The organism is Bradyrhizobium canariense (genome assembly GCF_019402665.1).
Lineage (GTDB): Bacteria > Pseudomonadota > Alphaproteobacteria > Rhizobiales > Xanthobacteraceae > Bradyrhizobium > Bradyrhizobium canariense.
Map to the genome: position 1 here is coordinate 56,498 of NZ_VSST01000019.1, position 57,671 is coordinate 114,168.

The 57,671-nt window shown below is 64.1% G+C and carries 46 protein-coding genes; 18 read left to right on the forward strand and 28 right to left on the reverse strand.

Going from position 1 to position 57,671, the window contains the following annotated elements:
• The first annotated feature begins 103 nt into the window (after positions 1–103).
• From FXB41_RS09495 to FXB41_RS09515, 5 genes are all read left to right on the forward strand, one after another.
• Positions 104–484, forward strand: coding sequence for a response regulator transcription factor (locus FXB41_RS09495; protein WP_007596023.1), 381 nt, complete (start codon positions 104–106; stop codon positions 482–484).
• Between the two features lie 174 nt (positions 485–658).
• Positions 659–2,563 carry an FUSC family protein gene (locus FXB41_RS09500; RefSeq protein WP_219681569.1) on the forward strand — a complete coding sequence of 635 codons (1,905 nt, stop codon included), beginning with the start codon at positions 659–661 and terminating at the stop codon, positions 2,561–2,563.
• Positions 2,560–2,763 carry a DUF1656 domain-containing protein gene (locus tag FXB41_RS09505; protein ID WP_007596028.1) on the forward strand — a complete coding sequence of 68 codons (204 nt, stop codon included), beginning with the start codon at positions 2,560–2,562 and terminating at the stop codon, positions 2,761–2,763. The genes FXB41_RS09500 and FXB41_RS09505 overlap by 4 nt, the downstream gene beginning before the upstream one ends.
• Before the next feature lie 11 nt (positions 2,764–2,774).
• Positions 2,775–4,067, forward strand: coding sequence for an HlyD family secretion protein (locus tag FXB41_RS09510; protein ID WP_007596030.1), 1,293 nt, complete (start codon positions 2,775–2,777; stop codon positions 4,065–4,067).
• Between the two features lie 265 nt (positions 4,068–4,332).
• A complete protein-coding gene (locus FXB41_RS09515) occupies positions 4,333–5,343 on the forward strand; it encodes a helix-turn-helix domain-containing protein (protein ID WP_007596031.1) in 1,011 nt (336 codons plus the stop codon).
• A gap of 203 nt (positions 5,344–5,546) precedes the next feature.
• On the opposite strand, the gene FXB41_RS09520 is transcribed toward FXB41_RS09515, so the two are convergent.
• The 10 genes from FXB41_RS09520 to FXB41_RS09565 form a co-directional block, all read right to left on the reverse strand.
• Complete coding sequence (locus FXB41_RS09520) at positions 5,547–6,494, reverse strand: ACP S-malonyltransferase (protein WP_219681572.1); 948 nt, start codon at positions 6,492–6,494, stop codon at positions 5,547–5,549.
• A gap of 9 nt (positions 6,495–6,503) precedes the next feature.
• On the reverse strand, positions 6,504–7,454 hold the full coding sequence (locus FXB41_RS09525; RefSeq protein WP_219681574.1) for an AEC family transporter: 951 nt from the start codon (positions 7,452–7,454) through the stop codon (positions 6,504–6,506).
• Positions 7,451–8,332 carry a triphosphoribosyl-dephospho-CoA synthase MdcB gene (mdcB, locus tag FXB41_RS09530; RefSeq protein ID WP_219681576.1) on the reverse strand — a complete coding sequence of 294 codons (882 nt, stop codon included), beginning with the start codon at positions 8,330–8,332 and terminating at the stop codon, positions 7,451–7,453. The genes FXB41_RS09525 and mdcB overlap by 4 nt, the downstream gene beginning before the upstream one ends.
• Positions 8,329–9,009, reverse strand: a complete 681-nt coding sequence (gene mdcG / locus FXB41_RS09535; protein WP_219681578.1) for a malonate decarboxylase holo-[acyl-carrier-protein] synthase — start codon at positions 9,007–9,009, stop codon at positions 8,329–8,331. The genes mdcB and mdcG overlap by 4 nt, the downstream gene beginning before the upstream one ends.
• Complete coding sequence (gene mdcE, locus FXB41_RS09540; RefSeq protein ID WP_219681580.1) at positions 8,984–9,706, reverse strand: biotin-independent malonate decarboxylase subunit gamma; 723 nt, start codon at positions 9,704–9,706, stop codon at positions 8,984–8,986. Before mdcE ends, mdcG begins: the two co-directional genes overlap by 26 nt.
• Positions 9,693–10,631, reverse strand: a complete 939-nt coding sequence (locus FXB41_RS09545) for a biotin-independent malonate decarboxylase subunit beta (protein WP_219681582.1) — start codon at positions 10,629–10,631, stop codon at positions 9,693–9,695. Before FXB41_RS09545 ends, mdcE begins: the two co-directional genes overlap by 14 nt.
• Positions 10,628–10,945, reverse strand: coding sequence for a malonate decarboxylase acyl carrier protein (gene mdcC / locus FXB41_RS09550; protein WP_219681585.1), 318 nt, complete (start codon positions 10,943–10,945; stop codon positions 10,628–10,630). Before mdcC ends, FXB41_RS09545 begins: the two co-directional genes overlap by 4 nt.
• Before the next feature lie 10 nt (positions 10,946–10,955).
• Complete coding sequence (gene mdcA / locus FXB41_RS09555; protein WP_219681587.1) at positions 10,956–12,602, reverse strand: malonate decarboxylase subunit alpha; 1,647 nt, start codon at positions 12,600–12,602, stop codon at positions 10,956–10,958.
• On the reverse strand, positions 12,599–13,465 hold the full coding sequence (locus FXB41_RS09560) for an MBL fold metallo-hydrolase (RefSeq protein ID WP_219681589.1): 867 nt from the start codon (positions 13,463–13,465) through the stop codon (positions 12,599–12,601). Before FXB41_RS09560 ends, mdcA begins: the two co-directional genes overlap by 4 nt.
• Positions 13,466–13,563: 98 nt before the next feature.
• Positions 13,564–14,349: an alpha/beta hydrolase gene (locus FXB41_RS09565; RefSeq protein ID WP_007596047.1), complete on the reverse strand. Its 786-nt coding sequence runs from the start codon at positions 14,347–14,349 to the stop codon at positions 13,564–13,566.
• A gap of 315 nt (positions 14,350–14,664) precedes the next feature.
• On the opposite strand from FXB41_RS09565, the gene FXB41_RS09570 reads away from it, so the two are divergent.
• The gene (locus FXB41_RS09570) at positions 14,665–15,006 is read left to right on the forward strand and encodes a hypothetical protein (RefSeq protein WP_007596049.1); all 342 of its coding nucleotides are present in this window, start codon (positions 14,665–14,667) and stop codon (positions 15,004–15,006) included.
• Between the two features lie 266 nt (positions 15,007–15,272).
• Here FXB41_RS09570 and FXB41_RS09575 read toward each other — a convergent pair whose 3' ends face one another.
• On the reverse strand, positions 15,273–15,695 hold the full coding sequence (locus tag FXB41_RS09575) for a hypothetical protein (RefSeq protein ID WP_246648717.1): 423 nt from the start codon (positions 15,693–15,695) through the stop codon (positions 15,273–15,275).
• Positions 15,696–15,722: 27 nt separating this feature from the next.
• On the opposite strand from FXB41_RS09575, the gene FXB41_RS09580 reads away from it, so the two are divergent.
• The 3 genes from FXB41_RS09580 to FXB41_RS09590 all read left to right on the forward strand — a co-directional run bounded on the left by FXB41_RS09580 (position 15,723) and on the right by FXB41_RS09590 (position 21,626).
• Positions 15,723–16,895 (forward strand): efflux RND transporter periplasmic adaptor subunit, encoded by a 1,173-nt coding sequence (locus FXB41_RS09580; protein WP_219681591.1) that lies wholly within the window; start codon positions 15,723–15,725, stop codon positions 16,893–16,895.
• The gene (locus tag FXB41_RS09585) at positions 16,892–20,035 is read left to right on the forward strand and encodes an efflux RND transporter permease subunit (RefSeq protein WP_219681592.1); all 3,144 of its coding nucleotides are present in this window, start codon (positions 16,892–16,894) and stop codon (positions 20,033–20,035) included. The genes FXB41_RS09580 and FXB41_RS09585 overlap by 4 nt, the downstream gene beginning before the upstream one ends.
• A 229-nt stretch (positions 20,036–20,264) precedes the next feature.
• Positions 20,265–21,626, forward strand: a complete 1,362-nt coding sequence (locus tag FXB41_RS09590; protein ID WP_246648719.1) for a PAS domain-containing sensor histidine kinase — start codon at positions 20,265–20,267, stop codon at positions 21,624–21,626.
• 14 nt (positions 21,627–21,640) lie between these two features.
• Here the strand turns inward: FXB41_RS09590 and FXB41_RS09595 are convergent, their stop codons facing one another.
• Positions 21,641–23,932, reverse strand: a complete 2,292-nt coding sequence (locus tag FXB41_RS09595) for an FdhF/YdeP family oxidoreductase (RefSeq protein WP_219681596.1) — start codon at positions 23,930–23,932, stop codon at positions 21,641–21,643.
• 249 nt (positions 23,933–24,181) lie between these two features.
• On the opposite strand from FXB41_RS09595, the gene FXB41_RS09600 reads away from it, so the two are divergent.
• Positions 24,182–25,429 (forward strand): oxalate decarboxylase family bicupin, encoded by a 1,248-nt coding sequence (locus FXB41_RS09600; protein WP_219681598.1) that lies wholly within the window; start codon positions 24,182–24,184, stop codon positions 25,427–25,429.
• A gap of 83 nt (positions 25,430–25,512) precedes the next feature.
• Here the strand turns inward: FXB41_RS09600 and cydB are convergent, their stop codons facing one another.
• From cydB to FXB41_RS09640, 8 genes are all read right to left on the reverse strand, one after another.
• Positions 25,513–26,499 carry a cytochrome d ubiquinol oxidase subunit II gene (cydB, locus tag FXB41_RS09605; RefSeq protein WP_219681600.1) on the reverse strand — a complete coding sequence of 329 codons (987 nt, stop codon included), beginning with the start codon at positions 26,497–26,499 and terminating at the stop codon, positions 25,513–25,515.
• A gap of 2 nt (positions 26,500–26,501) precedes the next feature.
• A complete protein-coding gene (locus tag FXB41_RS09610) occupies positions 26,502–27,911 on the reverse strand; it encodes a cytochrome ubiquinol oxidase subunit I (protein ID WP_219681601.1) in 1,410 nt (469 codons plus the stop codon).
• A gap of 198 nt (positions 27,912–28,109) precedes the next feature.
• Positions 28,110–28,874 carry a YoaK family protein gene (locus FXB41_RS09615; RefSeq protein WP_246648720.1) on the reverse strand — a complete coding sequence of 255 codons (765 nt, stop codon included), beginning with the start codon at positions 28,872–28,874 and terminating at the stop codon, positions 28,110–28,112.
• The gene (fdhD, locus tag FXB41_RS09620) at positions 28,798–29,634 is read right to left on the reverse strand and encodes a formate dehydrogenase accessory sulfurtransferase FdhD (RefSeq protein ID WP_219681603.1); all 837 of its coding nucleotides are present in this window, start codon (positions 29,632–29,634) and stop codon (positions 28,798–28,800) included. Before fdhD ends, FXB41_RS09615 begins: the two co-directional genes overlap by 77 nt.
• Positions 29,635–29,637: 3 nt before the next feature.
• Positions 29,638–30,237 carry an HdeD family acid-resistance protein gene (locus tag FXB41_RS09625; protein ID WP_219681605.1) on the reverse strand — a complete coding sequence of 200 codons (600 nt, stop codon included), beginning with the start codon at positions 30,235–30,237 and terminating at the stop codon, positions 29,638–29,640.
• A 284-nt stretch (positions 30,238–30,521) separates the two neighbouring features.
• On the reverse strand, positions 30,522–31,022 hold the full coding sequence (locus FXB41_RS09630; protein WP_007596078.1) for a Dps family protein: 501 nt from the start codon (positions 31,020–31,022) through the stop codon (positions 30,522–30,524).
• A gap of 63 nt (positions 31,023–31,085) precedes the next feature.
• Entirely contained in the window at positions 31,086–31,649 is a 564-nt protein-coding gene (locus FXB41_RS09635; protein WP_007596080.1) for a cytochrome b, read from the reverse strand.
• Positions 31,646–32,701 carry a catalase family peroxidase gene (locus FXB41_RS09640; protein ID WP_219681607.1) on the reverse strand — a complete coding sequence of 352 codons (1,056 nt, stop codon included), beginning with the start codon at positions 32,699–32,701 and terminating at the stop codon, positions 31,646–31,648. The genes FXB41_RS09635 and FXB41_RS09640 overlap by 4 nt, the downstream gene beginning before the upstream one ends.
• Positions 32,702–33,052: 351 nt before the next feature.
• On the opposite strand from FXB41_RS09640, the gene FXB41_RS09645 reads away from it, so the two are divergent.
• On the forward strand, positions 33,053–33,937 hold the full coding sequence (locus FXB41_RS09645; RefSeq protein ID WP_007596085.1) for an SDR family NAD(P)-dependent oxidoreductase: 885 nt from the start codon (positions 33,053–33,055) through the stop codon (positions 33,935–33,937).
• Positions 33,938–34,134: 197 nt separating this feature from the next.
• Positions 34,135–37,008, forward strand: coding sequence for an ATP-binding protein (locus tag FXB41_RS09650; RefSeq protein ID WP_246648721.1), 2,874 nt, complete (start codon positions 34,135–34,137; stop codon positions 37,006–37,008).
• Between the two features lie 109 nt (positions 37,009–37,117).
• On the opposite strand, the gene FXB41_RS09655 is transcribed toward FXB41_RS09650, so the two are convergent.
• Positions 37,118–39,970: an ATP-binding protein gene (locus FXB41_RS09655; protein WP_246648722.1), complete on the reverse strand. Its 2,853-nt coding sequence runs from the start codon at positions 39,968–39,970 to the stop codon at positions 37,118–37,120.
• A 115-nt stretch (positions 39,971–40,085) separates the two neighbouring features.
• Positions 40,086–40,367 carry a hypothetical protein gene (locus FXB41_RS09660; RefSeq protein WP_007596089.1) on the reverse strand — a complete coding sequence of 94 codons (282 nt, stop codon included), beginning with the start codon at positions 40,365–40,367 and terminating at the stop codon, positions 40,086–40,088.
• Positions 40,368–41,178: 811 nt separating this feature from the next.
• Here FXB41_RS09660 and FXB41_RS09665 point away from each other — a divergent pair.
• The 4 genes from FXB41_RS09665 to FXB41_RS09680 all read left to right on the forward strand — a co-directional run bounded on the left by FXB41_RS09665 (position 41,179) and on the right by FXB41_RS09680 (position 47,491).
• A complete protein-coding gene (locus FXB41_RS09665; protein WP_007596093.1) occupies positions 41,179–42,444 on the forward strand; it encodes an ABC transporter substrate-binding protein in 1,266 nt (421 codons plus the stop codon).
• A gap of 174 nt (positions 42,445–42,618) precedes the next feature.
• Entirely contained in the window at positions 42,619–42,846 is a 228-nt protein-coding gene (locus tag FXB41_RS09670; RefSeq protein ID WP_219681611.1) for a hypothetical protein, read from the forward strand.
• 548 nt (positions 42,847–43,394) lie between these two features.
• Positions 43,395–46,226 (forward strand): ATP-binding protein, encoded by a 2,832-nt coding sequence (locus tag FXB41_RS09675; RefSeq protein ID WP_246648723.1) that lies wholly within the window; start codon positions 43,395–43,397, stop codon positions 46,224–46,226.
• Between the two features lie 56 nt (positions 46,227–46,282).
• Positions 46,283–47,491: an ABC transporter substrate-binding protein gene (locus FXB41_RS09680; RefSeq protein WP_219681613.1), complete on the forward strand. Its 1,209-nt coding sequence runs from the start codon at positions 46,283–46,285 to the stop codon at positions 47,489–47,491.
• A gap of 39 nt (positions 47,492–47,530) precedes the next feature.
• Here FXB41_RS09680 and FXB41_RS09685 read toward each other — a convergent pair whose 3' ends face one another.
• The 6 genes from FXB41_RS09685 to FXB41_RS09710 all read right to left on the reverse strand — a co-directional run bounded on the left by FXB41_RS09685 (position 47,531) and on the right by FXB41_RS09710 (position 55,872).
• Positions 47,531–48,232 carry a hypothetical protein gene (locus FXB41_RS09685; protein ID WP_007596098.1) on the reverse strand — a complete coding sequence of 234 codons (702 nt, stop codon included), beginning with the start codon at positions 48,230–48,232 and terminating at the stop codon, positions 47,531–47,533.
• 11 nt (positions 48,233–48,243) lie between these two features.
• Positions 48,244–49,515: an efflux RND transporter periplasmic adaptor subunit gene (locus FXB41_RS09690; RefSeq protein ID WP_219681614.1), complete on the reverse strand. Its 1,272-nt coding sequence runs from the start codon at positions 49,513–49,515 to the stop codon at positions 48,244–48,246.
• Positions 49,512–52,694 (reverse strand): efflux RND transporter permease subunit, encoded by a 3,183-nt coding sequence (locus FXB41_RS09695; protein WP_007596100.1) that lies wholly within the window; start codon positions 52,692–52,694, stop codon positions 49,512–49,514. The genes FXB41_RS09690 and FXB41_RS09695 overlap by 4 nt, the downstream gene beginning before the upstream one ends.
• 79 nt (positions 52,695–52,773) lie before the next feature.
• Positions 52,774–53,697, reverse strand: coding sequence for an RNA polymerase sigma factor RpoH (rpoH, locus tag FXB41_RS09700; protein ID WP_219681615.1), 924 nt, complete (start codon positions 53,695–53,697; stop codon positions 52,774–52,776).
• 60 nt (positions 53,698–53,757) lie between these two features.
• Entirely contained in the window at positions 53,758–55,182 is a 1,425-nt protein-coding gene (locus FXB41_RS09705) for a sensor histidine kinase (protein WP_219681616.1), read from the reverse strand.
• Positions 55,183–55,191: 9 nt separating this feature from the next.
• Positions 55,192–55,872, reverse strand: coding sequence for a response regulator transcription factor (locus FXB41_RS09710; protein ID WP_035993491.1), 681 nt, complete (start codon positions 55,870–55,872; stop codon positions 55,192–55,194).
• A 489-nt stretch (positions 55,873–56,361) separates the two neighbouring features.
• Between FXB41_RS09710 and FXB41_RS09715 the strand changes: the two genes are divergently transcribed.
• On the forward strand, positions 56,362–56,610 hold the full coding sequence (locus FXB41_RS09715) for a hypothetical protein (RefSeq protein WP_219681617.1): 249 nt from the start codon (positions 56,362–56,364) through the stop codon (positions 56,608–56,610).
• Positions 56,611–56,913: 303 nt separating this feature from the next.
• Positions 56,914–57,297 (forward strand): hypothetical protein, encoded by a 384-nt coding sequence (locus tag FXB41_RS09720; protein WP_219681618.1) that lies wholly within the window; start codon positions 56,914–56,916, stop codon positions 57,295–57,297.
• The last annotated feature ends 374 nt before the right edge of the window (positions 57,298–57,671 follow it).

Consider the following 57,671-nt stretch of genomic DNA (forward strand, 5'->3'; position numbering starts at 1 on the left):
GTATAATTCCGGCGGGACTGCCCCAGGTGCATAAAGCGCCATCGGCCGCGCCGAGGGAGATGCTCTTCCTTGCGGAACACCGCGGCCAGGATTAGGCGCCCCCATGGCCAAAAGCTTGGTGATTGCGATCGTAGACGACGACGAAGGCGTTCGGGCATCGCTGGCGAGCCTCGTGCGTTCGGTCGGCTACGAGGCCCAGGCCTACGAATCCGGCGTGGACTTCCTGCGGCAGGCGCAGGGAGACGATCCGGCATGCATGATCGCCGACGTCCAGATGCCGGTCATCACAGGCGATGAGCTGCAGGCCCAGCTGGTTGCCGCCGGCCGCCATTTTCCAATCATCTTCATGACGGCGTTTCCGAGTGAAACCGTGCGTCAGCGCGTCATGGCCGCAGGCGCGCATTGCTATCTTGGCAAGCCTTCCAGCGGTGACGAGATCATCCGCTGCCTCGAAGACGCGCTGGCAGGCAACGGGCCGCAATAGTCCGGCCCGCGGCTGGCGCGGACGAGCGCCGTTTTCCCTCAACCCGACGTGCAATCCGGCAACGAGGTTGGTGAACCGGAAATACCGGCGAGCCCCTCGCACCTCATATTCGCGCGCGTATCACGACATTGGCGGGGCTGGCTGTTCTGCCGAGGGAAATGGGGATCTCGCGCGATGCAAATCAATGCCGATGCTGCCGCCGCGGCGCGCCCATTGGTCTTCGCCGGGTTTCCGGCGAGCTCCTGGGCCTTTGCGCTGCGGGTGTGGCTCGCGATGCTTCTCGCCCTCTATGTGAGCTTCTGGCTCGAGCTTGAATCGCCCTCGTCGTCAGCCCTCACGGTGGCGATCCTGGCACTGCCCACGCGCGGTCAAGGCATGGAAAAGGCCGGCTACCGATTGCTTGCAACCGCCATCGGCGTGGCGGCATCGATCGCGATCGCCGGCATGTTTTCCCAAACCGACGGTCTCCTGCTCGCGGTGCTCGGCATTTGGATCGGCCTTTGCGTCTACGCCGTCGGGATGCTCGACGGCAATCGCGCTTATGCAGCGTCTCTCTGCTGCACCACGGTCGCGCTGATTGCCATTCAGCAGATCGACAGCCCGCTGCAAGTATTCCCGACCGGCGTCGCGCGGGGCGCGGCCATCAGCGTCGGGGTCCTCGCGGTGGCGCTCGTAAATGAAGTTCTGGCCGCGCCGAACTATCATCCGGCCCTGGCAAGCCGCATCGAGGCGCTGCACCGGCGGGTCACGGATCTCGCGCAAAATGCCGAGCGCGGCCAAGCGCCATCCGCACCCGTTGCGGCGGACCTGTTGCATGATATCGCAGCGCTGCGCCCGGACATCGCGAGCCTAGCGGCGGAATCGAGCGTGGGCCCGACAAGAGCCGCGGCCGCGCGTTCCGCGCTGGTCGATCTCGTCAGCGCGTTCTCTCTCGGCCGCATGCTGGCAGCGCTCTCCGCCACGTCCGCTCCGGCGCAGAATGGTGACGATCCGGACCAGGATGCGGCCGGGCTGATCGCGATTTCCCGATCCTGGCTGCGGATCGAAATCAGCCGCAAGAACGCGCAAGTGCGCAGCAGCCTCGATGCGCTGCGTGCAGGGACGCGTCCCTATCGTGCATGGCACGCACCGCTCTATCGTTCGCGCCGCATTGCGGCTGAAGCCGGCGCACGGGCTGCGATCGCGTTCACGCTGATCGCAATCTTCTTCGTGCTGGCGGGCTGGCCGACAACAGAGCTCTGCCTTTCACTCGTCGCCGTGATCATAGGCCTCGGCTCAACCTCGCCCGCGCCACGCAGCTTCACGCTGGTGGCGGTGATGGCGATGCCGATCGCCTGCGTGCTGGCCGGCATCTTGAAGTATCTCGTCTTCAATGGGGTGTCCGAGTTTCAGCTGCTGGCGATCGGTCTTGCGCCTGTCGTCATCGGCCTCGCGCTGCTGGTCTCGCTGCCGAGCCCGATGCTGTCTTCCCTCGGCCGTCTCGTCCTGGTGTTCACGCTCGCGGTGCTCGCACCGACAAATCCGCAGAGCTACGACCCCGAGGTGTTTCTGCTGACGAGCTTCTTTGCCTGCCTTTCGTCCGTCCTCGTCTTTGCCGCGCAGTTGCTGCTGCCTCCCTTGTCATGCGGCCGGCGCATTCGGCTGCTGTTGGAAGAGGTCCGGCGCGAGCTGAGCCGCCGCGACAGCGGGCCAGCCCGGCATCTCGCGCCGGAGGAAGCCGCCTTTCGCGACGCGGCGCGGATTGAACAGATGGTGACCGCAAACGGCCCCTCCGCAATCAATGATCAGATCGCCGGCACGGCCATGCATTTTTTCGACAAGGCCGACGCCCTGCGACGTTGCCGTGCCGAACTGGACCGGGTCGGCCAGGGCCCGCTCGCCGGAGCGGCGCAGGCCGCGCAAGAGGCCCTCGTCCGGCGGGACGGCGGTGCGATCCTCGCTTCGGCCGGGGCGCTGCACCAGGCGGGAGCGCCAAGCAACCTGCCCACCAGTGCAGCCATCGCCGCGCTGATTGCGGCAAGTGCGGCGTTCATGCCGCCACAATCTCCGACCGGCTCCAGCCGAGGGACATCACCATGATGAACACCTATCGGGAACTCGTCATCGGTGGCGTGCTGATTGCCCCCATCGTCTCCTATGCGGCAACAGCGATGCTCGCGTTCCTGATGCTGCGCCCGCTGCTGCGCTTCGTCGGCTTCACGAGATTCTTCAGCAACCCTTCGCTGGCCGAACTCAGCCTCTACGTGGCGATGTTCGGCATGCTCGCACTGTTCTTCTAGGGAGAAAAGCCATGGAAGCCACCCTGCCCCGCAACGCCGCCCCGCTTCATGGCGAGCCAACGACCGACGCGCCGGTGGATGCCGCAGACACCGTGGACGGTTCGAACATGCCGGAGACCGTAGCGCGCGACACCGGCGATCACGCCGCGGCCGGCGTCAAACCTCCGGAACAGGCGGCTCCCTCCGCGAAGGTGCTGCGCGAGGGCGCCCGCCGCTTCATCCACGGCGCGGCCAAACATCTTGCGACCCTCGGCATTGCACTGGTCGCCGTCTTGATATCGCTCGCGACCTGGCAGCATTACGTCACCGCGCCCTGGACCCGGAACGGCAGCGTGCGCGTCCAGGTCGCCAACGTCGCGCCGCAGGTTTCGGGCGAGATCGTGGAACTGCGGGTGACCGACAATCAGTTCGTCCATAAGGGCGACGTGCTCTACGTCATCGACCCCTTCGACTTCGAGGTGGCCGCCCATGTCGGCAAGGCCGTCCTCGACCAGCGTGCGGCGGATCTCGAAGTGAAGCAGGCCCAGTTCAACCGGCGTCAGCGCTTGTCCAACCTCGCAACGACGCCGGAGGAACAGCAGATCTTCGCCGGCAATGCCTTGCAAGCGAAGGCTGCGTATGAGGCGGCGGCGCATCAGCTTGCTCAGGCCGAATTGAACCTGAAACGAACCAACGTGACGAGTCCGGTCGACGGCTACGTCACCAACCTCCTGCTGCGCGTCGGCGATTATGCTACCACCGGCGCCAGCAACGTCTCCATCATCGATGCCAACAGTTTCTGGATCGACGGCTATTTCGAAGAGACCAAGATGGCGGGCGTGTGCGTGGGCGATCGCGCAGAGGCACAGCTCGTCGGCTACTCCAAGCCGCTTCAGGGACATGTGAAAACCGTGACCCGCGGCGTCAGCGTGTCGAACGCCGCATCCGGCACCCAAGGCTTGCCCAACGTCGATCCCATCTACACCTGGGTTCGGCTTGCGCAGCGCGTGCCGGTTCGCGTCGCCATCGACACGGTGCCTCCGGGGGTGCCGCTGGTCTCCGGCATGACGGCGACGGTGACGATCCGGCAGCCCTCAAGCGAAACCCAAAGCCGGTTTGAGCGATTCCGCACGAACTTCGTGAATCCCGTCGCCGATCTGTTCGGCGCGGGACGTCCGCCTCGCGCGAACTGCCTTCAGGCCACATCCCAGCAGCCCCCCGAGGTGGAAGCGGTTCCGTATTCGCGCGAACCCGCCATTCCGCCAGCGGCTGCCATCGCACCGGGCCTCACACCCGGCCTCGACGCCTCGCCACGCCTGCCCTGAATCAGACGAAGACGGCCGGCCGGACATGACAGTACCGCATGCACCCTCGTTCGGTGTGTTCTCTCCACACATGCACTTGATCCCTTTGATTCCAATTGAATTTTTCGCGACACGCGGTCGCACCCGCTCGCACTTGCAAAATCTAATACCGCTTCAGCTTCCTTAACGAGCCTTCCGACGCGGTCGCACCTATCGTTCGAACATGGACCAATTGCATTCTGCTGCCGTCCCGACGGCAGCCGAATCCAGGAAATGGGGACGAACGATGCTTACTGATATGCAAGCGGCCGGCGCCCGGGTGACGTATCAACCCAGCCGCCGCGAATCGGCTTCCCCGCAAGAGTCTCGCGCATTTCCCCTCGAACGAAGGTGGCGCCAGCCCGGCCAACATGGCGGCACCGCGTCCGACGACATCACGATCTCGCGCTGGACCTCGACCCAAACAGGCATAAGGCACGAAGAAGCCGCGACGCCTTGCGACCGATACTTCCTGGCCATCGCCTTGAAAACAACACGGGTCAAACTGACCAGAGGCCGCCACACCGTCTTCGACGGCGTCATGCCGGCAGGCACGCTGTATATCGGCGCACCGTCGCAGCGGCTCAGTGCGCAGTTCTACGCGCCGTGCGATTTCCTGCACTTCCACGTCTCTGCCGGCAGTTATTTTCCGCCTCTACGGCCTGGAGCAGGCCCCGCCGCGCCGGAAGGCCTCAACGACCTCGTCCTGCTCCGCGACCCGTTTGCCGAGCAGCTTGCGAAAGCACTGACCGAACGCGGCCATTCTGCCGACCGGGAATTCGCACGCTGCATTGGCCGGACGCTGGCAATGCACATTGCCCGGCGCGAGCTCCCTCACGCGAAAGTCAATGCGTTGCCGAAATGGCGGCTGCGGCGCGTCGAGGAGTATGTCGGGACGAACTTCGACCACGGCATCACCCTGTCCGACCTTGCCAGGGTGGCGGGACTGTCGCGGATGCACTTCGCGGCCCAGTTTCGTGCCGCGACGGGATACCGACCGCGGGAATACCTGCTGCATCAGCGCATCGAGCGTGCGAAATCACTGCTATCGAATTCCGACACGGTCCTCGCCGAGGTGGCGCTGACCGTCGGCTTCTGCACCCAGGCGCATTTCTCGACCGTCTTCAAGCGGATCACAGGTGAAACCCCCGCGCGCTGGCGATGCGCCAGCCGGAACGCGTCGGCTTCGTCCAGGCTCGGCGATCCCGCTGCGACACGCATGACGGTGTCCCACGCGCTGCCCGCGGAAATCACGTGAATCATGCGAAATGAGAAATAACAGGGGTTCGTGAAATACTTTGGCCGCGCGATCGGCGATGCTGTGTGTGTTAGGTGACTGAGACCCCCAAGTCACGGCTCGAGCCTCTTTCTCCTCCCTGGGCATACGAGCATTTTGGGGCCGTCCTCCCCCAAGGATGGCCCCTTTTTTTCCACCGCGCAGCGCGATTGTCTCTTCGGAATTTATCGCGCTTGGGCGCTCAGGTGACGCGTAATCCAGGCGCGGACACCGTGAAGGCTCCTGAAATCGTCCAGCGAACGAGCCGGAAGCCCGGGCTCGATCTCGGCAACCATCCTGCTGAGCGCATATCCCGGCCCCAGCTCGAGAAACCCCGTCGCGCCCGCTTCGACACAGGCTTGCAAGCAATCTGCCCATTGCACGGTTTGCGAAATCTGCGCGGCAAGCTTGTCGAGACCTTTGTTGGCCGACACAACCGGAGTGGCATCTATTCCGCTCAGAATGCGCGCACCGCTCCCCGGCGGGAACACCACCGGTGCCAGGCGCAGAGTCTCACGAAATAGGGCGGACGCGGCGGCGAGCCGTGTAGTGTGGGAGGCCACCTCAACCGGCAACGCGACGATCCTTGCGCCGCGTATCGCCCGCGCGTCTGCGGCAATTCCGCTCAGCGCCTCCCGGCCGCCGCCGATGACAAAGGCATCGCCGGGATTGACGAGGGCGATCGCCGCGCCGTGACGTTCGCAAAGGCGACCGATCTCGTCTCGCGAAAGACCACGGACGAAGATCAGACCGTCGCCGGCGCGCGTGGCCGCATCCATGGCTTCTGCGCGGCGCGCCACGAGATCGAGCGTGGCAGTCGCATCGAACAGTCCGCCGACACCCCAGGCCGCGACTTCGCCGACACTATAGCCGGCAATGATGACGCCACGCGGCATGACATCTGCGAGCGCACACGCCGCAGCGAGCGGCTGCAAGGTACAGAGAATCTGGCCGGCACGGTTGCGGTGCAGGGCCTCATCAGGTTCGCTCCGGACGAATTCGCGCGGATCCCTGCCACCCAGCAATGCAGCCCCATGCGCAAACAGCTGCGCGGCGTCCGGCGCGTCGCCCGTGAGGGCGAACATGTCCCGATGCTGGCCGCCTTGGCCCGAGCAGAGGATCGCAAACGTCATCGCCGCGGCCTAGTGGGGAAAGAGCAGCGCGATCGCAATCGCCAGGGTCACGACGCTGAATCCGGTGCTGGCGATGACCATCGACCCTGCCCTTGCGGAATCCAGCCGGTAGTTGACCGCGAACAAAATTCCGAAGAAGCCCGAGGGTGTCGCGGCGAGCAGAACAGCCGTTTTCGCCGCATCCTGCGTCATCGGAATGAGGCAAATGACCGCAACTGCCAGCAGCGGGCGCACGATGTCCGAAGCCACCGTTGCAGCGACGACCTTCCAGTCCAGCCGAAACGACTGCGCCGACAGAATGGCTCCGGTGAGGAACAGGGCGACGCCGGCAGCCGAACTTCCAATCAGCGCGAGGCTTGCACGGGCCAACGCGTCGAGGCTCACATCCGATAACGAGAACAGGATGCCAAGCGCGGGCGCGAGTACCACCGGCTTGGTGATCGCACGCCGAATTGCCGTCAGGACCTGCCGTGCCGCCATTTGCTCGCCGCGAGCCTTGGCGGCGCCCATTTCCGCCATGATCAGGGTCAGCGGACTGATGAGGATCGAGCCCGCCGCCAATGCGACGGCAACCGGCACAGTGCCGGCCGGCCCCACGACTGAGGTCATGATCGGAAGGCCCACGCCGGCGAGATTCGGAAAACCAATCGTCAACGCCTGTAACGATGCTTCCGACCGGGAAACCTTGGAGACCCCACGCGCGGTAAAATACCAGGCGAGATAGACCAGCAGCATCGTCACGCCGAGCACCAGGAAGAGCGGAACCTGCTCGATCATCTCACGGCGTGACGCCGAGGCTGTCGCCGCGAACAGAGAGGCCGGCAGCGCAAAATCCATCACGAGTGCGTTGAGGGCGTCGACGTGAAGATTGTCGACGATATGGAATTTTCCGGCGGCGTATCCCAGCAACAGAACGAAGAAGACCGGCACCAGCGCCATCAGGATCGCGTTGGACATCATGAAATCGGCCTTTCATGGGCGTCGACGAAGAGCGTCATTGCAAGCAGGTCGGCCGATCCACCCGGGCTGAGGCGACGGGCGACGAAGCTTTCGTGGATCGACTGCGCCCGCGCACGCCAGCCGGACACGCCGACGCCGCCTGAAGCGATGAAGCGACGCGCCGCGTCATGTGCAAAGCGAAGGCCGTCAAGCCCACCGCGATGCAGGAGGTTGGTGTCTTCGACGAATGCGATCAGCGCAAAGCACGCCTCGACCCGGGCGGCTTCCGTATCTTCCAGCGCAATCGGCGTCGCTCCGCGCAAGGCCGGCAAGCCGATCCGGTAGACGCTGGGAAATCCGTTTGCGGCCTCCATCCGTGCACCACCCGCACGAAAGCGGCGGCGGGCTGCGCTGCCATGGCTGTGCAGCAGCACCGGACCATCGAATATGCTGTCGCCCCACAGGCGCGCCACGACAGCGCCAAGCGGAAGTCCGGGATCGACCAACCCGCCGGCTCTCGCGCCGGCCGCCGCGCACAGCAGGCCGAGCCCGAAGATCGCGCCACGGTGCGTGTTGACCCCCGCGGTCGCCGCCAGCATGGCGCGCTCCGCTTCAAGGCCGATGATGCGCAGCCGCCCCATGCCGCAGCCAAGCGCGCCCGCATCGGCCAGGCGTTGCAGATAGGGCCTGATGGCCGCAGCACTGCGACGAAACGTGCCCGCATCCATGTCGTCGTGGCTGCCGTTGTCGACATGGCTCACCAGCCCCGGCTTCGGCCAGGTTTCGAGCTCCTTGACGAGGCAGTCGGCGGCGACGGCGCCGATGGCGGAGACATCGGGCGCGATCTGCGGTCGGCGCAGAACCGGCCGTTCCAGGCCTCTTGCGGCCGTGGTGATCATGATCCCATCGCTCCCGACATGAATTGATGCCTGCCGAGCAGGACCACGCGCGCAAGGCTCTTGACCAGAAGCTCGCTGGTGCCGCTGTGGAATTCGCGCCAGTTGACCGCAGCGCCGTCGGCGCCCATCAACTCGCCATCGAGCCGCATCGGCGCGTCAGTCTCGATCGCAGCGACGTCGGCGACGAAGCGATCGATGTCGGTTTCGCGGTGAAACTCGAACAGGACATCGAGATCGGAACGGTCGGTCACGTAGTCGAGCCCGGTCAGCGACTGCCAGGCCAGGCTGCCGAACACGCGCACCTCCACCGCATGGCAAAGCGCCAGCCCGTCGAGCCGGTCGAGCGTCGGCCACCAGTTGCGCGGCGCGTAGGCCCGCGCCTGCCGCAGCGACGGCGGCCTCGCGACCGAGGCGACGTGGTCGATATCGACCACGAGAGAGACCCGTTTCTTGCCGGCAGAGGGCGGCAAGGGCAGGCCTAGCGCGAAGCCGGTTGCCTCGCATGGCAGAGCGCGTCGCCTGATCGTCGGCCATCGCATTTTTGGCCAGCGCGCGAGAAGGGAATCGGCTGCGAGGTCGTCGCGCGCGTCCAGCATCGCGCGCCAGCCTTCGGGGCTGATGAAGACCAGGTCGTGACGACCCGGTGGACGCTCACCGTGCTTGCAGGGCGAGGTCATGAACGCGCTCCGCGATCTCCGTGGCCTTCAGCCGGCCGCCACGCTCCTTGCCGAGCGCATCCCGCCGATCCTGCACGGCCGGCATGCCGGCCAGCAGCGCCTCCAACTGGTCGGCAAGCGACCTGGCATTGCTCCACGTCATGTGAACGGCGCCCATCTGTGCGAGATTGGACAGGCCCGGGGCGAACACCGGCGTCGACTTCGCCTTTTCCTGCAGGGCCTTCATCGACAGCTTGGTGACCTTCGCCATCGACGGCAGGTCCATCACCGCGGGATCGGCCCCGGGCAGTCCGACCAGCACGCGCGTCGCTAGGCCCGTCGCAAGCAGGGCGCCCGCAGCCGAGTGACCGTAGAGAAGGCCGATAGTCGGGCGGCCATTCATATCCGCATGGATCAGCACTTTCGCCAGATGCGCGAGGAACTCGTTCAGCCCGAGCAGCTCGTCGCGCTTGCTCATGCGCTGGCTGTCGCTGTCGACGAGCACCAGGATCGGCCCGGAGTCCCGGTCGATCGACTCCAGGACGTGGCCCGATAGCCTGATCGCTTCGTCGACGCCTAGCGCCGTCCGGTCCGCAACACCAAGCACGAGCATCCGGCCGCCGGATCGCAGCGTCGCCGAGCCGAGGATGACGCCCTTGTCGTTCCTCACCTCATGGCCGTCGGGAAAGAGCGAAGCGATGATATCATCGAGCGTCACGGCTGGTCCTCCCGATCCGGTTGGCAAGAGCAATGAACTGATCGGCCGGCAGCTCTGGAACGGCCTCGGCATGCGCGATGCCTTCCGCCGTCCAGATGTCCACGGCATCGCCGCAGCCACCGAAGCTACGCAGCCGGTCGGCAAGCCGCCGCTGCTCGGCCCTCAGTCTGTCGAGACCGAAAGGTCCGACCAGGCCGAGCAGCTCCAGCGCGGCCTCGCGAAAATCCTGCACATTGTCGTCGGCGAAGACATCGGCGGCACCGATCAGACGGCGATGCTTGCCTCCCATGGTCCGCCAGACCAAGGCGCGATCGCGGGAATCGAACTCCTCGACGCCGCGATTGGTCTCGATCACTTCGGGGCCCGACACTGCGATACGCCCCGGCTCCGAGACGGCGAGAGCGGAGCAACAGCCTGCGATCAGGCCGCCGCCGCCATAGCATCCGGACCTGCCGCCGATCAGGCCGATGACCTTCACGCCTGCGCTGCGGGCTTCCATCAAGGCGCGCATGATCTCGGCGATGGCCAGCTCGCCAGCATTCGCCTCCTGCAAGCGGACGCCGCCGGTATCGAACAGGATCAGGACGGGGATCGAGCCGATCTGACGCGCGGCGCGGAGGAGCCCCGTCAGCTTGGCGCCGTGCACCTCGCCAAACGCGCCACCCATGAAGCGGCCTTCCTGCGCAGCGACGAACACCGGCGAGCCATCAAGCCGTCCGTGACCGACGATGATGCCGTCGTCGAACTGCTCGGGAAGGTCGAATATCTTCAGATGCGGGCTGGCTTCGCGCTGCTCCGGCCCAATGAACTCGACGAAGCTGCCGGCGTCGAGCAGCAGCTCCAGTCGCGTGCGGGCCGAGGCCTCGTAGAAGCTTGTGCTGCGGGCCCGTTCGGCCGGGCTGATGTCCTTGAGCGGAGCGGTCATTGGCCGGCCTCCGCGATCAATCGCACCGCCTGCGCCAGCCGCAGCGACACCGTATCGGGACGCGCGCCGCCGTCATTGATCGAGAACTTCAGCCCGCCCGGCGAATAGCGCTCGACGAAATCGCCGATCACGGCGCTCCAGACAGCTCCGAAGCCCATGGCCGCGGTCTTGATGTCCACGACGCATTCCGCATCCGGCAAGCTTCGCTCGACCAGCACTTCCAGATTTCCGGAAGCGACCACGCCGACAATCGCGCGTTGCCTGGTGCCGCCGGCTCGCGCGCGAACCTGGTGTTGAAAGTTGAGATCTTCCATGGTCCGTCCCTCACCAATTCCTGAATTTTGAGGGCGGCGCGTAGAGTCCGCCCGACCAGCGCACGAGATCCTTGATCGAACGCGCCGCCAGCAGGCTGCGATCCGCATCGAGCGGATTGATACCGAGATCTTCCGGCCTGCGGATCACGCCGCGCTCGCGCAGGCGCGAGACCATGCCGTGGTCCCGCCGACGGCCGACGTCGGTGTAGCCGGCAACGCCGCGAATGGCCTGCTCGCGTTCCTGCGCGGTGCGGCACAGCAAGAGGTTTGCCACGCCCTCTTCGGTGATGATGTGCGTGACGTCGTCGCCGTAGATCATGACCGGCGCGAGATCGAGCTTCAGCTTCTCGGCGAGCTCGATCGCATCGAGCTTCTCGACGAACAGCGGCACGTTCTTGTCGCCGAACGTCTCGCCGATCTGCACGACCAGCTTGCGGCCGCGGCGCATCAGTGCCGAACCGTCGGGATCGGCCTCTGCTCCGGCCTTCAGCCAGGGCTCGCTCGGATGGCGTCGCCCGCGGGCATCCGCCCCCATGTTCGGGGCGCCGCCGAAGCCTGCAATGCGCGAGGTGGTTACGGTCGACGAGTTCCCTTGCAGATCGATTTGCAGCGTGGAGCCGATGAACATGTCGCAGGCATAGAGCCCGGCGGTCTGGCAGAAGGCGCGGTTGGAGCGCAACGAGCCGTCCGAACCGGTGAAGTAGACGTCGGATCTGGCCCGGATGTAGTCGTCCATGCCGACCTCCGACCCGAACGAGTGGATCTGCCGCACCCAGCCGGACTCGATCGCCGGAATGAGCGCGGGATGGGGATTCAGCGCGAAATGGGACGCGATCGTGCCCTTCAGCCCCAGCCTCTCGCCGAACGTCGGCAGCAGGAGCTCGATCGCGGCTGTGCTGAAGCCGATGCCGTGATTGAGCCGCTGTACGCCATAGGGCGCATAGACACCTTTGATCGCGAGCATCGCTGTCAGAATCTGGCCTTCCGTGATCGCCGCCGGATCGCGCGTGAACAGCGGCTCGACGAAGAACGGCTTGTCGGCCTTGACGATGAAATGGACACGGTCCGCCGGGATATCGACCCGCGGAACGGTGTCGACGATTTCGTTGACCTGTGCGATCACGACGCCGTCCTTGAACGCCGTTGCCTCGACCACGGTCGGGGTGTCCTCGGTATTCGGGCCGGTGTAGAGATTTCCCTCGCGGTCGGCGCTGACGGCGGCGATCAGCGCGACGTGCGGCGTAAGGTCGATGAAGTAGCGGGCGAACAGTTCGAGATAGGTATGAACCGCGCCCAGCTCGATCTTGCCGCCGAACAGCATGCGCGCGATGCGCGCCGATTGCGGTCCTGAATAAGCATAGTCGAGCCGCTTTGCGACCCCGCGGTCGAACAGGTCCAGATGCTCGGGCAGAACCACACCCGACTGCACCATATGCAGATCGTTGACCTTGGACAGATCGACCGCCAGCAGCGCGCGGCTCAAGAGATCCGCCTGCTTCTGGTTATCGCCCTCCAGGCAAACCCGGTCTCCCGATCGGACCACGGCCTCCAGCAGGCGCGTGACGTCGTGTGCTTCAACGACCTTGCCGCGGGCAAGGCCAGCTCCTGCCGCAATGCGCGCATCGCGCGCGGCTCGATTGTTCTGCCAGCTCGTCACGACCTCAGCTCCTTTGCGGCGTTGGCTCCGCTCCAGAGCGATCCCGGATTGGCACGGTCGGGATGGAGCTCGAGCATCGCCTCGTAAAGCTCGCGCGGCGATGTCGTCGCCTTATCGAGGCGGTTGAAATCGAGCAGGTATTGACGGGTCTCAGCGATGTTGCGCGGATCGTCGTCGTTGTCCGGCTTCTTGTGTCCGGCCACCACGAAGCGCGGCTTCAAGGCATCGAGCCGGCCGAGCGCGGCGATCCATTCCAGCCGGCTCTGCGTATCGGTTTCGACCAGATAGGGATGAATGCCGTTGTACACGGTGTCGCCGGCGACAATCAGGTCGAGAGAGGGGACATGAAGAGCAGTTGAGCGGGCCGTATCGGTTCGTCCCATGTCGACGACGACGAGCTTGTGTCCCTCGAGCGTAAGCTCGCCTTCGAGGGGCGCAGCCGCGGCCAGACGCTCTGCGATCTCGCCCGGAAAGCGCTTGCGCCAGAAGCCATCGAGCGCTTCAGGTGCAAGCTGCGCCTTCATCTCCTCGACGACCTCGGGAACTGCAACGGCCTTCGCATGCGGAAAGCGATCGAGCAGCGGCGCCAGGCCGAAGAAGTGATCTCCGTGCCCGTGCGTGACATAGATCGTGGTCAGATTTCGCTCGCACGAAACGACCCAGTCCAGCAACGTCTTCGACTGCCCGGCGGTGAGGAACGTGTCGACGAGAACCGCATCCCGCTCACCGTAGATCAGTGTCGACGAATTCGCGACCCACATCAAATCCGGATTGCCGGACGGCAAGTCGCGGCTGAGTCCGGCCCGCTTCACCGTCGTCACCTTCCAGTTCAGAGCGGAGCTGGTCGTCTCGATCATTTTCATGGGAATTCTCCGGATGGAATATTCGGGGCGGCGGGAGTGCTGTCACTCCCGCCGTCCTTCCTTCTGCCGGTCGTGCGTCGGGACCAGCAAAAGCACGGTCAGCGCGTGACCGGCGACTGAATGCTGCGCGCGGCGCGGGCGATGACCGCCGCCACTTCCTTCGGACGGGACTCGTAGACCGAGTGGCTCGCGCCGGGGATCACAGTGGTCTGGCTCTTGGCGCGCTCATAGTACCAGCGCTCCAGATCCGGACTGATGATCTGGTCGTTGCCGGCGACGATGCCCCAGCTCGGCTTGGTCTTCCACGCCGCTGCCGTCAGCGGCGTGCTGAAGACCTGTGTCGCGGCCGGGACCTGCGAGCGCGCGACGAACTCAGCCCGCTCGCGCGGCAGATCCGGCGCGAACAGTTTCGGGAATTGCACGGGATCGAGATAGGTGAATTTGTCGGGGGTCATCTTGATGACGCCTTCGGTCTTCCCGAGCACGCTCGGCGTCTTCTTGCCCAGCGCCGATTCGTCCTCGCCGACGTCGGGCGCATGTGCGGCGACGTAGACAAGACCGACGACGTTCGGATGTACGCCGGCCTCGGTGATGATCGAGCCGCCGTAGCTGTGACCGACGAGAAGCGTCGGGCCATCCTGCAGATCGAGAATACGTTTGGCCGCAGTGACGTCGTCGGCGAACGAGGTCTCGGGCTCCTGCACCATGGTGACGCGGAAGCCTTCCTTGGTCAGGATCTCGTAGACCGGCTTCCAGCCGGACCCATCCACCCAGGCGCCGTGCACCAGGACGATGTTCTTCAGGGGCTCCGCGCGCGCAGGGGCGACGGCCGAGAACAAGGAGAGAGCGGCGGCAAAGGCGAGGCTGGCGCTGATGTGTTTCATGTCGGGATCACTCCGGGTTGGAATGACGCGATACTAATTTCAAGGCTTGCTTGCGTATTTCCGCAAACAACTATCCTTGCCACTTCGCACGCCTGGACACGCGAGCTGCGACGATCGCTGCTCGAACATCCTCCGGACGTAGCCCCGTTGAGCGAGGCATTTTTGGGGGCTCACGTTATGTACGCTGACATTCATGACATGACCTCTCGCAAGCGTGAACGGCCGGCGTTCGTACACGAAAGACGATCGATGCGCGCCCTGTCATTCAAGGCAACGTTCCTGACGTCACTCGAAATTCAAGCATAGGATCGAACAATGACATCCATCGCAAAGTGCAGCTTGGCCCTCTTCGCCCTGCTGTACGCAACAATGCCGGCTCGTGCCGGAACCTGCACGGATGACATCGCGCAAACCCAGGCCCAGCTCGATCTGGCCATAGAAAGAGACGCTGGCTCCCACGGCTGGAAGCCGGAGAGCCTCAGCGCGCTGCGCGGCCATCAACCCACGCCCCGCTCGCTCGCGGAAGCAGCTGGTGGCAATGGCATCGATTTCACCGAGGCGCTCGACTCGCTCGATCGCGCGCGCACCGCCAATCGCGGCGGCGACCTCGCCGCGTGCAGTCGGGAGATCGCGCACGCCCGGGCCATCCTGAGATAGCGAAGGCTATCTCAGGCCAACGGCGAGGCGATGCGTCGAACGTGGTCGCGCAAGACAGAATGCGATGCACGACGCACCGGATTCGCCTCGTCGTCGTGCAGCCGGGCAGCAGGGCGTGCGTTCTGGAAATACCCGCGCCGGCGCAGCTTCCTATTGTTCGATCGCAGTCGGCCGGAGCTTTCATCCATGCGACAACAATATTCAACATACAACGGTGTGATGCTTGCGACCGCCATGCTGTGGCTGGTCCCGGCTGCGGCCATCGCTCAAACAACGGCGCCGGGAATGCAGCCTCCCGCCGGCATGCTTGCGACGTCGCCGCTCAACCCGCAATCCACGCGGCCAGTGGGCATTCCGTTGGGATCGACCGAAATCGTAACGCCCGGCATCTCGCCGATCAACCCTGCGCAAAGCACGAGCGCCTGCGCCGGGTCCGGCAACGCCGCATCGACCGGAGCATTGTTCGACGGCGGCGGGTTGTCCGGCACCTCATCGACCACTTGTGCCGGCAGCACCGCAGCGGTCCCGTCCCTGCCCTCGACATCGACGGTCGGCCGCGTCGGAATTCCGCTGGGCGCCACTGAAATCGGAGGCGCCGGAATCAGTCCGTCCGTGCCGGTGGCTGGCCCGACGCCCTTGAACGGCACAACGTCCTTGAACGGCACGACATCGATCGACGGCTCCGGCAATCCCTGAGATCAAGAAGGACCATCACCGTGAAACGGAACCTCACCATTGCGCTCCTCACTCTCGCTGCGATCATGCTCGGCGCGGGCTTCTGGTTCTTCGGCACCGACCGATCGCCGGCCGTGGCAGCCGCACCCGTGCCCGCTGCGGTGCCGGTGGTCGCCGCCACGGTCACGGGCAAGGACGTTCCGATCTATCTGCACGGCATCGGCACGGTGATCGCTTACAACACCGACGTCGTGCGCAGCCAGATTCAAGGACAGATCGTCAAGATCGCCTTCACCGAGGGACAGGCCGTCAAGGCCGGCGACTTGCTCGCCCAGATCGATCCGCGTCCTTACGAGGCCCAGATCGAGCAGTTGACGGCCAATCGCGACAGGGACCAGGCGCAGCTCGCGAATGCCGAAGCCAATCTCTCCCGCTACAATCAACTCGGCGACAAGGGCTATGCGACCCCGCAACTGATCGAGACGCAGACGGCGCAGGTGGCGCAGCTCAAGGCTGCCGTGAAGGCGGACCAGGCCCAGATCGACGAGGCCAATGTCCAGCTGAGCTATACGCGCCTCTCGTCGGCCGTTCCCGGCATCACCGGCGTTCGCCAGATCGATGTCGGCAATGTCATTCATCCGACCGACGCCAATGGCCTCGTCGTCGTCACCCAGATCGAGCCGATCTCGCTGCTGTTCACCTTGCCGCAGGCAGACCTGCCGATGATCCAGGAGCACGCCGCAAAGGGCGCCCTGAAGGTCATCGCCTACAGCCAGGACAACAAGACAAAGCTCGACGAAGGCACGCTACTGCTGGTCAACAACGAGATCGCGGGAACGACCGGCACCGTCCAGCTCAAGGCGGTGTTTCCGAACCATGAGCACCGGCTATGGCCGGGCCAGTTGGTGAATGCGCGCCTGCTGCTCGAGATTCAGAAGGATGCGCTCACTGTCGCCGGCTCGGCCGTGCAGCAGGGGCCGAACGGCAGCTATGTCTATGTCGTATCCGCTGACCGGACGGTTACCTTGCGTCCCGTTCACGTCGCCCAGATCACCGATGGCCAGGCCCTGATCGACCAGGGCCTGAAATCCGGTGACGTTGTCGTCGTCGACGGCCAGTATCGACTGACGGAAGGCAGCCGCGTTCTCGAGCTGCACGGCAAGGCCGCGCGTGAAGCCGACCTGCAGAGCGCCGTGCAGGACGCAATCCCATGAACATCTCCGCCCCCTTCATCCTGCGGCCGATCGCAACCGCGCTGCTGATGGCGGGCCTGCTGCTGTGCGGCCTTGCGGCTTATCCGCTGTTGCCGGTCGGCGCGCTGCCGAACGTCAACTACCCGACCATCCAGATCTCGGCGCAACTGCCCGGCGCCGACCCGGGCACGATCGCCTCGTCGCTGGCCACTCCGCTCGAGCAGCAGCTCAGCCAGATTCCCGGTATCACTCAGCTCACCTCGTCCAGTGCGCTCGGCGTGGCCCAGCTCACGGTGCAATTCGAGCTGTCGCGCACGGTGGACAGCGCAGCGGTGGACGTGCTGGCCGCGATCAATGCCGCGAGCCCGTTCTTGCCGCCGAATATCCCCTACCCACCGACGATCCGGAAGGTGAACCCGGCGGAGACGCCGATCATGCTGATCGCGCTGACGTCCGACTCGCTGCCGCTGACCACGGTCGATGCCTATGCGGAGAACATCCTGCTGCCGAAGATCTCGCAGGTGCCGGGCGTGGGACTCGTCGGCATCGGCGGCCAGCAGAAACCCGCAATCCGCGTTCGCGTCAATCCGCAGGCGCTTGCCGCGCGCGGCATCGGCCTCGAAGACGTTCGCAACGTGATCGCCGGCGCCAATGTCGACCTGCCCAAGGGCACGCTCAACAGCCCGCGCGTTACCTATACGCTGAACACCAACGATCAGTTGCTCAAGCCCGCCGCCTATGAAGACCTCATCATCGCCTATCGCAACGGCTCACCGGTGCGGATACGCGACATCGGTACGGCGGTCGACGGGCCCGAGAACGACCTCTTGGCCGGCTGGTACGGCAATGATCGCGCCATCATCCTGGCGGTGCAGCGCGTTCCCGGCGCCAATGTGATCCAAACCGTCGACCGCATCAAGAAGCTGCTGCCGCAACTGCAGGCCTCCGTTCCGCCCGCGATCAAGGTGACGATTGCCGCCGACCGGACCGCCACCATTCGCGCCGCCGTTTCCGACGTTCAATTCACGCTGATGCTGACGGTCGCACTCGTGGTGATGGTCATATTCCTGTTTCTGCGGAATTTCTGGGCCACGATCATCCCGGCGATCACGGTTCCCCTGTCGCTGGTCGGCACGTTCGCGGTGCTTTACGTGCTCGGCTACAGCCTGGACAACCTCTCGCTGATGGCACTGTCGATCGCGGTGGGCTTCGTGGTCGACGATGCCGTCGTCGTCATCGAGAACATCGTGCGCCATCTCGAGCAGGGCATGACGCCGATGGAGGCCGCGCTCAAAGGTTCCAGCGAAATCGGCTTCACGATCGTCTCCATCACCCTGTCGCTGATCGCGGTGTTCATCCCGCTGTTCCTGATGGGCGGTTACGTCGGAAAGCTGTTCCATGAATTCGCGATCACGATCACCGCCGCGCTGCTGCTGTCGCTCATCATCTCGCTGACGCTGACGCCGATGATGTGCGCGCGCCTGCTGAAGGACGACTCGCGGGCGAAGCACGGCCGGCTTTACCTCGCCTTCGAACGCGGCTTCGACGCACTGCTGGCACTCTATGCGAGAGGCCTGCGAATCGTGTTGCGCCATCGCTTCGTGACGCTGCTGGTGATGCTCTCGACCATCGCGCTGACCGGTTACCTCTACGTCGTCATACCGAAGGGTTTCTTCCCGCAGCAGGACACCGGGCAGATCGTCGGCATCACCGAAGCCGCACAGGACATCTCCTTCCCCGCGATGTCCGAGCGCCAGCAGGCGGTCGTCGATATCCTCTCGAAGGATCCAGCGGTCCAGTCGGTGGCGAGTTATATCGGCCCGGGCGGCCCGACCGCGACGCTCAACCAGGGACGCATCTTCATCGTCCTGAAGCCGAAGCCCGAGCGCAAGGCCAGTGCCGATCAGATCATCGAGCGGCTAGGGCCTCGGCTCGCCCATATTCAGGGCATCAGGCTTTACATGCAGGCCGCGCAGGACATCACCATCGGCGCACGGCTGTCGAAGACTCAGTATCAGTACACGCTGACGGACGCCGATTCCAACGAGCTCACCAACTGGTCGGCGATCTTTCTGGAGAAGCTCCGCGCGCTCGACCTCATCACCGACGTCGCGAGCGACCAGGCCAATGCCGGCCCGAGGCTGGAGGTCACCGTCAATCGCGAGGTCGCATCGAGCTTCGGCATCCTGCCCACGACGATCGACAACACGCTCGATGACGCATTCGGCCAGCGCATCGTCTCCACGATGTTCACCTCGCTGAACCAGTACCATGTCGTGATGGAGGTCGACCCACGTTTTCAGTACGGCCCCGAAGCGCTCAAGGACATCTACCTGAACTCGGCCACCGGCCAGCAGGTCCCCCTGAGCACGCTGGTTCACAGCGAAATCAAGCCCGCGCCGATCCTGATCAATCACCAGAGCCTGTTCCCCTCGGTGACAATCTCGTTCAACCTGAAGCCCGGCGTCGCACTGGGCGTCGCGGTGGCGGCGATCCAGAACATCGAGAAGAGCACCGGCAAGCCCGCCTCGCTAACGGCTTCGTTCCAGGGCAATGCGCAGGCGTTCCAGTCCTCCCTGTCGGGCACGCCGCTATTGATCGGCGCGGCGCTGATCGTGATCTACATTATCCTCGGTGTGCTCTATGAGAGCCTGATCCACCCCATTACGATCCTGTCGACGCTGCCGTCGGCGGGCATCGGCGCGCTGCTCTTGCTGCTGGCGGTCCACGTGGATCTCAGCGTCATCGCCATCATCGGCATCATCCTGCTGATCGGCATCGTCAAGAAGAACGGCATCATGCTGGTCGATTTCGCCCTCGAGGTGGAGCGCCAGCACGGGCTCAGCCCGGAAGAGGCGATCTACCAGGCCTGCACGCTGCGCTTCCGCCCCATCCTGATGACGACGATGGCGGCGCTGCTGGGCGGCGTACCGCTGATGATCGGCTCCGGCACCGGCGCCGAGCTGCGTCAGCCGCTCGGCTACACTATCGTCGGCGGTCTGATGTTATCGCAGATCCTGACGCTCTACACGACGCCCGTCGTCTATCTCTATCTGGACCGGCTCAGCAATTGGCTCACCGGACGCAAGCCGCGGTCGGCCGAGACATCCACTCCAGCCACGCGCGAAGCGGATACTGGATTGCGCCATGAATCCGCTTGAGTAGTTAACTGGCGGCATGATGCCAGCTCGATCACAGCTTCGTGCGTTTTGACAAAGCGCCGACGAAAAGGCAAAAGACCGGCCTCCGGCGGGGCGGTAAACCTTTTGCATGACGCTCGAATGCCTGGATGGCTCCGACCCCGTACAGCCTCGTCGATGGTGGCGCCGTTTGCTGCCGATCCACACAATACAGGATCGGATTCTGCTGTGGGCTTGGGGTAGCCTTGTTTTGACCTTGCTGTCCTTCGCCTGCTCGCTGCTCGGAGACAATTTCGCGGCGATTGCCTTCGCCGCTTTTCTGGCCGCTTCGCTGACGCTCGTCGGCGCGGTCATGGACATCACCGCGCAGAAGAAGGCCCATGCCGAGCTGGAGCGGAGCGAGCAGCGTTACCGCCATTTGTTCAGCCGGATGCCGATCGCGCTTCGGCAGCTCGACACCAGCAGGCTGATGGCGCTGTTCCGAAAGTTGCGCGCCGAGGGCGTTACCGATCTGGGCCTCTATCTCGATAGCCATCCCGATTTCCTCCGGACCTGCATGGACGCACTCTCGATTCAGGAGGCCAACGAACGGGCGATCCAGAGTTTCGGGGAAGGCTATGTCGGACGTTCCATGGCCGAGACCTGGAAGCAACGTCCAGATACGTTCCGCCGGGCTATCGAGTCCCGCTTCCGCGGAGAAACGAATTTCGAGGAAGAGACCCAGATGGTCACGTGGGACGGCCGCATCGTCGACGTTCTCTTTACGACGGCTCGCGTCGGCCCCATTGACAATCTCGAAGCAAGCCTGGTCGTTACCATCGACATTTCCGAACGCATTCGCGCCCAGCAGAAGCTCCAGCAGGTACAGGCCGAGTTCGCGCATGCCGCGCGCGTCTCGATGCTCGGCGAGCTCACCGCGTCGATCGCGCACGAGGTCAATCAGCCGCTGGCCGCCATCGCCACCAACGGCGCCGCCGGCCTACGGTGGCTGAACAGGCCCACGCCCGATATCCTCGAGATCCGCAAGACCATCGAGAACATCGTCGTGGATACCCAGCGCGCCGCGAACATCGTGGCGCGCGTTCACGGGATGGCCTCCCGGAAAGCCCCCGAGCAGGCATTGCTGTCCTTTGACGAGATCATCCGCGAAGCACTTCTTTTCCTTCAACACGAGATGGAATCCCGCAGCGTGACGATCCTGCACCGGCCCGATCCGGGCGCGCCGCTGGTTCTCGGAGATCGCACCCAACTCCAGCAGGTGATCGTCAATCTCGCTATCAACGCGGCGCAGGCAATAACGCAGGCCGGATATGACGATCGCAAGATCGTCATCAGCACGGTCACACAGGACGCCGCAACATTGTGCTGCTCGGTGGAGGACAACGGTCCCGGCATCGCCGCCCAGCATGCAAATCGTCTGTTTGACAGCTTCTTCACGACCAAGGACAGCGGCATGGGCATGGGATTGCCGATCTGCCGGTCAATCGTCGAAGCGCATGGCGGCCGGATCGGCGCTGAAGGCAATGGTACGAGTGGCGCCCGGTTCTGGTTTACGCTGCCCATCGCCATCCCCGTCGATCCGCCGCGCTGCGACCTTCACGCGGATATGTGACTCCGGCGGTGCCGCTATTCCCCTGCCGCGGCCGCACGCACCAGGCGGATCGGGACGCCCTTGTATGATGGCGTGAAGCTCAGGGGATCACGGGCATAGAGCGGCACCAGCGGATTGGTCTCCGGATAGTACGCCGCGCAACAGCCGGTCGGAAAGGCATAGGCTACCACGCGGAAGTTACGCACGATCCGCTCGGCGCCATCGGTCGAGGCGGTTATCAGGTCGACGCGGTCGCCGTCGGCAAGCCCGCGCTTGCTCATCTCGTATTCGTTGAGGAAGACCACGTCGCGCTGGCCGAACACGCCGCGATAGCGGTCGGACATCGAGTAGAGCGTCGTGTTGTACTGATCGTGGCTGCGTATGGTGGTGAGCCACAGGAAATCGGGATCGCTCTGCGGCGGGTCCTCGCCGCAACCCGGGAAGACCAAAAAGTTCGCCTTGCCCGACGGCGTCGCCCAGATGCGCTCGCGTGCCGTCGAGGTAAGATGGAAGCCGCCGGGGACGCGGATGCGGGCGTTGTAGCCCTGGAAGATCGGGAACACCGCCTCGATCGCATCGCGAATCCGGTCGTAATCAGCGACGAAGCCGTCCCAGTCGACCACCGTGCGCTCGCCCAGCGTCGCCTTGGCGACGCCGGCGACGATCGCGATCTCGCTGAGGAGATGCTCCGATGCCGGTTTGTTGTGGCCGGCGGACGCATGCACCATCGACATCGAATCCTCCACCGTGACCGACTGTGGCCCCGATTGCTGCACATCGATCTCGGTGCGCCCGAGGCACGGCAGGATCAGGGCGGCGTGGCCGTGGATCAGGTGACTGCGGTTGAGCTTGGTTGAGACGTGGACGGTCAGATCGAGCTTGCCAAGCGCAGCCCGCGTCGCCTGCCAGTCCGGAATGGCCGCGGCGAAATTGCCGCCCATCGCGAAAAAGGCCTTCACCTCGCCGCGGATCATGGCCTCCAACGCGGTCACCACGTTGTGTCCCGGCGCGGCCGGAGGCTTAAAGCCGAAGCGTTGCTCCAGGCGCTCGAGGAAGTCCGCCTTGGGAACTTCCGTGATTCCCACGGTCCGATCGCCCTGCACGTTGGAATGACCGCGAACCGGGCATACGCCGGCGCCATCGCGCCCGACATTGCCGCGCAACAGCGCGAGGTTGGCGATCTGCTGGACGTTGTTCGCACCGCGCCAGTGCTGGGTGATGCCCATTCCGTACACGAGGATGGCGCGCTCGGCCTTCATATAGGCGCCGGCCGCATATTCCATGTCCTCGCGCGTCAGGCCGGACTGACGTTCGATGTCCGGCCATTGCGTGCGCTTGAGATCATCGATCAGCGCTTCGATGCCGATGGTGTGGCCGCGAATGAAATCCCAGTCCAGGATCTCCGGCTGCTCGGCGGCACGAGCGGCCTCGTCGGCTTCCACCAGAATCTTCATGATCCCCTTGAGGACGGCGACGTCGCCGCCGACCCGCACCTGGAACAGTCTTGAGCTGATCGCCGTCGACGACAGCGTGATCATCTCGACCGGGCTCTGCGGCGCCTGGAAGCGCTCCAGCGCCCGCTCACGGAACGGGTTGAACGAGATGATGGACGCGCCGCGGCGTGCCGCATTGCGCAGGCTGGTCATCATCCGCGGGCTGTTGGTGCCCGGATTCTGGCCGAAGATGAAGATGCAATCGGTCTTGTCGAAATCCTCCAGCAGCACGGTGCCCTTGCCGACGCCCAGCGAGTACGGCAGGCCGACGCTGGTCGCCTCGTGGCACATGTTCGAGCAGTCGGGAAAGTTGTTGGTGCCGTATTCGCGCACGAAGAGCTGATAGAGGAAGGCGGCTTCGTTCGAAGTCCGCCCGGACGTGTAGAACTCCGCCATGTTCGGATCCGGCAAGGCCTTGAGCTCGCGACCGATCATGTCGAATGCATCGCTCCACGCCATCGGGAGATAGCGGTCGGATGCGGCGTCGTAGGCCACCGGATGAGTGAGCCGCCCGACCATTTCGAGATCGTAATCGTTCCAGCCCGCGAGCTCCGTGACGGTATGCTCGGCGAAGAATTCCGGCGTGCAGCGCTTCGATGTTGTCTCCCAGGCGATCGCCTTGCCGCCGTTCTCGCAAAATTCGAATGACGAGGTATGCTTCGGATCGGGCCAGGCACAGCCGGGGCAATCGAAACCCTCCGGTTGATTCATCCGGCTGAGCGTCGCTGCACCTTTCAGCGGCGCCCGCTGCACCAGAAGCGCCTCGCTGAGCGCCTTGAGTGCGCCCCAGCCGCCGGCGGGCTCGCGATAGGGACGAACCGATTTCGTGGTCATCTCGATATCTCTCGATATGGCAATTCTCCGGTTCAGTTAAGGATCGCGCAGGCAGAGCCGTCTTTTCAGAACGAAGCCGAATTTCGCAATTGCACACGTTCGATCCCGGGCGGCGGGCCGAAGCAGCCATGCATTCCGGCAAAAACAGCGCCGTTCGCGGAAGCAGAAGCGGCAAGCGGAAACTAGGTTTGTCGGCCGGAGCCCCGTCGCTACGGGAGGGCTTTCGACAGTTTTCAGGAGCGACCCAAGATGTTTTCACGACGTGATTTGCTGGCCATGTCCGCGGCAGGCGCCGCCATGGTCGGTTCCAGTGCGCAGGCCGCAACCTTCGGCAATCCGGACGAGCCGCCGCAAGGCGCCGTCAACGCCAAGAGCCCCGGAAGCCTGACTGATCCCGGTCCGCAGAATCCCGAACTGGGCAAGCAATTCCCCTCCGCACAAAGCCCGCCGGCGACCGACGTCGGTGGCTTGCCGATGGATTGGGCCTCGTTCAACAATGCGCCGAGGCGCATCCAGAATGGCGGCTGGGCACGGCAAGTCACCGTCGAGGACTTCGCCATCTCGAAGGAAATCTCCGGCGTCAATATGCGGCTGTCCGCCGGCGGCATCCGCGAGCTGCATTGGCATCAGGCGGCCGAATGGGCGATCATGACCTACGGCAGCTGCCGCATCACCGTGCTCGACACGCAGGGGCGCCCCTATGTCGGCGACCTCAAGGCCGGCGACCTCTGGTATTTCCCACCGGGCGCACCGCACTCGCTGCAAGGCCTGGGGCCTGATGGTTGCGAATTCGTGATCTGTTTCGACGACGGCCACGCCAATGAGTTCAACACGCTGCTGGTGACGGACTGGCTCGCCCATACGCCGCCCGAGATACTCGGGAAGAATTTCGGCGTCCCCGCCGACGCTTTCGCGAAGATCCCGCTGCACAATCGCTGGATCTTCCAGGGCACGCTGCCCAGCGATCTCGCCGCCGATCGTGCCGCAGTCGCCAAGCATGCCGAAGCACCGCCCTATCCGTTCATCCATTCGCTCGGCAGTTCGGCGCCGGTAAAGGAGAGCTCCGCCGGCAGCATCCGCGTCGCCGACAGCAGCAACTTCAAGGTGGCCACCACCGTCGCCGCGGCGCTGGTGACGATGCCGCCGGGAGCGGTCCGGGAGATGCACTGGCATCCGAACGCCGACGAGTGGCAGTACTACATCAAAGGCAAGGCGCGGATGACGGTGTTCGACACCGGCCCCAACGCGCTGACGACGGATTTCTCGGCCGGCGACATCGGCTATGTCCGGCGCAATCTCGGCCATTATGTCGAGAATGTCGGCGACACCGAATTGCAGTTCGTCGGCGTGTTCCGTGCGCCCCGCTACGAGGAGGTGTCGCTCTCCAACTGGCTGACACACACGCCGGCCACGCTGGTAGCCCAGCATTTCAACATCGACGAGAAGCTGATCGCCCAATGGCCGGACAGTAGCCCCGGTGTCATGCCCAAATCCTGAAGCAAAGCCACATAGGGACAAGAACGAGGAAGGCGCCGAAACCGGCGCCTTTCTTTTTGTTCGCCTTTCGAGCCGTGCAGCGGTCAGTAGTGATCGGCCGCTGGGGCCGCCTTGCCGCGGAAAACGCGATAACCGACGGCGACATAGAGCAGCATCAGCGGGAATACGACCAGGCCGGCGCCCCAGAACATGAAGGCGAGACTTGCATGAGGCGCCGCGGCCTCGTCGATCGTGATGACGAACGGGATCATGTAGGGCCAGAACGACAGAGCGAGCGTGGCGAAAGCCGCCACGAAGATCAGCGCGACCATATGGAACGGCCAATAATCGTCATGGACCAGGATGCTCTTGGCCAGCATCGCGGCCGCACCGGCGCCGATCGCGGGAAACACGAGCAGATAGGGCCGGTCGGTCCAGCGCTGCAGAATCGGAAGATGCTCGGCAAGCGCATATGCAAAGACGACGACCAGGAACACCAGGACGCCGGTCGCCAGCGGCGGGATCTGGCTCCGCGCGGCATCCCGAACGGGACCATCACTCTTCCTCACCAGCCAGCAGGCCCCGAGCAGCGAATAGCCGAAGCAGAGTCCAATCCCGCACAGGGCGGAAAAGGCGGTCAGCCAGCCGAGCGTTCCACCGGTATAATCGCCGTTGGAGAACTGAAGCCCTTCGACGAGAGCGCCGACCATCGCGCCCTGCATGAAGCTGGCGGCGAACGAGCCCGCGACGAAACCGACGTCCCAGACCCAGCGCGAACGGAGGGCCTTGCCGCGAAACTCGAAGGCCACGCCGCGCAGGATCAATCCAAGCAGCATCACGACGACAGGGATATAGAGGGCCGACATCACCATGGCGTAGACAACGGGGAACGAGCCCCACATGATCACGCCCGTGACGATCAGCCAGGTCTCATTGCCGTCCCAGACCGGAGCGACCGTGCTCAGCATGGCATGCCGCTTCGCCTCGCTGCCGGCCACACCGAACAGCATGCCGACGCCGAGATCGAACCCGTCGAGGAGGAGATAGATCAGAATGCTGATGGCAAGAAGGGCAACCCAGTACATCACCATGGTTACTCTCCTGCCTCGAGATAGCTGCGGGCGGTCGGCACCTGATCGGCGAGCGACATCGGCCGATTGGGCACGGGAGCGAGGAGCGGCTTGCCGCCGAGTCCCGCCGGGCCGGCACGCAGCAGCCGATAGATGTAATACGTCCCGAACGAAAAGATGAAGGCGTAGACCGCGACGAACAGGATCAGGGAAGCCAACGCAGCCGACGCGGTCAGGAACGGCGTCACGGCGTCCGCAGTGCGGAGCACGCCGTAGATGGTCCATGGTTGGCGCCCCACTTCCGCGGTGTACCAGCCGGTGAGAATTGCGATCCACGGCAGCGGGAAGCTGAGGAAGATGCCCCACAGCAGCAGGCGGCTCCGATCCAGCCGATGCTTGAGGCCAAGCCAGGTCCCGAGCCAGGCCAGCCCCAGCATCACGAAACCGCAGCCGACCATGATGCGGAAGGCGAAGAAGGGTATCGTTACCGGCGGCCGGTCCTGCGGCGCAAAGCTGGTCAGGCCGACCTCTTTCGATGTCAGGCTCATGCTGCCGATGATGCTGCCGAGCACGGGAATCGAGATCGCGTGTTTGTTCGATTCGGCGCTCGAATCGGGAATTGCGATCAGCACCTCCGAGGCCGGCTGCTCGTCATGCCAGCGTGTCTCGATCGCGGCGAACTTAGCCGGCTGGTAGTCGTGGACGTAGTCACCGACGAGATGCCCGATGAAGAGTTGGACCGGCAGCAGCACGGCCGCGAGCGCAAGGCCCATCCGCAGCATTACATGCGCCTCGGCGCGATAGGTCCGCCGCAGCAGATACCACGCGCCGGTCGCCGCCACGCAGAACGCGCCAGTCAGATAGGACGCGAGCAGCATATGCGGAAACCGGACCCAGACCACGCGATTGAAGATGATCTGCGCCCAGTCATCAGGCACGAACTGGCCGTTCTGCAGGACGTAGCCGGTCGGCACCTGCATCCAGCTGTTGTTGACCATGATCCAGAACGCCGACAGCGTGGTTCCGAGCGCAACCATCGCGGTCGAGAACAGGTAGAACCACGGCGGCACCCGGGGCCGACCGAAGATGAGGATGCCGAAGAAGCCCGCCTCCAGCATGAAGGCGGTGAATGTTTCGTAGGACAGAAGCGGGCCCTGGATCGGACCCGACATCTTCGAGAGCACGCTCCAGTTCGTTCCGAACTGAAATGCCATCACCATGCCCGATACGACGCCCATGCCGAAGGCCACGCCGAAGATCTTCAGCCAGAACGCGAACAGGGTCCGGTAGACGGGCTTGCCACTGTACTGGTGCATCGCTTCGAGCACGGTGAGCCAGGCCGCAAGCCCGATCGTGAATGCCGGGAAGATGATGTGGAACGAGATGGTGAAGGCGAATTGCAGCCGCGACAGGAGGAGTGCCGTCGGATCCATCGGAGAGCCTCCCGTTCGCTCACGCCCGCTTCGCGGTCGCCCGCGCGCGAGCGGCCGATTGCGGAATGTTGTCGACCTTGAGCACCGCGGCCGCACCCCGGAGCTTATCCGCGGGACGGCGCATGCGCTTCCGCGAACGAACGTCCTCTTTCCGAATGGCATGGCGAGCGCCTCTACCTGCAACAAGCGAGCGCGACGTCAGTGCGAATGGCTTCGCCGGCGGCAGAGCCAGAGAACGTATATCGACGATGCAATCGGCAGAGCGAGGCTCCAGGTTCCCAACCATTTCGTCACGCAACCGCCGACGGCGGCCCCTAGCAGGAACGCCAAACAGAGCGTGAGCATGGTTCCGGCGCCGCGCGCCGCATCGCGATCAGGCGCCGCAACGAACTGATCCATGGCCCGGAGCATGTTGCCGGTGACCGTGACCGAGAGATATTTCCAGTGACCGACCTGTCTGAAGCTTGCCGACTGCAGCGCGACGCCAAAGGAGATGACGAGGATCGTGATCTCATCCGAAACGCGATGAAGCAACAGCATCGTCGCGGCGAGACAGACGATCTCTCCGATGAGGCAACATAACGCCGCCCGGGTGCGAACCGCCACCAACGCTCCCAGGACAAAGGCCACGAGTGGAAGAAGATGGTGAAGCGCGCGCTGCCATTGCCCTGATAGCGCGTAGACTCCGAGGAAGACGACATTGCCGGTTTGCGAGCTCGCGAAGACGCCGAGTGACAGCCAGGTAAACGCGTCGAGGAAACCGCCCGACATGCTCAGCACAGAGGCAACCAGCAGCGATCGTTCCGGGGCACATGCTTCGACGCTTGTCCCGGCCAGGGGCTCCAGTGCTGCAGTTTGCATGGCCATATTCGCGGGTCCGCCGAAGTCAGCAGCCGGCGCGCGGGGCGGCCTCGTCAGGCAGCAGAACACGGCGCGGATGCGTGAACACGCCGTATCCGTCATCGCGGGCGACGGCGAGTAGCGTGATTCCCGCCTCGTTCGCGGTCTGGATCGCGAGCGCGGTCGGCGCGGAAACGGCCACAACGACCGGCGCGCCGATCATCGCGGCCTTCTGCACCATCTCCACCGAAACCCGGCTCGTCAGCAGCACGGCGCTGTCGCAGGCTGACTTGCCGTCGCGGACGATGGCGCCGGCAAGCTTGTCGAGCGCATTGTGCCGGCCGACATCCTCCCTGATCAGAGCAATGCCGGTGCGAGGGCGCCACAAGGCTGCCGCGTGAACGGACCGCGTATGTTGGTTCAATATCTGGAGGGGAGACAGCGCATGCATGGCGTTCAGCAGGTCCCGCGCATGAAAGGCAATGCCACGCCCTTCAACGCGTGACGGCGCGCGACGCGCCTGTTCAAGGCTTTCGATGCCGCATAATCCGCATCCGACCGGACCGCTGATGGCGCGGCGCCGCGCGGCCAGGGTCGTCACGCGGTCCCCCCCAAGCCACATCCGCACTTCCATGCCGAGTTCGTTCGAGATCAGCTCGATGCTCCTGATCTCGCTTGCGCGGTCGATGATCGCCTCGGTGAGGCTGAAGCCGACACCGAAATCCTCCAGATCGGCCGGCGTTCCCATCATCACGGCATGGGTCGATCCGTTGTAGGTGAGCGCGATGGCGCTCTCCTCGGCAACCAGCCGCGATGTCGATTTCGTGCGACCGCTGCGCCAGGCGATCTCCCGGTGCCGCGTGAATGTCGACCCTGTCATCATGGCTCACACCGCCGCCGGTTCGGCCGAATGCCGCGAGGCCCGGCTTCTGAGCGCGAGCCCGAATGCAATAAAGCCCCAACCCTGGAAGACCAGATCGACGACCAGCATCGCACCGAGCAGCCACAGGCCGACGGCGGGCAAGACCGCAATCAGCATGGCGCCGACGCAGAACGTCACAACGCCGGCTGCCACGACCCAGCGCCAGCCCGCCGCCGGCCGGATATGGAAACCTGCCCAAATCCGTGTCGCACCGGCAACGACGAGGAAGGCGCACACCACGAGCGACAGCGTGAACGACGCGAGCAGCGGATCATAGAGAATGACGGCTCCGGCAGCGGCATAGACGATTCCGGCGAGCAGCCAGAACAGGAAGCCGCGCAGGCCGTGCACCGAACAGGCATGCACGATCTGGAAGATCCCGGCGACTGCCATGGTGACGCCGATGACGAGCACGGAAGCGAGGCTTGCTGCCATCAGATTGGCCGACGCAATGCCGCCGAGGATCAGTTCACCGACCCCCAGCGCAACGAACCAGCCCCATTTTCCGCTGATCGCGTGAACGGCCCTTCCGAGCGACGCCTTCGAGTTCGACATATCCGTCATGGCTTGACCCTTGTACGTATGACCGGCCTGCCGGTCATGGATGCGGTCAAGCCTATAGAGATCCGCGTCCAGTCATCTTTCGAGGATGCAGCGCCATTGTTTCATCCGCACGATGTGAAACGCTGCTGCGGGATTCACGACCGACGGGTAGGCGGCGTGCGCCCTGGTCGATCAATGCGAAGACGATCAGACAGCAATACGCGGACGCGAGGATCTCCCTCGCTTCCGCGTCGTCGCTGCGCGGCGGCCCGCTTCGCTTTGCGGCCGCATCCCATGCCAGGTGCTTACGAGTTCGGGCCGTCGCGGCCGGTCTCGTACAAGAACCAGATCCGCCGCTCCGTCTCGTCGATCCAGTTTTCCAGCAGGCTTGCGGTCGCGACATCGCCGTATTCGTCGCAGAGCTCGTGGACCCGGCGCATTTCCCGCGTCAGTTGCTGATTGTCGCTGCGCAGCTCGGCCAGCATGTCCTGCGGCTCGACATAATCGGCGTCGTTGTCGAGAATGCGCTGCTCGCGCGCGATCTGGCCGATCGAGCGCAGCGTGGTTCCGCCGATCTTGCGTGCCCGCTCGGCAATGTCGTCGGTCATGGCAAAGATCTGCTCGGCCTGCTCGTCGAGCATGAGGTGGTAGTCGCGAAAGTGCCTACCCGACACGTGCCAGTGGAAGTTCTTGGTCTTCAGGTACAGCGCGAAGACATCAGCCAGCAGCGCTCTCAGCGCGGCTGGAACGTCCCGGTTCGCATTGGCCCCGAGATCCGTCGGGCTTTGGAGATCTGCTTTGGTCATTGTCGTCATCCTTGCTGGAGGTTTAGAAATTTGAGGTGCGGATTTCGCCGGCACGCGAAGCACTCATTCCGCCGGCGTCGTCCTGTTCCGCAGTCGAAAGGGTGCGATCGTCCCGAACACGCCGTCGCGGCGAACCAAAGCGTGGAACAGCGCCGCCGCCAGATGCAGTAGCACGAGGGCAAAGAACGCGAAGCCCAGGTAAAAATGAGCATTCCATAGCAATGTGTGCACGCGGTCGCTCTGCGGCAGCAACGCCGGAATTCGAATCCCGCCATACAGGACGACTGGATAAGCCGCAGCCCAAAGCATGCCGAGACCCAGCAACGGCATGACGATCATGAAGCCATAGAGGAGCCGATGCGACAATCTTGCTCCCAGCTTGATCGCCGGCGGAAGATCTGCCGGCAACGGCGGCGCGCCGTAATGGAGCCGCAGCGCCAGCCTGATCACAACGAGGACCAGAAGCGTGACGCCGAGCGTCTTGTGGATCAGGATGAGCGGCAAGTACTTCGGCGCCACGGTGGACACCATGCCGACGCCGATGAAGAACATGGCAACGATACAGGCTGCCATCAGCCAGTGCAGCAGCCGCTGGATCAGGGCGAAACGATGCGGAGCGTTGCTCATGGCCTCGCCGACTCGGTTCGCGGATAGTCGCCGGCTTCGGCCGCACGCAAATCGTAGGACTTGCGGTAGACCGACGAGCGCGCGGCCGGGAAAGGATCGTCCGACAGCCGGATTCCCCGCGGCAGCACGGTCGGATCGAAGTTGATGTCGCGGCAGGGTCCATCCCGCTCGGGTTCGATCCGCTGCACGGCAAGCGTTCCGAGCTGCACCTTACGGCGCCCCTCGGGCCAGGGCCTGCTCGGGTCCGCGATCGGATCGCCGGGATCTGCGACCGTCGTAACCATGGTCCAGCGCTGCGGGCCGGCGGTCCTGATTCGCTCCACTATCTCTTGCTCGAGAAAATCCGGACCGCGCTTTTCCAGCTCGGCTTGCGAAACCGGAACGGGCTGCACAGTGGGCAGCAGCGACCATCGCACCGCGTGCTCCCCGCCCTTCGCGTTCGTGAAGATGAAACTGTTGAGCCCGTGGTAAGGCTCCTCCGCATAGCTGGTGGTCCAGGGCGCCGTCTTCGCCCAGGTCGCGAAGGCGGCAAATTCCGGATTTGCGTGGATGAAAATCTTCATCGCCTCCGGCTCCTTCTCGGCGGATGCGATCAACAGGTCGTGAAACGCCCGCGGCGTGGACACTGCAAAGAACGGCGGGTTGATCAGGGCCATCCGCCACTCTTCGCCATCCGCTGCGGCGATCTGCAATCCCAAACCGCGCACACGGACAGTTGCATCCACGGCGTTCGGATCCGCAGTGCCGAGATTGAAGCGACCCAGCGCCGGATACGTGCCGCGTTCGAAGACCTTGGCCCGCGAAAGTTCTACGCCGTTTCCGTTGGCCTCGAAGATGCCGGTGAAGCAGATCCCCTTCGCATGATTTCGCCGGTGCCCGAGCGGTGCGCCGCTCGGAGGCGTCAGCGCCGCAATCATCTGCTCCGGCGTCAGGCGCCCGGGCGAGAGCCAGCCCGCAGTGTACGCGAACGCCGCAGCCCCGCCTCCGAGGATGGCCGCTATCAACACGAGCGGTCCGAGTCCCGAACGCGGCAGTTTGCCTGATTGATTCATCGCTTCTCCTCGTAACGAGCGAGCTGACACAGACGCGTCACACGGCCCGTTCTGCCGAGCGGCTCTTGTAGCCGGCGGCCACAGCCGCGATCTTCTGAAAGCCAACGCCAATTTCGCGAAGGCACGTTCGAGCCTGCCCGGCCCGCGGGAGACCCGTCCTCATCCGCTTTCGGGCTTTCTCGAAATATTTCGTGCGATCTGGAAATCAGCCGCCGGGCTCGAAAGACCCGTCTTGCGCCCGGCTGTATTTCAGGAACTCTTCGCACAAGGCCAGGGATCAATCGCCAAACGACGAACGTGTCGCGATGGCGCTGGCGTCTTTGCGGAAGGTGGAATGCGATTGGGATTCGAATGGGCAAAGTGATCATCGTCACAGGAGCTGCGAACGGCATCGGACGAAGCACCTGCAGGAAATTGGCACAGGCCGGCCACACGGTCTACGTTTCAATGCCGGAAGTGGATGAGCACGGCGGCGCGGATGGCGGAGCCGAGGACGGCAAGCGTGGCGCGGACCTCCGAACCATCGCGTTCGACGTCTCCTCGGAAGCCTCCGTCAACTCGGCTATCGACGCCATCGTCGCTGAGAACAACCGCCTCGACGTGATCGTGCACAATGCCCGCCAGGTCCTCTACGGGCCGGCGGAGGCCTTCACACCGGCCCAGCTTGCCGAACTCTACGACACCAACGTGCTGAGTGCGCAACGGCTCAATCGGGCCGCGTTGCCACAGTTGCGCAAGCAGGGTCATGGCCTGCTGATATGGGTCTCGTCGAGCAGCGCGCGAGGCGGCTCGGTTCCTTTCCTGGGCGCCTATGCTTCCTCAAAGGCTGCCCTGGATGCGCTAGCGCTCGGCTATGCCGGCGAGCTCGCGCGTTGGGGTGTCGAGACAACCATCGTCGTTCCCAGCGCGCTCGGGCCCGGCCACTACATTCGCTCCGGCCGGCCGCTGGACACCGTTCGGGCAGAGGAATACGCGGATGGTCCGACGGCCGATTTGAGCGAGATCGCGCTGTCGGCACTTGGGCAGCTTCCGGCGAAGGATCGAACTCCGCAAGACGTCGCGACCGCCATAGCCGATATCGTCGATATGCCATTCGGACAGCGTCCGCTACGCGTTCATTTCGGTCCGGACGACGACGGGGCTGCAGCCGTCGACACCGTCGCCGACAGCGTCCGCGCGGAACTGCTCCGCCGGATCGGACTGGAAGACATTCTCAAGCCGACATTGATCGGATAAGGCGCGCATCGTGGCGCCGCACATCCAAGCCTCAGACGAAAGTGATAGAGCCCGATGCTTTACCCCGAAACTACCGGATGTTACCGTTTAAGGGCCACTGCGTTCACACGTCTTGGTGTGCTTCCAAGTCATAGAACGTGACGAGTCGTGCGCCGGGTTGATATCCGAAAATGGTCCCCCGCTGGCAAAGCAACGACATGATGGCCCAAGCCGGCCGCTCCGCTCAAGACGAGTCCGCCCATGAGATCTTTCTCTTCGGGCCGTTTCGCCTCGACCTCTCGCAGCGGCGGATTGAACGAAACGGGAGCCCGCTCCGATTATCGGATCGTGCGTTCAACATCCTGCTCGCGCTGGTCCGGCAGGCCGGCAACGTCGTCAGCAAGACGGATCTGATAGCCACGACATGGCCGGGCGCCAACGTCGAGGAAAACAGCCTGCGTGTCCATATCGCCGCACTCCGCAAAGCACTCGGAGACGGCGATGCCGGCGCCAGATATCTGAGCACGGTCTCCGGCCAGGGCTACTGCTTCGTCGCCGCGGTCTCACGCCCCAAACAGAGGCAAGCTGCGTCGACCAATCCGACTTATGTCCACAATTTGCCGGCGCATCCCCGGCAGATGGTGGGGCGTGAGCATACCATTCAGGACATCTCGGAAAGTCTGAGAGCCCACCGCTTCGTCACGGTTGTCGGCCCCGGCGGCATCGGCAAGACCACGGTCGTCATTTCCGCGGGCCACGCCCTGCTCGCGGAATTCGCCGGACATGTCCACTTCATCGGTCTCGGCGAAACCGGCAACGCCGCTCCGGTGCCGGCGATCGTCGCATCGTCACTTGGACTGCCGGCGCGATCGAATGATCCGGCGAGCAGCCTGGCGGCATTCCTGCGCGACAGGCGCATGCTGCTCATTCTGGACTGCTGCGAGCATGTCATCGAAGCAACGGCGGCGCTGGCCGAGCGGCTCTACCAGGCGGCCCCGGAGCTGCACATCCTGACCACGAGCCGGGAGTTGCTGCGCGTCGAAGGCGAGTTCACATACCGTCTCCCGCCGCTCCCGAGCCCGCCGGAGAAGGCCGTTCTGACGGCCGCGAACGCCCTCGCTTACCCATCCGTGAAACTCTTCGTGGAGCGTGCGACTGCAGGAGGCGGCGAGTTCACGCTGACGGATGCGAACGCCCCGGACGTCGGCAACCTCTGCCGTCGGCTCGACGGCATCCCGCTTGCCATCGAACTCACCGCCGGCCATGTGGGCGCATACGGCGCGAGGGCGATGGTCCAGCTCCTCGATCAGCACCTCAATTTGCTGTGGGAGGGGCGACGCACGGCACTGCCCCGACACCGGACGCTGCGCGCAACCATCGAATGGAGCTACAATCTTCTATCCGAACCGGAGCGCGTGATTCTCGGCCGGCTGTCGGTGTTCGTCGGCGGCATGACCCTGGACGCCGCCCGATCGATTGCCGCGGCCACGGAGGACGACGACACGATCCTGGCGATCATCGACGGCCTCGTTGCCAAGTCGATGCTTACACTGAACACCGGCTCGCAACCAACCCGCTACCGCCTTGCCGACTCGACCCGGGCGTACGCGCAAGAGAAACTTGTCGCCAGCGGGGACGCTGGCGCGATCTCGCGACGTCACGCCTGCTACTTTCGCGGTCTCCTTGAAAGGATCGGCAGCGAAGCGAACCGAGACCTTTCGGCGGTTGCCGAGGAGCTCGGTAACGTCCGCGCCGCGCTGACGTGGTGCTTCTCCGATCAGGGAGACCGCAAAATCGGCGTGGCGCTCGCTGCGGCATCGATTCCGCTGTTTTTCAAGCTGTCGCTCCTGGCGGAATGCGAACTCTGGGTCACTCGCGCCATCGAAGCACTGGATGAAACCAATGGAAGCATCAGGCAGGGTCTCGTCCTTCACACTGCGCTGGGCGCCGCCCGCATGCTCACGGGACGGCTCGACGGAGTGGGCGTTAATCATCTCAACCGGGCGCTTGAACTGACCGAGAAGATCGGCGACGTGCAAGGGCAGATCCGTTTGATCGACCAGTTGCACCTGCTGCAATTGTTCGTCGGCAGATATGATGAGGTACTGGCCACCGCCAAACGCGGCGAAGCCGTTGCGCTGACCAGCAACGATCCCATTGCCGTCGCGCGCATGCGCGTGTTGCTCAGCATCTCCTACCAATATCTCGGCAGGTTCGTTGAGTCCCGCTCATACATCGAAGCGGCGTTGCGTCATCCGGGCATGGATGGGGACATCCTTAGCGGCCTCACCCTCGAATACCCTAAACGCGCTCAAATCACCCTTGCGCGCGTCCTCTGGCTTCAGGGATATCCGGATCAAGCAGCGCAAATGGTGCGCCGGGCGATCTCCGACGTGATCGCGACGAACCATCCGGTCATGTTCTGCCGAGCGTTAGCATGGGCATTCGACGTCTTCTTCTGGAATGGCGATCTGGCGGATTGCGAAGAACACATCGACAGGCTCGTCGTGGAGGCTCGAAGGCACAACCTCGCCATTCTCCAGATGGTCGGCGAGGCGATGAAGGGGATTACGCTGCTGGCCCGAAGCGAGACCGGCATCGGGCTCGCTATGCTGAAAGGCTCGATCGACAAGCTGCAGAGCCAGAGCTTCGGTGCGGTCGCAGGGTTGCGCATGTCCCTCGCCGATGCCTTGTCGGCTACAGGTCACGGTGACGAAGCCCTCGACACCATTGATCAGGCGATTGTCCAGGCCCGGCACTGCAACTTCATGATGGAGATGCCCGACATGCTGCGCGCAAGGGCTGAAGCGCTGATGCACAAGAGCAATCCGGATCTTTCGCAGGCGGAGATGAGCTTCGTGCAGGCGCTCGACCTCGCTCGTCATCAAGGAGCGCTGGGCTATGAGCTTCGCGCGGCGATCGGGTTTGCGAGACTATGGCAGCGAGGCGGTCGCTGCCAGGAGGCGCACGATATGCTTGCGTCCGTCTATCTGCGATTTACCGAGGGCTTCGATACGCGCAGCCTCAAGATGGCGAGAGCGTTGCTTGCCGAGCTGAATCCGGCGCGCCCGTACGCGTCTGCGGCCAAATGACCCTCTCCTGATCCATAAGCGCCCTTTGCCCCGACCGATGCGGTGCTCGCCGAGGCTGCACCGGCATCCGATTGGTTGAATCGGATGCCGCTCCCGGGGCATCTAGGACCTACGATCCGAGCTTCGCCAGCATTGCACGCGCGTCGCGGAGGTCCGCCGTCTCGAAACCTTCAGTGAACTTGCCATATGCGGACGCGAGAACACGGCGTGCATCGGCCGGATGCCCCTCGCTCACTTTCAATCGTGCCACACTGATCGCCGTTCTCAGCTCCCAAGCCAAGGCGCCCTGGCTCCGCGCCACCTCGAATGCCCTGTCGAAGGCCTGCGCGGCGGCGATCGCCGAGCGGTGCTCGCCGGGAAGCAGCAGCAATTCGCCCTTGATGCGCCAGAGTTCGGCGACGTACCACCCCTCGTCCCTGGCCTCGCATCGCGCGAGCGCCTCGTCGGCGGTCGCAAGCCCCTGCGATACCTCGCCGGCGTCGCCGAGACATACCGCGAGTTCACCGAGGGGAAACAGAAAGCGCGGCAGGTGGCGCGCCTCGCCCGCGAGCTCAAACGTCTTGCGCAGCAGGGGCAATCCGGTCGCGAGGTCACCCCGGCGCGAGATCAGCATTCCTCTGAAGGCGCGCGCCCACAGATTCCACAGGCGGATCGGATGTCGCTCGGTGTGTTCGAGCAGCATCGTACAATAGCGCTCGGCGGCGTCGAGATCGCCGGCCAGGAACGCAATCGGGCAGGCACCCTGGCCGAGGACGCTGCAAAACGTGAGTGCGTGACCACTGGTCCGGCCTTCCTCGACGTTGTGCTCGACGACGCTCAAGGCCTGATCCGCGAGGCCGAGCAACCACAGGATCCGCGCCTGGAAATAGCGCGTCGAGACCCGCAGGTCGAACCGGAAACGAATGACCTGCGGCTTTGCCGCAAGTTCCGAGAGCCGCGACAGGGTTCGGCCGATATGATGATAGGCGAGCCGCTGGTCGCCGCGATAATGCAGCGTGGTTGCGAGAAGGCGGTCGGCCATCATGCGATCGACGGGATTGCCGGAATCGGCCACGACCTCCGCGAAGCGATTAGCAAATTCAAGCGCCTTGTGGAATTCGCCGTTATTGAACTGATCGATGCAGAGCCCCCACAGCGCGCGCAGCAGGTAATCCCTGTCACCGAGCTGCTCGGCGAGCTGTAGGGTCGCAGCCCAGGCGGGACCGGCCTCCCGGGCCCTGCCAACACCGTACATCAGTGACCAGCCGCGCGCGGCCGACAGCTGCATCCGAAGTCGCGGCGCGTTTGCAGCCGACGGATCGAGGCGCGCCAAAGCGAGTTCGGTCCGCTCGCGGCATTCGGCGAGCAGCGACAATTGCACCCAGAGCGGGACCGCGGCCGCCGTCAGGGCGGCCCCGACTTGCGAGTCCCCGCCGGGGGAGAAGGCCCAATCGAGACTAGTTCGCACGTTGTCGATGTGTCGGCCATAGAGGGTGAGCCACTCCGCCTGCGGCCTCACTTCGCTGTCGGCTTCGGCGCTGGCAAAGAATCCGCAGTAGTATTTCGCCTGGCGGTAGGCTGCGCCGGGATGTTCTCCGCCGGCACGCAGCTTCTCCAATGCATAGGCACGCGTCGTATCCAGCAGACGATAATGCGGGCTGTCGCCGCAAATATCCGCGAGAACGAGCGACTTTGCCACCAGCCTGGCAAGCTGGCCGGTCACATCGCCGATGTTCTCGCCAGCAACAGCAATCACTGCATCGAGCTGGAACTCGCCGGCGAATATGCCGAGCTGCCGGAGCAGCCACGCCTCGTCGTCCGGCAAGAGGTCGTAGCTCCAGTCGAGCGTTGCGCGTAGCGTTTGCTGCCGCGGCAACGCCGTGCGCCGGCCGGTCGTCAGGAATTTGAACCTGTCATCGAGAAGTGACGCGATCTTCGGCGGGCTAAGCATGACTGCGCGCGCCGCCGCAAACTCGATCGCCAGCGGAATGCCGTCGAGCCGGCGGCAGATGGATGCGATGGCGCCGATGTTCTCCTCGTCGGGTACAAAACTCGAACCCAGCGCCTTCGCTCTGCTCGTGAACAATTCCACTGCGCTATACGCAGAAGCGTCAGTGGGCTCGTGCCAGGTTTCAGGCGGTACGCCCAGAGGAGGTACGCGGTAGACATGTTCCCCCTCGATACGCAGCGCCTCCCGGCTTGTCGCAACAATGACCGTCCCCGCACAGTGGCTGACAACCAACTCGGCCACCTGCGCCACGGCGTCGATGACATGTTCGCAATTGTCGAGAATGAGCAGCAATGGCCGAGAGCCGATCGCGCGCGCGATGGCATCAGGTGAGATCTCCTCGCCCTCGAGCTTGGTGCCGAGGACACTGGCGATGACCGAGCAGACGAGCTTCGGATCGGACAGTGGGGCCAGCTCGACCAGCAACCGGTCAGCCACAAAGCCGGGCGGCGGCGTTCTGGCGACCTCTAGCGCGAGCGACGTCTTTCCGATGCCGCCAGGCCCGACCAGGCTCACGATGCGATAGGCCGACAGAAGCCGCCACAAATGTGCGATCGCAGCCGTTCGGCCGATGAGATTGAATGATGCGCTGGGAATGTTGATCGACGGCAGCAGGCCGGTTGCGGCAGATTGTAGCGGGGTGTCCGTATGCTGAACCCGCCATGCTCCCAGCAAACGATAACCGCGGCCAACGCTGGTTGACAACATGTCGCGGTCGGAACCGAGCGCCTTTCGGATCGCAGCGATATGCACGCGAAGTGCACTCTCCTCGACAAAGACGCCCCGCCAGACCCGCTCCTTCAGGTCGTCCCTGGTGACGAGCTGGCCCTGCGCCTGAACCAATTCCGCAAGAATCTCAAAGGCACGCCCCCCCAACGGAACGAGTTCGCCGTTCGAGCGCAATTCGCGTCTGGCAAGATCGATTTCCCATTCCGCGCAAATGTAGACGGGACGCTGGCCCGGCTCAGCCATCATTGGGACAGCCCCAAGCGGTTTCGTCATTTTCAGTCCAGCTTACCACCAACCCCGTCGAAAGACACAGGTAGCCGGGCGGCGCGGCCGCCGGCCCCTGTCTCGCAATGCGCGCCGTTCAGCAGCCGCGGCAGATCGATCCTTCCAGCATCTTCTCAAGCCGGGCATCTTCCTTGTCGATGGTCTGGTCTGTGCCAAGCAACGGCCCCTTCATCGCGTGACCACCGCCGTCGGACGACGAAAGCGCAGTGCCCAGCGAGTTCGTGCCCGGCGCGGCGGCGCTCGTCCCGAGCGCACCGCCGCTCTCCATCGACATATGCGATCCCATGCCGCCTCGGGCGGACGCGGTGCCCGAAAGCGCGACGCAGGCGAGGACGCAAACAACAGCAAATGATTTCATTGCTCACACTCCAGGTATTCAAACTATCCGCCTCCCAGAAACGGACACCGGACGCGTTTGACTACGCACAAACGCGCGAGAATCCTGACAAGCGTGACAGACTCTTCCCGCAGGAGTGATGCAGATCCACCGGGACTTTCCGCTCCGACGACCTAGATCATTTTCATCAAAAAAACTTCGGAAACGCCACCAGCCGAGCAGCGATCATCGCCAAGCGACTCTCCGCACGGAGCAAACAATGGAGAATCGCTATGAGTGTATTCAAGATTCTAATCGCAGCGGCGCTACTCTCAACGGCAACGATATCGTCGGCGTCCGCAGCCTGGTCTTTCGCTGATCAGGAGCCGGCAGCCTTTGCATCGATGTACCCCGATCGCGACGTGCTGAATGGCGGCGCACTGACGCCCGCCGGGCGAATGGGTCTCGAACGGCCGGGCGGTGCCGCGCCCGTCTTCGGCATAGGCCAATTTCGCGACCACAACTGGCATCGATGACGAGATACCACAATCCAGTATTCTGCTTCCTGCAGGTGCGGATGATGGTGCCCGTAATCCGGGAGTGCGACCGCGCCATGCGGCGCACCCTGCCGGCTTCGCGGCAGGGCCGATTGCATCGATTCGGATAGCCGACCCAAAAACTGCGAAACTTAACAGTTCTTCAGCATCCGCAACCGGGCGCGCAGCGCCGTCCGCGCTATAGTCGCTACGCCGACTGCTGCACGCGCTCGTCCGCCGCCTCGAGCGGGCGCGGCCGAGCCACGCCTCGTCAGGGTTGGCATGTGCAAAGACCGGCAGCGCCATGGAGGCATCGCTTGATCGCAGGCAGGACTGGTTATTCGATTTCGGGCAACGCGTGGCGCCTGGGAAAGCTCTTCATCTCCTGCGCTGCGCTTGCAGTCGGCAGCGCTTCCGCGGAGCCACGATATGATCCCGGCGCAAGCGACACCGAGATCCGGATCGGCAACATCATGCCCTACAGTGGCCCGGCATCTGCTTACGGCATCATCGGCAGGACGATGAGCGCGTATTTCCGCATGGTCAACGACAATGGCGGGATCAACGGCCGGAAGATCAATTTCATTTCATACGACGACGCCTACAGTCCATCCAAAGCGGTCGAGCAAGCGCGACGGCTCGTCGAGGACGACGAGGTGCTTGCGATCTTCGCTCCGTTCGGCACGGTCAGCAACGCAGCGATCCAGAAATACATGAATAGCCGGCATGTGCCGCAATTGTTCGTTATCACCGGAGCATCGCGCTGGGCGGATCCCGAGCACTTTCCGTGGACCATCGGCTGGCAACCGAGCTACCGAACCGAAGCACGCATCTATGCGGACTACATTCTGCGGCACCATCCGGGGGCAAGGATCGGTATCCTGTACCAGAACGACGACTTTGGACGCGACTATCTGCTCGGCCTGAAGGACGTGCTGCAGGACCAGTACGCGCAAATGGTGATTGCCAGCCAATCATATGAGGTCAGCACCCCGACGATCGACTCCGAGGTCGCCGCGATCAAGGCCGCTGCGCCCGACATATTCATCGACATCGCAACACCCAAATTCGCCGCGCAGGCGATCAGGACGCTCGCCGAACTGGACTGGCATCCCATCCACATCGTGACGAACGTCTCGGTCTCGGTCGGCGCGGTGCTGAAGCCCGCCGGACTGGACAATGCGAAAGGAATTCTCAGCGCGGGGTATCAGATGGACGTGACTGATCCGCAGTGGGACAGCCATCCGGGCATGCAGCATTTTCGCGCGTTCATGGCGAAATACTATCCGGAGGCAGATCGATCGGAGAGCGGGCCGCTGGTGGCCTTCAACATGTCGAGTGCACTCGTGGAGGTGATCAGGCGTTGCGGCGACGATCTCACGCACGAAAGGATCATGCGCGTGGCCACCGATCTCGATCTCGACCTCGAAGCCTACATTCCCGGTGTTCGCATAAAGACATCACCGAGGGACTTTCGTCCGATCGAGCAGCTCCGGATGATGCGCTTCACCGGCGAAAGATGGGAATGGTTTGGCCCACTGCTGGATGGACGCACTGACCAGGCGACGTCCTCACCAAACTAGCGCGCGAACCTCCTGTCGGATGAGCCGTCGATGTATGAATTCAACGCACCGCGACGGCTTCGTGCAAAGAGGAAAATGTTCGTTCGATCGACACTGCGGATCCGGCGCACGCATGCACATGTCTCAGGTGCGGGCCGAGGCGTTCTTGGCGTCGCTTTCTCAAGGAGATGTTCGATGACGACACTGAAGTTCTTGTCGGCCGGATTCGTTGTCGCGGCCATGATTGCCTCCCCCGCGATGGCCCGCGAAGGCAACGCGAAGCGTACCAATGTCGAGGCTTATGCGTCGGCTCAGCGCGTGCCGGCCTCCGCCAAGCGCGGCTGCGCCCGTGCTCCCGACGTCGGTGCGTACGCGACCGCCCCCTGGCGCCGGCCGCCCTGCGAGCCCACCTCGGGCTATTGAGTTCGCGAACCGGAGCAAGTCCGGTTGACGCCGACCGGAAGTTGATCGTCTCAACGTTCCGGATTTTGACCTCTCGGCGGAAGGAAGGACGGCGGCTCACGACCAGGCCGCCGTTCTTGCGACTGGTGCACGTCTCCTGGAAGCATTTGGGCTCCGGAGTTCTTGCGCTGACGATTCTCGGCGATGCCGAGTAAATGATGCTTCCTTTGATGGCATCAGGTTCCCTCCGAGGGACCCTTTCCATTCTGACACGCGCCCGAACGTCGTCACGAATTCGTGTATCGATCACCAACGTGTCGGGTGTCAGCATTGATAATGAACGAAGCCCCGGCGACTGAGCGGGCCTTCTTGACACGCTGACGATCTCCCCTGTAGGAGACCCAACCGCATTGACGCTTTCAAATCCATGCCAGGGATCGGTGACCTCAAGGGGCGGGCTCGTGATTTCCCCCGGATCACGGCGGCGGAATTGAATCACGGGCCCCCTTATGTCGGTTGATCGCACCTACTCTTTCGAACAATGGCATATCGATTGCCAACGAAGAGAGTTGAGGCACAACGACGTCACGGTGCCGATCGGAAGCCGCGCGTTCGAGGTTCTCGAGAGGCTGGTCGGCTCCGCGGGTCTCCTGGTCACCAAGGATGATCTGATCGGAAGCGTCTGGTCGGGCCTGACCGTCGAAGACAACACGCTTCAGGTCCATATCTCGGCCGTCCGCAAGGCACTCGGCGAGGATCGCAATCTCCTCAAGACCGTTTCGGGCCGCGGCTATACGCTCGCCGGGAGTTGGCGAAGCGGGCATCTGGAGCACCCTGCGGCCGCGCCGGTAACGATTGCGGCCGACGCACCCTTTACCAACAACCTGCCGAGCATCCGCGCGCCTCTCATCGGTCGCGAGGATTGCATGAGCCAATTGGTCGATGTGCTTTCGGCCTATCGGGCAGTGACCCTCGTCGGACCCGGCGGCATCGGAAAGACGAAGCTGGCAATCGAGCTGGCGCGCAGCGTCGCGCCCGCGTTCAACGATTCCGTGGCGCTGGTCGAACTTGCGACCCTGCAGGATGCGGCACTTGCGGCATCCGCATGCGCCCGTGCACTCAAGCTCGCCTCGAGCGACAAGGAAGCCTCGGCCGCAAGCATTGCGCAGGCCATCGGAACCCGCCGTCTGCTTCTTGTCCTGGACAATTGCGAGCATGTGATCGAAGTCGCCGCGCAGATCGCCAGTGCCGTGCTTCGCTATTGTCCGAACGTCACCGTGCTCGCGACCAGCCGCGAAGGTCTCCGCATCGACGGCGAATATGTTGCGGCCATTCCGGCGCTGTCGGTTCCCGATCCCGAGATGCACGATCCCGACTTGCTGCTGCGGGCAAGCGCAGTGCAGCTGTTCGTCGCGCGAACGCGGGCCCTACGTGCGACCTTCGTTGCGGGCGCGGAGGAACTCCGGAAGATCGCCGCCATCTGTCGCCGCCTCGACGGCATTCCGCTCGCGTTGGAGTTTGCCGCGGCCCGGGCCGCCAATCTCGGGGTCGATACCGTACTGCTCCGTCTCGACAAGCGCTTCGAGCTCCTGAATGGCGGCCGCCGCGACCAGTTGCCGCGCCACCAGACCCTGCGAGCGACACTGGACTGGAGCTACGACCTTTTGACCCCGGCAAAGCAGCACCTGCTTTGCCAGCTCGCGGTGTTTCCGGCCGGCTTCACGCTCGATGCGGCCAGTGCAATGATGGACGACACTCTGTCGCGGTCGGACGTCATTGAAACCCTGTTCAATCTGGTCGGGAAATCGCTGGTGTCGCTGGACCCCTCATTCGAGGGACGATGGCGGCTCCTGGAGAGCACCCGCGCTTATGCGCTGGAGAAGCTCGCAGAGGCAGGCCTCGTCGAGCGGGCGGCAAGGCGGCAGGCCGGCTTTCTCAGGCAGATCATCGCACCGCTCGGCGATGCCTCTCCCGCTCCCGACGACATCTCCCGTTTCGCTCAGGAGATCGGCAACGTGCACGCCGCGCTCGACTGGGCGTTCTCGCCCGGTGGAGAGACCGCGCTTGGAATCGAACTGACGGCCGGATTCGTTCCGGTATGGATGCAGTTGCTGTCTTTCGTGGAATGCTCGACGCGGATCGAGCACGCGCTTGCGCATTTCGGTCCCGGGTTCACCTGCGTTCCGAAGCTCAAGGCGCAGCTCTATGTCGCGTTGGGTTTCGCACTTCTCAACACGGCGGGAACAGCGGACCGCATGAAGGCGGCGCTGAGCATCGGTCTCGTGCTCGCCGAGGAATTGTCCGATCTCGAGCTTCAGCTCAAGGCGGTCTGGACCTTGTGGAGCTATAATCTCAACTCGGGCCAATATGCCGCGGCCAAGGAGGTTGGCGAACGCTACCTCGAGATCGCGCTACGCACCGGAAATCCCGCCAACGAGGCGGTAGGCCGTCGCCTGATCGGCGCTGCCACGCATTTCTTTGGAATGCAGGAGGATGCACGACGCGAGCTGACGCTGTCCCTGGACCATTCGGCTCACGGATTGAACGGCGGTGCGAACCAGATGTGGTTTTTGCTGAACCAGAGTGTCCTCGCCAAGGCGATGTTGGCGCGCGTCCTGCTGCTGCAGGGCAGGATCACCCAGAGCAGATCTCTGGCCGCCGAGTGCCTCGAGGAGGCCCAGCGCGAGAAGGACAAGCTTGCGATCGCCTATGCACTCCGCAACGCCGTCTGCCCGATCGCGCTGATGACGCATGATCTTGCCGCTGCCGATCAGGCGATATCCTCTCTTCTCGAACTCGTCACACGCGAGGGAATAGCTTTCTGGACTAGTTGGACATCCTGCCTGAAGGGACAATTGCTGGTTCTGCAAGGCAAGCATCACGACGGAATAGCCCTGCTGCGCAGCGGTTTGAAGGCGCGGACCGAGAACGGATGGCTGATGCGCAATCCCGAGTTTCTCGGATCGCTCGCTGAAGGCCTGCTCGCGATCGGCGAGGCTGCGCAGGCCCTGGCCGCGGTGGAAGAGGCCTTGTCGATGTCGCGGCAAGGCCGGCAATTGTGGTGCCTTGCGGACCTATTGCGGATCAAGGCCGAGATTCTCCTGGCCAACGGACCATCCGATCTTTCGCGAGCCGAGGTGCTGTTCGCCGAGGGACTGTCCATCGCCAGGGACCAGCAATGCCGCTTCTACGAGTTGAAAGTTGCGGCTGCGTGGGCAGGGATCATGGCGAAATCGAACCGTCAGCAGACGGCCCTTGATCTTGTGGGCCCGGTGAGCGCGCTGTTCGATCAGGAGATTGACCTTCCCGCACTCGCCTTTGCCCGCACTCTGGCTGAAATACCGGGCATCTCGCTTTCGACATCCGACGGCGACCGGCTCCCATCCTGCACCTGCCATTAGGTTGCGATGCCTTTCGGCCGACACTGCCCTTCACTCCATCTTCCGGACCTTGCGTGATGAACATCTCTCGACGACAGATTTTGGGCGGCATCGGCGCTTCGGTGTTTTCGCCCGGCATCATCCGTGCGCAGGGCACGCGACCGATCAGGATCGGCGAGATCAACTCCTATAGCAGCGCCCCCGCGTTCACCCTGCCCTATCGTCGCGGCTGGCAGTTGGCGGTCGAGCAGGTCAACGCGAAAGGCGGCCTTCTCGGTCGCGAGCTGCAGGTCGTCAGCCGGGACGACGAAGGCAAACCCAGCGTCGCGATCCGCGCGGCAGAGGAACTCGTGCGCAGGAACGACGTCGATCTGCTGGCAGGCGCATATCTGTCGAATGTCGGCCTCGCGATCAGCGACTTCGCCCGGCAGAACCGGGTCTTGTTCGTGGCGAGCGAGCCGCTCACGGATGCCCTCGTCTGGGAGCGGGGACATCGATATTGCTACAGGCTCCGCCCCTCGACCTACATGCTGGCAGCGATGCTGGTTGAGGAGGCCGCTCAACTCAAGGCGACACGATGGGCGACAATCGCTCCGAACTACGAGTACGGGCAGTCGGCCGTAAAGTGGTTCATGCAGCTTCTCCGCCAACGTCGCCCCGATGTCGCGTTCGTTGGCAGTCAATGGCCGCCGCTGGCTGCCATCGATGCCGGCGTGGTCGTGAACGCGCTCGCACAGCAGAATCCCGAGGCGATCCTCAATATCACCTTCGGGCCCGATCTCACCAAATTCGTCCGGCAGGGAAAGGATCGCGGCCTGTTCGAAGGACGAGATGTCGTGTCGTTCACGACAGGCGAACCCGAATATCTCCATCCGCTCGGAGAGGACGCGCCGACAGGATGGATCGTGACCGGCTATCCCGTGACCGAGATCCTGGACCAGGCCAACAGTTCATTCGCGTCGGCCTATTCCGCGCGCTACGGCGAGGCTCCCACCATGGGCTCCGTGGTCGGTCACGCCATGATCAGCTCCATCGTGGCTCCGATCGAGCGGCTCGGGAGCCTCGATACCGAAACGATGGCGGATGGGTTTGGCAATGTCAGCTTCGATACACCGTTTGGACCGGCAATTTGGCGTTCGATCGATCATCAAAGCACGATGGGAACATTCGTCGGTCGCACCGCGGTCAGGGGCAACAAGGCCGTCATGGTAGACTGGAAATATAGAGATGGTGGAAGCGTCCTTCCCCCGGATGCCGAAGTCCGCAAGTTGCGCCCGGCAATATGACTGGCGAATGCGGTGACACGGAAGCCCTGCAAGTCCACCTCAGCATCCCGGCGGCAGGATCGGCGATACGCCCGGCGTCGGCGCAGCGCCTGAGGCGTTCGCCGGCACCACCGTCGCGGGCTCCGCCAGGTTCATAGAGACCCCTTCCGCGCAAGCCGAGCTGTTAGGGCTCGGCACGACGGTGGCGTTCGGGTCGATGCCCGTGCCGCCGGCGTTGCTGGCGTCCGCCGGGATCGTGCCGGGCGCGGGGCTTGCAGGCACTTGCGAAATCGAAAGCGGCAGAGACGCAGCGCTGGTCACCTGTCCTCCCGGCGTTGAACTGCAGGCCACTGTTGCACCTGTTCCCGCCGGAGCGGCCGCGGGAATCGTCCCGATGGAGCTACCGCTCTGTCCCGTGAGCGGCAGGATCGGAGCCGCGATGCCCGGAGGCGAAAGACCCGTGGGCGATACAGCTGGAGTCGCCGGCACGGGCGACAGCGATGACGATGGCGGCGCGCAGATGACCACTGTCCCCGGCGTCACCGGATCCGACGCCAGCGGAACGGGCGCCAGCGTCGTATCCGGAGCACCCGGCACAGTCGTTGCGGAAAACGGCCCCGGACTGTTGAGCGGCGAGATCACGATCGCGCCCGGCACCGTCGGCAGATCCATTGCGGTGCTGCCGGTCGTTGCGATTTGTGCCTGGCCCGGAGAGAAGCCGAGCAGGAAAGCGACCATCATTGCAAACGCGAACCGTATCATCTCTCGTGTCCCTAGCTCGTCTCAAGCTTGCGAACGGTGACCTTGCTGCCTTCTGCCAGCGTGACCGCAGGATTGAGCACGACCTGATCGCCGGGCTGCACGCCGTCGCGCACTTCCACCGTGGTGCCGAAATCCCTGGAGATCGAGACCTGCTGTAAGTGGACCGTGCCGTTCCGCACGACCGCGACGTGGAGGCCATTCTGATCGAAGACGAGCGCGTCGGACGGGATCGTCATTGATGGCGTCCTGCGCGGTATCGATAGTTCGACGGTGCAATAGATGCCGGGACTGAGCAGACCATCTGGATTGGGCACGTCGATCTCGGTCAGCAGCGTTCGGCTCCCCGGCTGCAGCGCGGTTGCGATCCGCGTGACCTTGCCCGCAAACGTCCGCCCCGGAATCTCGGGAACGCGGATGTCCGCATCGACGCCCGGGGCAACTCCGAAAGCCTCGTCCTGCGGTACGAAGACCTGAGTTCGGACCACATCGGAATGCATCATCGTGAACATGAAGGTGGAGCCGGCTTGCACCAAGCTGCCATTGTCCACGTTCCGCTGCGTGACCACGCCATCGAACGGCGCCACCACACGCTGGTAGGACTTCTCTTGCTGGAGAACGCGAATCTGCGCCTCCTGCGCCGTGATGTTCGACTGGGCGACGCCCACAGCCCCCTGCTGCGCGCGCAGGGTGAGACGGTCGTTGTCGCCCTGCTGTGCCGTTAACCAGCCTTGCTTGACAAGATTGCTGTCGCGCGAGTTGGTGACGTCGGCCAGCTCCCGGCTGGCTTGCGCCTGCTGAAGCGCAGCCTGGTCCTGGGCGAGCGTCGCCTGCGCCTGCGCGATCTGCTGATCCAGCTCGGGAGCGGTGATTTCCGCGAGGAGATCGCCCTTCTTCACGCGATCGCCGATATCGACGTGGCGCTTCTCGATGTAGCCGCTGGTCCGCGCGAAGATGTTGGCCGCCTCGAATGCAGTCGTCGTCGCTGGCAGGCTGACCTTCATGATGTCGCCGCTGGGCTTGACCGTCGCCACCCGAATTTCCGGAATGTTGGTCCGAACCTGTTCGGCCACGGCGGCCACCTGACGCGCAACCTCGTAGTGCCGCCAGCCGCCGATGCCGAGACCGCCCGCAAGCAGCAGGAGCAGGCCTCCGCCCAGCAGCGCCCCACCATAAGGGCGTCCGGATCGTGCGCCCTTGCTCGGCAGCTCCACAACCCGGAGGTTTTCCGCCCCGGGGCGATCTCTCGCACCGTCGTCATCGGTTCTTGCGCGAACGTCGCTCATTCCGGTTGCTCCTCAAATACGCCGTGCCGAGGCTTGCCATCGTTGCTCTTGCGCAGCATGGCGAAGAGATACGGCACGATCAGCAGGGTGGTCGGGGTTGCGAACAGCAGCCCGCCGATGACCGCCCGCGCGAGCGCCGCGTTCTGCTCCTCGCCCGGACCGCCGATCGCCATCGGGATCATGCCCACGATCATCGCGGCCGCGGTCATCAGGACGGGCCGGATCCTCGTACGGCCTGCGCTCAGCGCCGCCTGGAACGCGGAATGCCCCTTCAACTGCTCGTCACGCGCGAAGGTCACGAGCAGGATGGAATTTGCCGAGGCAACGCCGATCGCCATGATGGCTCCCATCAGCGATGGCACGTTCAGCGTCGTCCCGGTAATGAACAGCATCGTCACGATGCCGCAAAATGTCGCCGGCAGCGCCAGGATGACGACGAAGGGATCGCCAAAATTCTGATAGTTCACGACCATCAGCAGGTAGACCAGGATAGCGGCGAACAGCAGTCCCATCCCGAGATCGCGGAACGACTGATGCATGCTCTGGATCTGTCCCAGAACCTGGATCGAATTGCCTGGCTGGAGCTGCTTCTGCAGGGCTGACGTCACCTTCTCGATATCGGCCGCTACGCTGCCGAGATCGCGGCCCTGGACACTCGCATAGACGTCGAACACCGGCTGGACATTGGCCTGGTTCGAATTGGTGGGAACGGTCCCCCGCTTGAACGTCGCGACATTGCTGAGCAAGCCCGGCACCGTCTGACCGCTTGCGGCAGCCGAGGCCGACACTGGCGTGTTGCCCAAGGCGTTCAGCGAATCAGCCCTGTATTCGGGTGTCTGCACCGCAAGGTAATAGGGGATGCCTGACGTCGGGTCCGTCCAGAAATTCGGCGAGACCTGCGCGGACGAGCTGAGGCTGACATTGATATTGGTCGCCACCGTGCTCGCATTGAGGCCGAGCTGTGCGGCGCGGGTGCGGTCGATGTCGGCGTAGAACGCGGGAGCATCGACCTCCTGCTGCAGATGCGCATCGACCACGCCGGGGATCGCCGCGAGGCTCTTCTGCAGCTCCTTGGCCACGGCCAGATTGTTGCTGCCGTAACCGACCGTGCGGACATCGATCTGCGCGGGAAGCCCGAAGTTCAGGATCTGCGTGACGATATCGGCCGCCTGGAAATAAAAGGTGTCCTCCGGGAACGCCGCTGGCAGCACCTGCCGCAACTTCCTGACGTAATCCGCCGTCGGCTTGTGCCCATCCTTCAGCGATACCAGAATGGTGCCGTCATTCACTCCGATCGTCGAGCCGTCGGTGAATGCGAGATTGTAGGCCCGCGCCGGAAGACCGATATTGTCGACGATCAACGCCCGGTCGCCTTCCGGAATGACCTCGCGGACCTTGTCCTCGACCGCCTGGAAGATCGCTTCCGTACGCTCGATCCGCGTACCCGCTGGCGCGCGAACATGGAGCTGGATCTGGCCGCCGTCGATGACGGGATAAAAATCCCTGCCGACATAGGCGAACATGGTGGCTCCGAGCGCCAGCACAAGCACGGCGACGACGGGCACGACGGCACGACGCCGCAACAACTTTTGCAGGAGATCGGAATAGCCCTCGCGCAGGTGCTCGAACCCGCGCTCGAACGCAGCGGAGGCGCGCGCAAAGATGCCTGACGGGCGCGCGCTCTCGCCATGACGCCGTTCGCCCTTCAGCAGCAGGCCGATGGTGATCGGCGTGAGCGTTCGCGACAGCCCGTAGGACGCCAACATCGCGAACACCACCGCCAGGCCGAGCGGCGTGAAGAGGTATTTGGCCGGGCCCTCCAGGAACACGACCGAGGTGAACACGCAACTGATCGCGAGCGTCGAGACCAGCGTCGGGATGGCGATTTCAGCGGCTCCGTGCAGGGTCGCCTCGGGCAACGGCATGCCTTCCTCGGTCCAGAGCCGGTGCGTGTTCTCGATCGTCACCGTCGAATCGTCGACGAGGATACCGACCGCGAGGGCGAGCCCGCCGAGCGTCATCGTGTTGAGGGTCTCGCCGAGGAAATACAGCACGATCAGCGAAGACAGCATCGCCAGCGGGATCGAGATCAGGACGACCAGCGTCGACCGCCACGATCCCAGAAACACCAAGATCATCAGCGCGGTCAGGCCGGCGGCGATCGCACCTTCGCGCAGCACGCCATTGACCGAATGGGTCACGAATATCGACTGGTCGAACAGCTCGTTGATCTTCAGCCCCGCCGGAGCCGCCGCGCGGATAGACGTCAACGCCGCCTTGACGCCGTTGACGACAGCGAGCGTGGAGGCATTTCCGTTCTTGATGATGCTGAGCAGGACGGCGCGGTGGCCGTCCTCGCGCACGATGTTCTGCTGGACCTGGGCCCCGTCGCGGACCTGGGCGACGTCCTTCAGGAAGATCGTGGCCCCGTTCACGAACTTGACGGGGATCATGTTGAGATCCTGGATCGTGGCCGGCGTCGCATTGGTTCGAACGGTGTACTGGGTGTCGCCGATCTTGGTCGTGCCGGTCGGCAGCGTCAGGTTCTGGGTGTTCACCGCATTGACGATGTCGAGCGGCGTCAATCCGCGCGACAGGAGCTTGTTCGGATCGATGTCGACCATGATCTGGCGGTATTTGCCGCCGGCAGGCGTGGGCAGGGTCACGCCCGGAACGGGAGCCAGCTGCTGGCGGACGCGGTAAATGCCGAAATCGTAGAGCTGCTGCTCGTTCAGGCTGTTCGACTGGAGACTGAGCTGGAGCACCGGGACGCTCGAGGCATTGAACTGCACGATGATCGGCGGCTGGATCCCCGGCGGCATCAGGGCGCGGATGGCATTGGTCCCCGAGACGATCTGCGAGATCGCGAGATCGAGATTGACGTCCGGCTGGAAGTAGATTTTCTGAATCGAGAGGCCGTTGAGGGTCTGCGCTTCGATATTCTTGATGCCGCTGACATTGGCGCTGATCGAATACTGGCTGTAGGTGCTGACGCGCTGCTCCATCTCCGGCGTCGAGAGGCCGGTGTAGCTCCAGATCACGGTGACCACGGGGATCCGGATCTCCGGGAAAATATCCGTCGGCATCGACCGGATTGCGATCCCGCCGAGGAACAGGATCAGCGCGGCAAGCACATAGAATGTGTGCGGAAGCCGTAGCGCGAAGCGAACAATTCCCATGGGGGTCTGCCTGGAGGGAGTTACGCGGGATCGTCGGACAGGTGAGAACGGCCGGACCTGCGTTCAAATGAAAACGAATTCAGACGCTGCATGCGGTGCCCCGCTGCGCATCCTGCGCGGCGAGCATCACGGCGCGCTTGACCTTGGCAAAGGCGCGCATCTCGATCTGCCTGACACGTTCGCTGGATATGGACAGTTCGTGGGCCAGCCGATCGAGCGTGACGGGGCATTCCGTCAGCCGCCGCGCCTCGAAGACGCGACGTTCCCGCGCCGCAAGCCCACCGAGCGCAACACGCAAGGCGCTGGCACGCCGCTCGGTCTGCTCGTGATCGACCAGCACCGTCTCGGCGTCGCCCGCCCCGTCGACCAGCAAGGCTTCCAGCTCGGTTCCGCTGTCCTCGCCACCGATGCGCACGTTCAGCGACATGTCGCCATGCAGCCGCGCGTCCATCTCGATCACCTCACGCGCGGTGACCTCGAGCCTCCCGGCGATCAGTTCGGCAACGTCAGGCGTGAGCCCCGACATCGCGCTGCCGGTGGCTTTCCTGATCTCGCCGCGGAGCTTGAAAAACAGCTTCTTCTGCGCGGCCGTCGTGCCGATCTTGACGAGGGACCAGGACCGCAGGATGTATTCGTGAATGGCGGCCTTGATCCACCAGACCGCATAGGTGGAGAAGCGCGCGCCGCGGCCGGGTTCGAAGCGTGACGCTGCGATTACGAGGCCCAGATTAGCCTCGGCAATCAGATCGACCATCGGAAGGCCGTATCCCTTGTAGCCTCGCGCCAGCCTGGCCGCGAGCCGGAGATGGCTGGTGACGAGCGCGTCTGCTGCGCTTCGGTCCCTCGTCTGCTGCCAGCGGCGTGCAAGCTGCTGCTCCTGACCGGGCTCAAGGAAGTCGTAGCGCCCGATGGCCGCGGAATACGCGCTGAGGAACGGCGCCGACACCGGTGCGACCGGCGTCGCAGGGGGATTGATCCTCGTCACTTCGTGGCTAGTCTGCATCTGTCGCTCCCGCACTCCAGGCCGGCTGATCAATCTCGAAAGCATCGTGGACCATGTGGCTCATCCCATCTGGTCTGCGTCTGCGCGCAGCAATGTCCGCGTCCGGCGCGTGGCGGCCTTGCCCATCCGTCCGGTCCAGGCAAGGATCTCGATCCGTCCACCAGGGGCGGGACCGACGATCAGCCGAAAGCCGTGCAGCTTGACGATGGCGGCGACCAGGCTCAGTCCGAGGCCGACTCCCGGCGTATGGCGCATCTTGTCGGAGCGATAGAACCGCCGCAGCACCGCCTCGCGTTCCTGCTCGCTGATGCCGGGCCCGGTGTCGCTGACGCGCACCAGCGCCGTGTCGTCGTCCGCTTCCAGGGCCAGCTCGACCCGACCGCCTGACGGCGTGAACTTGACGGCATTGTCGACGAGATTGGCGACCGCCTCGAACAGCAGGTCCCGGTCGCCCCACACAAGCACATCGCGCTCGATGACGACACCGAGCCCCACACGCTTGTCTTCGGCGATGGGTTCGTAGACGTCGCACACCTCCCGCAGAATCTCGTCCAGCGCGACCTCGCCAAAGCCCGCCATGCGGCGGTTGTTCTCGATCTCGGTCAGGCGCAGCAGGGCGGTGACGATCGCGAGCGACTGGTCGATGCCGGCAATGGCTTTGTCGATGGTCTCCTGCAGCTCCTCCAGAGTGGCCGCATGGGAGCGCCCGCGCTCCAGCGCCAGGCGGACGCGCGTGAGCGGCGTCCTGAGATCATGGGCGATGTCGTTGCCGACGCCGGCGAGCGCATTGATCATCGCCTCCATCTCGTCGAGCATGCCGTTGACGATCCCGGCCAGCCGCGCGAACGGATCGTCCGTCCCGTCCTGCGGAAGCCGCTCGCGCAGCTCGCCGGCCACGATGCGCTGGACCCGCTGGTTCACCTCCTCGACGCGCCTCTGGGCGCGCAGGCTGAGCCAGGCACCGGCCAGCAGGCAGAGGCTGAAGGCCGGCAGCAGGCCCAGGGCCAGCGCCTGCCCCACCACGCTCGAGATCTCGCGTGTCTCATCGACATTCCGTCCGACCACCAGGACATCGCCGCCGTCGAGGCGCTTGCCAACCACCCTGACGACAGGATTGTGCACCGTCGGCGACTTGATGAGATCGAGGCGCACGCCCTGCACCGCTCCATCGAGCCCGAGCTCGCGCGGCACGTGGTCGATGTTGCCGGCAAGGCGGGTGCCCGCGGCATCGAACAGTCCCGCGTATTGCACGCCCCTGGAATCCTGATCGAGATGATCCGCGATCGCGCTGATGCGATGGGCCGGCGACAGGTCTGAGATGAAGTGAATCTGGGTGGTAATCATGCGATCGGATCGCGCGACCAGATAGTTGTCGAGCTTCCAGTAGATGAATGCGAACAGGCCGACCACGAACAGCGCGAAGCCGGCCGCCATGGCCAGGGCCGAAAGGAACGTGCTGGAGCGGATCAGCTGGATCTGACGCATCGCCGGCCCCTATTGCCGCGAACGCAGGACGAAGCCGGAGCCTCGGACGTTGTGGATGAGCGGCACCTCTCCGGGGCCGTCGACCTTGTGACGGAGCCGGCCCATATGCACGTCGATCAGGTTCGTGGTTGCCGGAACGAACTTGTAGTTCCAGACCTCCTCCAGCAGCATCGCACGCGTCAGCACCTGGTCGTTCCGGCGCATCATGTATTCGAGCAGGCGGAATTCGCGCGGCAGCAACTCGAGCCGGCGTTCGCCGCGCCGCGCGGTCCGCTCGATCAGATCGAGCTCGAGCGGTCCGACATGCAGGATGGTTTCGCGGCTGTCGATCGGACGGCGCAGCAACGCCTCTATCCGCGCGACCAGCTCGATGATCGCGAACGGTTTTGTGAGGTAATCATCTCCGCCCATTCGCAATCCGCGCACCCGGTCGTCCACCGCGCCGAGCGCACTCAGGACGAGAACGGGCGTCCTGACCTGGTCGTTGCGAAGTGCCTCGATGACGGTCAGCCCATCCATTCCCGGCAGCATGCGATCGACGATCATGGCATCGGGGCTCGACACGCGCGCGCGGTCGAGGCCGTCGACGCCGTCGGCGGACCAATGCACCTCGAACCCGCGGTCGGCAAGCTCGGCGACAATCGCCTCGGCGGTCTCGGCGTCGTCCTCGATCAGGAGAATCCGGTTCATGACCCTCGCTCCACGTTCCACGCGGCGTCTCGGCGCGCGGTAGGGGCGCGTGGGCTCGGCGACGCGTTGGGTCATGTGCGATGCCCGTGCTCGTCGAACGCGCGGCCCTGATGTCGCCTGTTGCCGGCCACTCGCTGAGGTAGGAGATAGGCTTGCGGCGCATGGGGCGCCATTGAATTGCAGTTCATGATGTCGGCTGCGCGCCTGAGGAGCAGCACCAGTGCAAGAGCGACGCGTGTTGCCAATGTCGTGATCATCTTGTGGGCTCCGCTCCGAACTGCGCTGCACCGAACATATGAGCTCGACGCGCTCGCAGTCGTCCGGGGGACAACGGATGTTATGGATTCGCACGATCGTGGTGCGACGTCACATCGGCTCACGGGCCGTTGAATTGCGGTGAGCAATTCGTGCATTTGAATCGTGCCCGGTCGCGCACACCTCGACGACCAGCCGGCTTGGTCGGCCTGATGTCATCAAAGGAGAGAGCGAATGACCACGTCCAGACTGTTGTCGATGGGACTGATTGCGGCCGCCATGCTCGGCGGCCCCGCCATGGCGCGCGAGCATCACCGCCTCGTGCGGCAACCCGCGACGGCGGCCGACACGATCGCGACGAGCGCGCCGGTCTATCAGGGCGAACGTGGCTGCGTGCCGGCGCCGCGCGTCGGCGCCTTCGCCACTGCGCCGTGGACCGGCAACAACGTGCCTTGCGAGCCCGGCACCGGCAGCTTCTTCTGATCGCGCCAACGCATCCGGCCGAGTGACTTCGCCGGCCGGACGCATATCGAATGACAGGGAGCGGACTGATCTCGTCAGCCCGCTCCCTTGCGTTGCGTCGCGACCAGGCGCGGCGCGATCACCTTCGTGCGCGGCGAGCCCGATGTCTGACCCCAATGTCTGACGTCGAATTCAGTTGGATTGCCGCGCAGCGCTCCTACCTCTCCAGCGTCACACACCCGGCCATCAAGCAGCCTCGCGCGTACCGCGCGGCGCGGAAGCGGGCTTCAGGGATGGCCGGGCTCAACACGAGAGGAGTTTTCCATGAAACGAGTGATCATGATTCTGGCAACAGCGGCGCTCGCCTCGACGCTCGCCATCGGCACGGCCGACGCGCACGGCGGCGGTGGTGGTGGCGGCGGCCACGGCGGATTTGGCGGTGGCGGATTCGGCGGCGGACATGCGGGCTTTGGCGGCGGCGCGCATTTCGGCGGCATGGGGCACGAGGGCGGCTTCGGCGGCGGCGCCCGGTTCGGCGGCGAGCACCTAGGCTTCGGCGATCATGCCGCAACCCGCGGCTTCGGCCAGCACGCGTTTCACCGCGACGGCCGCTTCCGCGCCGGATATGGATTCTACGGCGCCGGTCCGGATTGCTATGATTGGTACGAGCTGCATCCCGGTCAGCCGGTGCCGCTGAGCTGCAGCTAGCCAGTCGCGCACTTTTAGCAGCGCTGGTAGGATGGGTAGAGCGAAGCGAAACCCATCCTGTTTCATCCGCGCGGAAGCATGATGGGTTTCGCAAGTGCTCTACCCATCCTACGACCTAACAGGCACAGCTTCGCATCCTCGCGGCGCATTTCGCCCGAGCTTTGCTTCGTCATTCCACCCTCTTGTCCAAGAGGGTGCAGGGAAGGCCGGGTGCCGGCTGGCACCCGCGGTCCGCTGCGCGAAGATGGTGCGCAAAAGAACCGCACAGCAGCATACAGGTGTAGCCAATCACTCGGCCTTCCCTGCGCGATGGTTGGACGGCTTATGCCGTGCTCTCCCGGGAGCCGAGTTCGTTCTGGCCTCCCTCACCCCAG

What these genes read in the sequence shown, in the direction of transcription:
- FXB41_RS09685 (WP_007596098.1), bottom strand. Translation starts at nt 48,232, where the DNA reads ATGATACGGTTCGCGTTTGCAATGATGGTCGCTTTCCTGCTCGGCTTC.
- FXB41_RS09510 (WP_007596030.1), top strand. Translation starts at nt 2,775, where the DNA reads ATGGAAGCCACCCTGCCCCGCAACGCCGCCCCGCTTCATGGCGAGCCA.
- rpoH (WP_219681615.1), bottom strand. Translation starts at nt 53,697, where the DNA reads ATGCAGACTAGCCACGAAGTGACGAGGATCAATCCCCCTGCGACGCCG.
- FXB41_RS09615 (WP_246648720.1), bottom strand. Translation starts at nt 28,874, where the DNA reads ATGACGGATACGGCGTGTTCACGCATCCGCGCCGTGTTCTGCTGCCTG.
- FXB41_RS09595 (WP_219681596.1), bottom strand. Translation starts at nt 23,932, where the DNA reads ATGACCACGAAATCGGTTCGTCCCTATCGCGAGCCCGCCGGCGGCTGG.
- FXB41_RS09545 (WP_219681582.1), bottom strand. Translation starts at nt 10,631, where the DNA reads ATGACCGCTCCGCTCAAGGACATCAGCCCGGCCGAACGGGCCCGCAGC.
- FXB41_RS09570 (WP_007596049.1), top strand. Translation starts at nt 14,665, where the DNA reads ATGACATCCATCGCAAAGTGCAGCTTGGCCCTCTTCGCCCTGCTGTAC.
- FXB41_RS09635 (WP_007596080.1), bottom strand. Translation starts at nt 31,649, where the DNA reads ATGAGCAACGCTCCGCATCGTTTCGCCCTGATCCAGCGGCTGCTGCAC.
- FXB41_RS09705 (WP_219681616.1), bottom strand. Translation starts at nt 55,182, where the DNA reads ATGCGTCAGATCCAGCTGATCCGCTCCAGCACGTTCCTTTCGGCCCTG.
- FXB41_RS09515 (WP_007596031.1), top strand. Translation starts at nt 4,333, where the DNA reads ATGCTTACTGATATGCAAGCGGCCGGCGCCCGGGTGACGTATCAACCC.
- FXB41_RS09520 (WP_219681572.1), bottom strand. Translation starts at nt 6,494, where the DNA reads ATGACGTTTGCGATCCTCTGCTCGGGCCAAGGCGGCCAGCATCGGGAC.
- FXB41_RS09600 (WP_219681598.1), top strand. Translation starts at nt 24,182, where the DNA reads ATGTTTTCACGACGTGATTTGCTGGCCATGTCCGCGGCAGGCGCCGCC.
- mdcC (WP_219681585.1), bottom strand. Translation starts at nt 10,945, where the DNA reads ATGGAAGATCTCAACTTTCAACACCAGGTTCGCGCGCGAGCCGGCGGC.
- mdcG (WP_219681578.1), bottom strand. Translation starts at nt 9,009, where the DNA reads ATGACCTCGCCCTGCAAGCACGGTGAGCGTCCACCGGGTCGTCACGAC.
- FXB41_RS09655 (WP_246648722.1), bottom strand. Translation starts at nt 39,970, where the DNA reads ATGATGGCTGAGCCGGGCCAGCGTCCCGTCTACATTTGCGCGGAATGG.
- FXB41_RS09500 (WP_219681569.1), top strand. Translation starts at nt 659, where the DNA reads ATGCAAATCAATGCCGATGCTGCCGCCGCGGCGCGCCCATTGGTCTTC.
- FXB41_RS09585 (WP_219681592.1), top strand. Translation starts at nt 16,892, where the DNA reads ATGAACATCTCCGCCCCCTTCATCCTGCGGCCGATCGCAACCGCGCTG.
- FXB41_RS09640 (WP_219681607.1), bottom strand. Translation starts at nt 32,701, where the DNA reads ATGAATCAATCAGGCAAACTGCCGCGTTCGGGACTCGGACCGCTCGTG.
- FXB41_RS09645 (WP_007596085.1), top strand. Translation starts at nt 33,053, where the DNA reads ATGGGCAAAGTGATCATCGTCACAGGAGCTGCGAACGGCATCGGACGA.
- FXB41_RS09560 (WP_219681589.1), bottom strand. Translation starts at nt 13,465, where the DNA reads ATGAAAATGATCGAGACGACCAGCTCCGCTCTGAACTGGAAGGTGACG.
- FXB41_RS09625 (WP_219681605.1), bottom strand. Translation starts at nt 30,237, where the DNA reads ATGACGGATATGTCGAACTCGAAGGCGTCGCTCGGAAGGGCCGTTCAC.
- FXB41_RS09720 (WP_219681618.1), top strand. Translation starts at nt 56,914, where the DNA reads ATGAAACGAGTGATCATGATTCTGGCAACAGCGGCGCTCGCCTCGACG.
- FXB41_RS09650 (WP_246648721.1), top strand. Translation starts at nt 34,135, where the DNA reads ATGATGGCCCAAGCCGGCCGCTCCGCTCAAGACGAGTCCGCCCATGAG.
- FXB41_RS09690 (WP_219681614.1), bottom strand. Translation starts at nt 49,515, where the DNA reads ATGAGCGACGTTCGCGCAAGAACCGATGACGACGGTGCGAGAGATCGC.
- FXB41_RS09505 (WP_007596028.1), top strand. Translation starts at nt 2,560, where the DNA reads ATGATGAACACCTATCGGGAACTCGTCATCGGTGGCGTGCTGATTGCC.
- FXB41_RS09495 (WP_007596023.1), top strand. Translation starts at nt 104, where the DNA reads ATGGCCAAAAGCTTGGTGATTGCGATCGTAGACGACGACGAAGGCGTT.
- FXB41_RS09610 (WP_219681601.1), bottom strand. Translation starts at nt 27,911, where the DNA reads ATGGATCCGACGGCACTCCTCCTGTCGCGGCTGCAATTCGCCTTCACC.
- FXB41_RS09670 (WP_219681611.1), top strand. Translation starts at nt 42,619, where the DNA reads ATGACGACACTGAAGTTCTTGTCGGCCGGATTCGTTGTCGCGGCCATG.
- FXB41_RS09715 (WP_219681617.1), top strand. Translation starts at nt 56,362, where the DNA reads ATGACCACGTCCAGACTGTTGTCGATGGGACTGATTGCGGCCGCCATG.
- cydB (WP_219681600.1), bottom strand. Translation starts at nt 26,499, where the DNA reads ATGGTGATGTACTGGGTTGCCCTTCTTGCCATCAGCATTCTGATCTAT.
- FXB41_RS09695 (WP_007596100.1), bottom strand. Translation starts at nt 52,694, where the DNA reads ATGGGAATTGTTCGCTTCGCGCTACGGCTTCCGCACACATTCTATGTG.
- mdcB (WP_219681576.1), bottom strand. Translation starts at nt 8,332, where the DNA reads ATGATCACCACGGCCGCAAGAGGCCTGGAACGGCCGGTTCTGCGCCGA.
- FXB41_RS09525 (WP_219681574.1), bottom strand. Translation starts at nt 7,454, where the DNA reads ATGATGTCCAACGCGATCCTGATGGCGCTGGTGCCGGTCTTCTTCGTT.
- FXB41_RS09630 (WP_007596078.1), bottom strand. Translation starts at nt 31,022, where the DNA reads ATGACCAAAGCAGATCTCCAAAGCCCGACGGATCTCGGGGCCAATGCG.
- fdhD (WP_219681603.1), bottom strand. Translation starts at nt 29,634, where the DNA reads ATGATGACAGGGTCGACATTCACGCGGCACCGGGAGATCGCCTGGCGC.
- FXB41_RS09680 (WP_219681613.1), top strand. Translation starts at nt 46,283, where the DNA reads ATGAACATCTCTCGACGACAGATTTTGGGCGGCATCGGCGCTTCGGTG.
- FXB41_RS09660 (WP_007596089.1), bottom strand. Translation starts at nt 40,367, where the DNA reads ATGAAATCATTTGCTGTTGTTTGCGTCCTCGCCTGCGTCGCGCTTTCG.
- FXB41_RS09565 (WP_007596047.1), bottom strand. Translation starts at nt 14,349, where the DNA reads ATGAAACACATCAGCGCCAGCCTCGCCTTTGCCGCCGCTCTCTCCTTG.
- FXB41_RS09710 (WP_035993491.1), bottom strand. Translation starts at nt 55,872, where the DNA reads ATGAACCGGATTCTCCTGATCGAGGACGACGCCGAGACCGCCGAGGCG.